40 protein-coding genes (2 of these 40 cut by a window edge) are annotated in these 57,671 nt (G+C 71.0%); 22 read left to right on the top strand and 18 right to left on the bottom strand.

The window, feature by feature from the left end; translation table 11 throughout:
* The 5 genes from glgB to ACTWQC_RS21260 form a co-directional block, all read right to left on the bottom strand.
* Positions 1-816, bottom strand: the 5' portion of a protein-coding gene (gene glgB / locus ACTWQC_RS21280; protein ID WP_443317345.1) for a 1,4-alpha-glucan branching enzyme. 1,695 nt of this gene lie to the left of the window's left edge; 816 of the gene's 2,511 nt are visible here — the first part of the coding sequence; it begins with the start codon at positions 814-816; its stop codon lies beyond the left edge, outside the window.
* Entirely contained in the window at positions 813-2,318 is a 1,506-nt protein-coding gene (locus ACTWQC_RS21275) for a maltokinase N-terminal cap-like domain-containing protein (RefSeq protein ID WP_443317370.1), read from the bottom strand. Before ACTWQC_RS21275 ends, glgB begins: the two co-directional genes overlap by 4 nt.
* 435 nt (positions 2,319-2,753) lie before the next feature.
* Positions 2,754-4,481 carry a maltose alpha-D-glucosyltransferase gene (gene treS / locus ACTWQC_RS21270; RefSeq protein WP_443317344.1) on the bottom strand — a complete coding sequence of 576 codons (1,728 nt, stop codon included), beginning with the start codon at positions 4,479-4,481 and terminating at the stop codon, positions 2,754-2,756.
* On the bottom strand, positions 4,478-6,466 hold the full coding sequence (locus ACTWQC_RS21265; protein ID WP_443317343.1) for an alpha-1,4-glucan--maltose-1-phosphate maltosyltransferase: 1,989 nt from the start codon (positions 6,464-6,466) through the stop codon (positions 4,478-4,480). The genes treS and ACTWQC_RS21265 overlap by 4 nt, the downstream gene beginning before the upstream one ends.
* A 344-nt stretch (positions 6,467-6,810) precedes the next feature.
* Positions 6,811-8,031: a S8 family peptidase gene (locus tag ACTWQC_RS21260; RefSeq protein ID WP_443317342.1), complete on the bottom strand. Its 1,221-nt coding sequence runs from the start codon at positions 8,029-8,031 to the stop codon at positions 6,811-6,813.
* Positions 8,032-8,387: 356 nt separating this feature from the next.
* Between ACTWQC_RS21260 and glgP the strand changes: the two genes are divergently transcribed.
* A complete protein-coding gene (gene glgP / locus ACTWQC_RS21255) occupies positions 8,388-11,015 on the top strand; it encodes an alpha-glucan family phosphorylase (protein WP_443317341.1) in 2,628 nt (875 codons plus the stop codon).
* A gap of 299 nt (positions 11,016-11,314) precedes the next feature.
* Here glgP and ACTWQC_RS21250 read toward each other — a convergent pair whose 3' ends face one another.
* The 5 genes from ACTWQC_RS21250 to glgX form a co-directional block, all read right to left on the bottom strand.
* Positions 11,315-12,958 carry a M4 family metallopeptidase gene (locus ACTWQC_RS21250; protein WP_443317340.1) on the bottom strand — a complete coding sequence of 548 codons (1,644 nt, stop codon included), beginning with the start codon at positions 12,956-12,958 and terminating at the stop codon, positions 11,315-11,317.
* 212 nt (positions 12,959-13,170) lie between these two features.
* Positions 13,171-15,165: a M4 family metallopeptidase gene (locus ACTWQC_RS21245; protein ID WP_443317369.1), complete on the bottom strand. Its 1,995-nt coding sequence runs from the start codon at positions 15,163-15,165 to the stop codon at positions 13,171-13,173.
* Positions 15,166-15,592: 427 nt separating this feature from the next.
* The gene (locus ACTWQC_RS21240) at positions 15,593-17,416 is read right to left on the bottom strand and encodes an ABC transporter ATP-binding protein (RefSeq protein ID WP_443317339.1); all 1,824 of its coding nucleotides are present in this window, start codon (positions 17,414-17,416) and stop codon (positions 15,593-15,595) included.
* The gene (locus ACTWQC_RS21235) at positions 17,413-19,506 is read right to left on the bottom strand and encodes an ABC transporter ATP-binding protein (protein ID WP_443317338.1); all 2,094 of its coding nucleotides are present in this window, start codon (positions 19,504-19,506) and stop codon (positions 17,413-17,415) included. Before ACTWQC_RS21235 ends, ACTWQC_RS21240 begins: the two co-directional genes overlap by 4 nt.
* 108 nt (positions 19,507-19,614) lie before the next feature.
* Entirely contained in the window at positions 19,615-21,936 is a 2,322-nt protein-coding gene (glgX, locus tag ACTWQC_RS21230) for a glycogen debranching protein GlgX (protein WP_443317337.1), read from the bottom strand.
* 148 nt (positions 21,937-22,084) lie between these two features.
* On the opposite strand from glgX, the gene ACTWQC_RS21225 reads away from it, so the two are divergent.
* The 6 genes from ACTWQC_RS21225 to ACTWQC_RS21200 all read left to right on the top strand — a co-directional run bounded on the left by ACTWQC_RS21225 (position 22,085) and on the right by ACTWQC_RS21200 (position 28,394).
* The gene (locus tag ACTWQC_RS21225; RefSeq protein ID WP_443317336.1) at positions 22,085-23,296 is read left to right on the top strand and encodes an Ig-like domain-containing protein; all 1,212 of its coding nucleotides are present in this window, start codon (positions 22,085-22,087) and stop codon (positions 23,294-23,296) included.
* 221 nt (positions 23,297-23,517) lie between these two features.
* Positions 23,518-24,756, top strand: a complete 1,239-nt coding sequence (locus tag ACTWQC_RS21220) for a L,D-transpeptidase (protein WP_443317335.1) — start codon at positions 23,518-23,520, stop codon at positions 24,754-24,756.
* 171 nt (positions 24,757-24,927) lie between these two features.
* Positions 24,928-25,695 carry an enoyl-CoA hydratase/isomerase family protein gene (locus tag ACTWQC_RS21215; protein ID WP_443317334.1) on the top strand — a complete coding sequence of 256 codons (768 nt, stop codon included), beginning with the start codon at positions 24,928-24,930 and terminating at the stop codon, positions 25,693-25,695.
* Between the two features lie 205 nt (positions 25,696-25,900).
* Positions 25,901-26,476, top strand: coding sequence for an ATP-binding protein (locus ACTWQC_RS21210; RefSeq protein ID WP_443317368.1), 576 nt, complete (start codon positions 25,901-25,903; stop codon positions 26,474-26,476).
* A gap of 176 nt (positions 26,477-26,652) precedes the next feature.
* On the top strand, positions 26,653-27,828 hold the full coding sequence (locus ACTWQC_RS21205; protein WP_443317367.1) for a YncE family protein: 1,176 nt from the start codon (positions 26,653-26,655) through the stop codon (positions 27,826-27,828).
* Between the two features lie 353 nt (positions 27,829-28,181).
* A complete protein-coding gene (locus ACTWQC_RS21200; protein ID WP_443317333.1) occupies positions 28,182-28,394 on the top strand; it encodes an EF-hand domain-containing protein in 213 nt (70 codons plus the stop codon).
* A 105-nt stretch (positions 28,395-28,499) separates the two neighbouring features.
* Here ACTWQC_RS21200 and ACTWQC_RS21195 read toward each other — a convergent pair whose 3' ends face one another.
* The 3 genes from ACTWQC_RS21195 to ACTWQC_RS21185 form a co-directional block, all read right to left on the bottom strand.
* The gene (locus ACTWQC_RS21195; protein WP_443317332.1) at positions 28,500-28,826 is read right to left on the bottom strand and encodes a hypothetical protein; all 327 of its coding nucleotides are present in this window, start codon (positions 28,824-28,826) and stop codon (positions 28,500-28,502) included.
* 63 nt (positions 28,827-28,889) lie between these two features.
* Complete coding sequence (locus ACTWQC_RS21190; protein WP_443317331.1) at positions 28,890-29,420, bottom strand: SRPBCC family protein; 531 nt, start codon at positions 29,418-29,420, stop codon at positions 28,890-28,892.
* A gap of 84 nt (positions 29,421-29,504) precedes the next feature.
* The gene (locus tag ACTWQC_RS21185) at positions 29,505-34,073 is read right to left on the bottom strand and encodes an HAD-IC family P-type ATPase (protein ID WP_443317330.1); all 4,569 of its coding nucleotides are present in this window, start codon (positions 34,071-34,073) and stop codon (positions 29,505-29,507) included.
* Between the two features lie 147 nt (positions 34,074-34,220).
* Here ACTWQC_RS21185 and ACTWQC_RS21180 point away from each other — a divergent pair, with 147 nt between their 5' ends.
* On the top strand, positions 34,221-34,556 hold the full coding sequence (locus ACTWQC_RS21180; protein ID WP_443317329.1) for a hypothetical protein: 336 nt from the start codon (positions 34,221-34,223) through the stop codon (positions 34,554-34,556).
* Positions 34,557-34,841: 285 nt separating this feature from the next.
* On the opposite strand, the gene ACTWQC_RS21175 is transcribed toward ACTWQC_RS21180, so the two are convergent.
* Positions 34,842-35,624: a class I SAM-dependent methyltransferase gene (locus ACTWQC_RS21175; RefSeq protein WP_443317328.1), complete on the bottom strand. Its 783-nt coding sequence runs from the start codon at positions 35,622-35,624 to the stop codon at positions 34,842-34,844.
* A 224-nt stretch (positions 35,625-35,848) separates the two neighbouring features.
* Between ACTWQC_RS21175 and ACTWQC_RS21170 the strand changes: the two genes are divergently transcribed.
* Together ACTWQC_RS21170 and ACTWQC_RS21165 are read left to right on the top strand one after the other, a co-directional pair.
* Positions 35,849-36,208, top strand: coding sequence for a YciI family protein (locus ACTWQC_RS21170; protein WP_443317327.1), 360 nt, complete (start codon positions 35,849-35,851; stop codon positions 36,206-36,208).
* A 122-nt stretch (positions 36,209-36,330) separates the two neighbouring features.
* A complete protein-coding gene (locus tag ACTWQC_RS21165; protein WP_443317326.1) occupies positions 36,331-37,647 on the top strand; it encodes an RNA polymerase sigma factor in 1,317 nt (438 codons plus the stop codon).
* Positions 37,648-37,672: 25 nt separating this feature from the next.
* Here the strand turns inward: ACTWQC_RS21165 and ACTWQC_RS21160 are convergent, their stop codons facing one another.
* The 4 genes from ACTWQC_RS21160 to ACTWQC_RS21145 form a co-directional block, all read right to left on the bottom strand.
* Entirely contained in the window at positions 37,673-37,825 is a 153-nt protein-coding gene (locus ACTWQC_RS21160; RefSeq protein WP_443317325.1) for a hypothetical protein, read from the bottom strand.
* A 24-nt stretch (positions 37,826-37,849) separates the two neighbouring features.
* Positions 37,850-38,221 (bottom strand): DUF6256 family protein, encoded by a 372-nt coding sequence (locus ACTWQC_RS21155; protein WP_443317324.1) that lies wholly within the window; start codon positions 38,219-38,221, stop codon positions 37,850-37,852.
* Between the two features lie 37 nt (positions 38,222-38,258).
* A complete protein-coding gene (locus tag ACTWQC_RS21150; protein ID WP_443317323.1) occupies positions 38,259-38,516 on the bottom strand; it encodes a DUF6186 family protein in 258 nt (85 codons plus the stop codon).
* An 89-nt stretch (positions 38,517-38,605) separates the two neighbouring features.
* Positions 38,606-39,316 (bottom strand): LuxR C-terminal-related transcriptional regulator, encoded by a 711-nt coding sequence (locus tag ACTWQC_RS21145; RefSeq protein WP_443317322.1) that lies wholly within the window; start codon positions 39,314-39,316, stop codon positions 38,606-38,608.
* Positions 39,317-39,730: 414 nt separating this feature from the next.
* Here ACTWQC_RS21145 and mycP point away from each other — a divergent pair, with 414 nt between their 5' ends.
* The 12 genes in view from mycP to ACTWQC_RS21085 are tightly spaced (at most 60 nt apart) and all read left to right on the top strand, a layout consistent with a single transcriptional unit that may run on beyond the window.
* Positions 39,731-40,999 carry a type VII secretion-associated serine protease mycosin gene (mycP, locus tag ACTWQC_RS21140; protein WP_443317321.1) on the top strand — a complete coding sequence of 423 codons (1,269 nt, stop codon included), beginning with the start codon at positions 39,731-39,733 and terminating at the stop codon, positions 40,997-40,999.
* Entirely contained in the window at positions 40,996-44,979 is a 3,984-nt protein-coding gene (eccCa, locus tag ACTWQC_RS21135) for a type VII secretion protein EccCa (RefSeq protein WP_443317320.1), read from the top strand. The genes mycP and eccCa overlap by 4 nt, the downstream gene beginning before the upstream one ends.
* A 39-nt stretch (positions 44,980-45,018) precedes the next feature.
* Positions 45,019-46,407, top strand: coding sequence for a type VII secretion integral membrane protein EccD (gene eccD, locus ACTWQC_RS21130; RefSeq protein WP_443317319.1), 1,389 nt, complete (start codon positions 45,019-45,021; stop codon positions 46,405-46,407).
* Between the two features lie 38 nt (positions 46,408-46,445).
* Positions 46,446-47,918 carry a type VII secretion protein EccB gene (gene eccB / locus ACTWQC_RS21125; protein ID WP_443317318.1) on the top strand — a complete coding sequence of 491 codons (1,473 nt, stop codon included), beginning with the start codon at positions 46,446-46,448 and terminating at the stop codon, positions 47,916-47,918.
* A 59-nt stretch (positions 47,919-47,977) separates the two neighbouring features.
* Complete coding sequence (locus ACTWQC_RS21120; protein ID WP_443317317.1) at positions 47,978-48,313, top strand: WXG100 family type VII secretion target; 336 nt, start codon at positions 47,978-47,980, stop codon at positions 48,311-48,313.
* 60 nt (positions 48,314-48,373) lie between these two features.
* Positions 48,374-48,673 (top strand): WXG100 family type VII secretion target, encoded by a 300-nt coding sequence (locus ACTWQC_RS21115; protein WP_443317316.1) that lies wholly within the window; start codon positions 48,374-48,376, stop codon positions 48,671-48,673.
* Positions 48,674-48,690: 17 nt separating this feature from the next.
* The gene (locus tag ACTWQC_RS21110) at positions 48,691-49,236 is read left to right on the top strand and encodes a hypothetical protein (protein ID WP_443317315.1); all 546 of its coding nucleotides are present in this window, start codon (positions 48,691-48,693) and stop codon (positions 49,234-49,236) included.
* A 46-nt stretch (positions 49,237-49,282) separates the two neighbouring features.
* Entirely contained in the window at positions 49,283-50,731 is a 1,449-nt protein-coding gene (locus ACTWQC_RS21105) for a hypothetical protein (RefSeq protein ID WP_443317314.1), read from the top strand.
* A gap of 16 nt (positions 50,732-50,747) precedes the next feature.
* Positions 50,748-51,209 carry a YbaB/EbfC family nucleoid-associated protein gene (locus tag ACTWQC_RS21100; RefSeq protein WP_443317313.1) on the top strand — a complete coding sequence of 154 codons (462 nt, stop codon included), beginning with the start codon at positions 50,748-50,750 and terminating at the stop codon, positions 51,207-51,209.
* Positions 51,210-51,211: 2 nt separating this feature from the next.
* The gene (locus tag ACTWQC_RS21095; protein WP_443317312.1) at positions 51,212-51,598 is read left to right on the top strand and encodes a WXG100 family type VII secretion target; all 387 of its coding nucleotides are present in this window, start codon (positions 51,212-51,214) and stop codon (positions 51,596-51,598) included.
* Between the two features lie 17 nt (positions 51,599-51,615).
* Positions 51,616-53,919: a WXG100-like domain-containing protein gene (locus tag ACTWQC_RS21090; protein WP_443317311.1), complete on the top strand. Its 2,304-nt coding sequence runs from the start codon at positions 51,616-51,618 to the stop codon at positions 53,917-53,919.
* A gap of 2 nt (positions 53,920-53,921) precedes the next feature.
* Positions 53,922-57,671, top strand: the 5' end (the start) of a protein-coding gene (locus ACTWQC_RS21085) for a glycosyltransferase (protein ID WP_443317310.1). It continues 5,025 nt past the right edge of the window; the window shows 3,750 of its 8,775 coding nt (coding positions 1-3,750); its start codon is at positions 53,922-53,924; its stop codon lies off the right edge, out of view.

Below are 57,671 nucleotides of genomic sequence, written 5' to 3'. Positions count from 1 at the left end.
CATCGAGCGCATGGGAGAGCCGGTGCCGTCCCAGAAGTTGAAGTCGGCGGCGAGGCGGACCCCGCGGGCGTTCGGGGCCCAGACGGTGAAGCGGGTGCCTGCGACGCCCTGATGGGTCATCGGGTGCGCGCCGAGGGCGTCCCACAGCTGCTCGTGGCGGCCCTCGGAGATCAGGTACAGATCGACCTCGCCGAGGGCGGGCAGGAAGTGGTACGGGTCGTGGGCCTCGAGCGTGACGCCGTTGTCGTACGCCACTTCGAGCCGGTAGTCGGGGATCTCGGTGAGCGGCAGCACGCCCGCGAAGAGGCCGTCCGCCTCGGAGAGGAGTTCCGCGCGCAGGCCGTCGGCGACGACCGTGACGGATGCGGCGAACGGCCGCAGGGCGCGGAAGAGGACACCGCCGGGGGTGGGGTGCGCGCCGAGCAGCGCGTGCGGATCGTGATGCTCGCCGGCGAGCAGCCGCTGCCGTTCGCCGGGCTCCAGCGGCGCGGCGGCCCGCACGCCGGGGCGGGCGGACCCGGGCCGCACGGTGCCCGTACGGGCGGGGGCGGGCCCGGACTTCTGCGGGGCCGAGCGCCGGGGCGAGGCCACGGACGGGCGGGTGTCGGGCGAGGGGCGGCGGGTCACGGGTGGGTCCTCCTCGGACGGGCGGGCGGCGGGCAGCGGCGGGCGGGGACGGGCGGGTGGCCCGCGAGGCGGTGGGTGGCGGCCATCGGCACCGGGAGGCGGGTCATGGGTGGGTCGCGGTGGGCGGGGACGTGTGGGGAGAGCCCGCGAGGCGGTGGATGGCGGCCATCGGCACCGAGAGGCGGTCATGGGTGGGTCGCGGCGGGCGGGGACGTGTGGGGAGAGCCCGCGAGGCGGTGGATTGCGGCCATCGGTACCGAGAGCCAGTCCGGCCGGTGCCGCGCCTCGTAGAGCACCTCGTACACCGCCTTGTCCGTCTCGTACGCGCGCATCAGCTCCGGCTCCTGGCGCGGGTCGACGCCCGCCGCCTCCGCGTATCCGTCGCAGTACGCGGCGCGGTTGCGGCGCGCCCACTCCTGCGCCCAGGCGGACGAGTCGGGGCCCGGGCGGGAGGCGCGGGCCGCGTAGTCGAAGGAGCGGAGCATTCCGGCGATGTCGCGGGCCACCGGCTGGAGGCGGCGGCGTTCGGAGATGGGGCGGGCCGGTTCGCCCTCGAAGTCGATCAGGGCCCAGCGGCCGTCAAGGGCCGCGCGCAGGGTCTGGCCGAGGTGCAGATCACCGTGTATCCGCTGGGCCGGCCACGTGCGGCCGCGCCTGCCGAGCTCGGCGAGGTCGTCGAAGGCGGCGCGGAGCGGATCGCGGTAGGGGCGCAGCGCGGGGACCGCCGCCGTGGCGGCGTCGAGGCGCTCCGTCATGCCCGCCGCCAGCAGTTCGATCTGCTGTCTGCGCAGCACCGCTGTCGGCAGTACGGCCGCCAGCGCGGTGTGCACCTCGGCCGTGGCGCGGCCGAGTGCGCGCGCCGAACCGCTGAAGTCGGCCCGTACGGAGAGGGAGTTGAGGGCGAGTTGCCAGCCGTCGGCGGAGCCGCGCAGGAAGGGTTGCAGGATGCCGAGCGTCATGGGTTCGGCCGTCGAGGTCTCGAACCAGGCCGTGGGGTGCGGCACCCGGTCGCAGCCCGCGCGGGCGAGCGCGAGCGGCAGTTCCAGGTCGGGGTTGACGCCGGCGCCGATCCGCCGGAAGACCTTGAGGATGTACGTATCGCCGTACACCACCGAGGAGTTGGACTGCTCGGCGGTGACCGGCCGCGGGTTCAGGGCGGAGGCGATGGCGGTGGAGGGGGCCCGGGTGAAGCGCAGCGAGCCGAGCCGGCCCGGCACCCGCAGCCGCTCCAGCAGCAGCCCCGCGAGCCGCGGGTCATGGAGCGCCTCGTAGATCGTACGGCCGTGCAGCGGACCGCTGGTGGGGCGGCCGATCAGCGCGTGGGCCAGGTGGGGCGGGAGGGCGGAGCGGATGCCGAGCAGCAACTGGTAGCAGTCACCGGCGCCCGTCCCGGCCTGCGGCGGCCCGGACTGCTGGGCGCGTACGAGGAGGTGGAGCAGACCGGGGGCCGCGCCGCCGGCCCCGCAGGGCAGCAGCTCGGTGGCGGAGACCAGGGAGAAGCCGGTGACGGGCCGGCCTTTTCCCGCGAACCACCGCTGGCGCGGCAGCCATTCGCGCAGCAGCGGTACGAGCGAGGGGAGCAGCGCACGGGGAGCAGGGGCGGGCGGACCCGTGGGGGGAGGGGTGGGCGGCGCCGTGGGGGCAGTGGTGGTTTCACCGGTCGGGTTGGCGCGGGTCGTGCCTTCCGACATGGTGTCGCGTCGGGCGGTGTCGGATGGCGGGGCCGTGGGGGCAGGGGTGGTTTCACCGGTCGGGTTGGCGCGGGTTGTGCCTTCCGACATGGTGTCGCGTCGGGCGGTGTCGGATGGCGGGGCCGTGGGGGCAGGGGTGGTTTCACCGGTCGGGTTGGCGCGGGTTGTGCCTTCCGACATGGTGTCGCGTCCTTTCCCCGGGCACACCACAGATGGGCAGAGTGTCCCGGATTGCGGCAAAGCTGTCCGGCGGTGCGGGACGTGTCGGGAGAGGATCGTCCGTACAGGTAAGGCGATTGGCCTATTCGCTGCACGGTGCTGGGGTCACGCGCGGGTGTATTGGGAGAGGTTGCCCATGGCGGGACGGCGGAAACCGGAATCTTTCCCCATCCCGCCACGTGTCAGGCGCCTTTCAGCCCCGCGGGGTGCCCGGTTTCAGCTCGGCGCGGCGCCCGGCCGGCGCAGCCGGAACCAGTAGAAGCCGTGTCCGGCGAGCGTGAGCAGATACGGCAGTTCCCCGATGGCCGGGAAGCGCACCCCGCCGATCAGCTCCACCGGGTGCCGCCCGTTGAAGGACTGCAGGTCAAGCTCCGTCGGCTGTGCGAACCGCGAGAAGTTGTTGACGCAGAGGACGAGATCGTCGCCCTGTCCCTCGACGGAAGGGGCCTCGCGGAGGAAGGCGAGCACGGCCGGGTTGCTGGAGGGCAGTTCGGTGTACGAGCCGAGGCCGAACGCCGGGTTCTGCTTGCGGATCTCGATCATCCGGCGGGTCCAGTGCAGCAGTGAGGACGGCGAGGACATCGACGCCTCGACGTTGGTGACCTGGTAGCCGTAGACCGGGTCCATGATGGTCGGCAGGTAGAGCCGCCCCGGATCGCAGGAGGAGAAGCCCGCGTTGCGGTCCGGCGTCCACTGCATCGGGGTGCGCACCGCGTCGCGGTCGCCGAGCCAGATGTTGTCGCCCATGCCGATCTCGTCGCCGTAGTAGAGGATCGGCGAACCGGGCAGGGACAGCAGCAGGGCGGTGAACAGCTCGATCTGGTTGCGGTCGTTGTCGAGCAGGGGTGCGAGGCGGCGCCGGATGCCGATGTTGGCGCGCATCCGCGGGTCCTTGGCGTACTCCGCGTACATGTAGTCGCGCTCTTCGTCCGTGACCATCTCGAGGGTCAGCTCGTCGTGGTTGCGGAGGAAGACGCCCCACTGGCAGCCGGACGGAATGGCCGGGGTCTTGGCGAGGATTTCCGATACGGGATATCTCGACTCTCTCCGCACCGCCATGAAGATCCGTGGCATGACGGGAAAGTGGAAGGCCATGTGGCACTCGTCGCCGCCCTTGGCGTAGTCGCCGAAGTAGTCGACGACGTCCTCGGGCCACTGGTTGGCCTCGGCGAGCAGCACGGTGTCCGGGTAGTGCGCGTCGATCTCGGCGCGGACCCGCCTGAGCATCTCGTGCGTACGCGGCAGGTTCTCGCAGTCGGTGCCCTCCTCCGCGTAGAGGTAGGGCACGGCGTCCAGTCGGAAGCCGTCGATGCCGAGGTCGAGCCAGAACCGGAGCGCCGAGATGATCTCCTCCTGCACGGCCGGGTTCTCGAAGTTGAGGTCCGGCTGGTGGGAGAAGAAACGGTGCCAGTAGTACTGCTTGCGGACCGGGTCGAAGGTCCAGTTGGACGCCTCGGTGTCGACGAAGATGATGCGGGCGTCCTGGTACTGCTTGTCGTCGTCGGCCCAGACGTAGTAGTCCCCGTACGGACCTTCCGGGTCCCGGCGTGACTCCTGGAACCACGGGTGCTGGTCGCTGGTGTGGTTCATGACGAAGTCGATGATCACGCGCATGCCGCGCTGGTGCGCCGCGTCGACGAACTCCACGAAGTCGGCGAGGTCACCGAAGTCGGGGAGGACGGAGGTGTAGTCGGAGACGTCGTAGCCGCCGTCGCGCAGCGGGGACTTGAAGAACGGCGGCAGCCAGAGACAGTCGACGCCCAGCCACTGCAGGTAGTCGAGCTTCGCGGTGAGGCCCTTGAGGTCGCCGATGCCGTCGCCGTTGCTGTCCTGGAAGGAGCGGACCAGCACCTCGTAGAAGACGGCGCGTTTGAACCAGTCGGGGTCGCGGTCCCCCGCCGGTGTGTCCTCGAAGGTGTCCTGGACGGGCTCGTTGACGATCATGTTGTGGGTGACCCTCCGATCGGTGAGGACGGTCGCAGGGAGAGCACGTGCGCGGGCGTGACACCCGGCTCGAGGCGCACATAGTTGTCCCTGCCCCAGTGATAGGTCTCGCCGGTGAGCTCATCGCGCACCGGGACGGACTCGTCCCAGTCCAGGCCGAGTTCCGGCATGTCCAACGAGACCGTTGCCTCCTGGGTGTGGTGGGGGTCGAGGTTGACCACGGTGATCACGCAGTCGGCTGCGGAGCGCTTGGAGTAGGCGATCACGTTGTCGTTGTCGGCCCGGTGGAAGTGCAGGCTGCGCAGCTGCTGCAGGGCCGGGTGGCGGCGCCTGATCCGGTTGAGCGCGGTGATGAGCGGCGCGATCGTACGGCTCTCCCGCTCGGCCGCCTCCCAGTCGCGCGGGCGCAGCTCGTATTTCTCGGAGTTCAGGTACTCCTCGCTGCCCGGCCGCAGCGGCGTGTTCTCGCACAGTTCGTAGCCCGCGTAGACGCCCCAGGCGGGGGAGAGGGTGGCGGCGAGGACGGCGCGGGTCTCGAAGGCGGCGCGCCCGCCGTTCTGGAGGTAGGCGTGCAGGATGTCGGGCGTGTTCACAAAGAAATTCGGCCGCATGTACGAGGCCGCGTCGCCGGACAGCTCGGTGAGGTATTCGGTCAGCTCCTGCTTGCTGTTGCGCCAGGTGAAGTAGGTGTACGACTGCTGGAAGCCGATCGCGGCGAGGGTGTGCATCATCGCGGGCCTGGTGAACGCCTCGGCCAGGAAGATGACATCGGGGTCGGTGCGGTTGATGTCACCGATGACCTTCTCCCAGAAGGAGACCGGCTTGGTGTGCGGGTTGTCGACCCGGAAGATCCGCACCCCGTGGTCCATCCAGAAGCGCAGCACCCGCAGCGTCTCGCGGGTGATCCCGCGCAGGTCGGCGTCGAAGGCGACCGGGTAGATGTCCTGGTACTTCTTCGGCGGGTTCTCGGCGTACGCGATGGTGCCGTCGGCCCGGTGGTGGAACCACTCGGGGTGCTTCCGCACCCAGGGGTGGTCGGGCGAGCACTGCAGCGCGAAGTCGAGCGCGACCTCGAGCCGCAGGTCCCGCGCCTTCTCCACGAAGCGGTCGAAGTCCTCGATGGTGCCGAGGTCGGGGTGGATCGCGTCGTGGCCGCCGGCGGAGGAGCCGATCGCCCACGGCGAGCCCACGTCGTACCGCCCGGCCGACAGGGAGTTGTTCGGGCCCTTGCGGAACGCGGTGCCGATGGGGTGGATGGGCGGGAGGTAGACGACGTCGAAGCCCATTGCGGCGATGGCGGGCAGCCGCTCGCCCGCGGTGCGGAAGCTGCCGCTCAGCGGGGGGCGGTCCTCCTTCACGACCGCGCCCTCGGAGCGGGGGAAGAACTCGTACCACGACCCGTACAGGGCGCGCCGCCGCTCGACCTGGAGGGGGAGCGGGCGGGAGGAGCTGACCAGTTCGCGCAGTGGGTGGCGGTCCAGGGTGGCCACGACCTCGGGGGCGAGTGCCGCGGCCAGCCGGGCGGCGGCGGGGCGGAGTTCGTCGCGCAGCGCGTCGGCGGCGCTCAGCACGCACTCGCGGCCCTCGCTCTTGGGCACCCCGGCGGCGGCCTGCTCGTGCAGCTCGGCGCCCTCGGCGAGGACGAGGGAGGTGTCGATCCCGGCGGGAATCTTGATCTTGGCGTGATGGCGCCAGGTGGCGACCGGGTCGCCCCAGGCCTCGACCGTATACGTCCAGCGGCCCTCGCCGTCGGGCGTGACCTCGGCGCCCCAGCGGTCGGTGCCGGGCGCGAGTTCGCGCATCGGGTTCCACGGTCCGGCGCGGCCGGCCGGGTCACGCAGCACCACATTCGCGGCGACCGCGTCGTGGCCCTCGCGAAAAACAGTGGCGGTGACGAGAAAACTCTCACCCGCCACCGCCTTCGCAGGACGCCGCCCGCAGTCGACGAGCGGGCGGATGTCGAGTACGGGAATGCGTCCGATCACGGGATCACCTGGAGGCGTTGCGGTTTCAGCCGCTTTACGGGCTTTTGTACTTTCTATCTGCTTCTTTGGAGGCGTGCTGGCTGCGGGCATGGCCGCTCCTGTCCGCGTTCACTCAGGTGGGCGACTGTGTCCTTGGGGGTGGTGCGCGGGGGGCGAGGGTTGGTTACCGGGGGAGCCTGCCCAGGAGGAACGTGCCTGCAATCCGGTGAGCACGGGGCTACCGCTCCGTAAGGGTAAAAACAAGAAAGCGGCCCCGCGGCGGGTGCCGCGGGGCCGCTCTTTCGGGTCAGGTCCGGAACGGGCGAGAACAGCTCCGGATCAGGGCGATGCTGGGTGTCGGGTTGTCAGTTCTTCACCTGGAGCAGGAGGTTCGGGGAGCCGGGGCCCGCAAGGCCGACCTTGCCGGACGCCGCATTGTTCACCAGCGCCGTCCGGACGGCCTCCGGGCTCGCCGACGGGTGCCCGCCGAGGTACAGCGCCGCGGCGCCCGCGGTGTGCGGTGCCGCCATGGAGGTGCCGGAGATGGTGTCGGACGCGGTGTCCGAAGAGTTCCAGGCCGAGGTGATGTCCACGCCCGGCGCGAACAGATCGACCGTACCGCCCCAGTTGGAGAACCAGGCCCGGCTGTCGTTCTTCTCGGTCGCGCCGACGGTGATGGCCTCCTTCACCCGTGCGGGTGAGGTCAGGTCTGCGGGGAGGCCGTCGTTGCCGGCCGCGACAGCGAAGGTCACCCCGGACGCGATGGCGTTGCGCACGGCGGTGTCCAGCGACGGGCTGGCGACTCCGCCCAGGCTCATATTGGCCACCGCGGGCTTCTTCGCGTTCTTGACCACCCAGTCGATGCCCGCGATCACCTGCGCCGTGGTGCCCGACCCCTCGTCGTCCAGCACCCGCACGGCCACGACGTTGGCCCTCTTCGCCACGCCGTACGAGGTGCCGGCGACCGTTGCGGCGACATGCGTCCCGTGGCCGTGGCCGTCGTTCGCGGTGGCGTCGTTGTCGATGAAGTCCCAGCCGCTGCGCGCCCGGCCACCGAAGTCCTGGTGCGAGGTCCTGACACCGGTGTCGATGATGTACGCCGTCGCACCCGATCCCCCGCTATCGGGCGAGGTGTACGAGTTGTCCAGCGGCAGGTCGGCCTGGTCGATCCGGTCCAGGCCCCAGGACGGCGGGTTCTTCTGGGTGGCAACCAGGGACATCTTGGTGTCCTGGGCGACGGAGGCCACCTGGGGATCGGCCGCGAGCTGACTGGCCTGCGTCGGCGAGAGCCCTACCGCGTAGCCGTTGAGCGCCTCGGTGTACGTCTGGCGTATCTTCGCGCCGTACTTGCGGGCGAGGTCCTTGCCCGCCTCGGAGGAGGCGGCGATCCCGTCCGAGCCGGACTTCAAAGTGACGATGTAGCTGCCGCTGACGGCGCCGGGTTCGCCGGCGCCCAGTATTCGGCCCTCGTCCGGGGCGGCTTGCGCGGGCAGGGTGACGGCGCAGATACCGGCGGCGAGCGCGGCCGCCGTCACAGTCACAGTCACCTTCGAGCGGCGCGAAGCATGACGTGGTCTCACGGGCATGAGGCCCCCAATCGATCGGGGTGTCGGTTACCGACTAGTCACGTTCTCGCCAAGTACGGGATTGAACAACCGTCTGGACAGCGCTTTCTGCTCGGCACCTGTCCGGATGCCGTCTCTTTGCGGCGGTTCGCCCGCAAAACGCGGGGCCGATCGGGCGCATGGAAGCACGGCGGGGGTCGCGCCGTGGCTGCTTGCCGCGCGCCGCGGCTACCGTCGAAGGGTGAAGGCTGCCGGCACCGTGAACGTGCGTCCCTGCCCTGTGGCGGGCGCCCTGGGATGGTGGGAATTGTGAAGGCTGCCAGGACCTTGAATGTGCGTCCCTGCCGTTGGGCGGGCGCCCTGGGATGGTGGGAATTGTGAAGGCAATCCGTCGATTCAGTGTGCGTCCCGTCCTTCCGGAACCCCTACGACCGCTCAGCGAGCTGGCGCGCAATCTGCGCTGGTCCTGGCACCCCGAGACCCGTGAGCTGTTCCAGGCCGTCGACCCGGAGGGCTGGGAGGCCGCCGGGGGCGACCCCCTGCGGCTGCTCGGCTCCGTCTCCGCGTCGCGCCTCGCCGACCTCGCCGAGGACCGCAGGTTCCTCCGGCGTCTCGCGGCCGCGGCCGACGACCTCGACGACTACCTCCGAAACCCCCGCTGGTACCAGACCGCGGACCCCGACCTGCCCGCCGCCATCGCCTACTTCTCACCCGAGTTCGGCATCACCGCCGCCCTCCCGCAGTACTCCGGCGGCCTCGGCATCCTCGCGGGCGACCACCTCAAGGCCGCGAGCGACCTCGGCGTCCCCCTCATCGGCGTCGGGCTCCTCTACCGGCACGGCTACTTCCGGCAGTCCCTTTCCCGCGAGGGCTGGCAGCAGGAGCAGTACCCGGTCCTCGACCCCAACGAGCTTCCGCTGACCATGCTCCGCGAGCCCGACGGCAGACCCACCCAGGTCGCCCTCGCCCTGCCCGGCGGCCGCTCCCTGCGTGCGTACGTCTGGGAGGCGCGGATCGGTCGCGTCCCGCTGCTGCTCCTCGACTCGGATGTGGAGGAGAACGACTCGCGCGCTCGCGACGTGACCGACCGGCTTTACGGCGGCGGGAGCGAGCACCGGCTCCTCCAGGAGATGCTGCTCGGCATCGGCGGCGTGCGCGCCGTCCGCGCCTACTGCCGGAGCACCGGGCATCCCGAGCCCGAGGTCTTCCACACCAACGAGGGCCACGCGGGCTTCCTCGGCCTGGAGCGGATCCGCGAGCTCGGCGCGTACGGCGTGGACTTCGACGCCGCGCTCGAAGCCGTTCGCGCCGGGACGGTGTTCACCACCCACACCCCCGTGCCCGCGGGCATCGACCGGTTCGACCGCGAGCTCGTCGCCCGCCACTTCGGCGAGGGCGGCGAGCTGCCCGGCGTCGACGCGGGCCGGATCCTCCAGCTCGGCATGGAGACCTACCCCGGCGGCGAGAGCAACCTCTTCAACATGGCCGTGATGGGACTGCGCCTCGCCCAGCGGGCCAACGGCGTGTCCACCCTGCACGGCAAGGTCAGCCGGGAGATGTTCGCGGGCCTTTGGCCCGGTTTCGACCCGGAGGAAGTGCCCATCACCTCCGTGACCAACGGCGTGCACGCGCCGACCTGGGTGGCGCCCGAGGTCTTCCGGCTCGGCGCCCGCCAGCTCGGCGTGGGCCGCGCCGAGGACGCCCTGGCCGGCGGCGGCCCGCCGCGCTGGGATGCCATCGCCGACATCCCCGCCGAGGAGATCTGGGAGCTGCGCAGGTCCCTGCGCGAGCAGCTGGTCGGGGAGGTACGGGCCCGGCTGTACGCGTCCTGGCGGCAGCGCGGCGCGGGCACCGCGGAACTCGGCTGGATCGACGGCGTCCTGGACCCCGACGTCCTCACCATCGGCTTCGCCCGCCGCGTCCCCTCCTACAAGCGGCTCACCCTCATGCTGCGCGACCCCGACCGGCTGATGCGGCTGCTGCTCGATCCCGAGCGCCCGGTCCAGATCGTCGTCGCGGGCAAGGCGCACCCGGCCGACGACAGCGGCAAGCGGCTCGTACAGGAACTGGTGAAGTTCACCGACGACCCGCGGGTGCGGCACCGCATCGTCTTCCTGCCCGACTACGGCATGGGGATGGCCCAGAAGCTCTACCCGGGCTGTGACGTGTGGCTGAACAACCCGCTGCGCCCGCTGGAGGCCTGCGGCACCTCGGGGATGAAGGCCGCGCTCAACGGCGGCCTCAACCTGTCGGTGCTGGACGGCTGGTGGGACGAATGGTACGAACCGGACTTCGGCTGGGCCATCCCCACCGCGGACGGCTCGGCCACCAGCGAGGAGCGGCGCGACGACCTGGAGGCCGTCGCCCTTTACAAGCTGCTGGAGGAGCGGGTCGCGCCGCGCTTCTACGACCGCGGGCCCGCCGGGCTGCCCGACCGCTGGATCGAGATGGTCCGGCAGACCCTCGTCCGCCTCGGCCCCAAGGTCCTGGCCGGGCGGATGGTCCGCGAGTACGTGGAGCGGCTGTACGCGCCCGCCGCTCGCGCCCACCGCACCCTCGAGGCCCCGGCGGCACGCGAGCTGTCCGCCTGGAAGGCCCGGGTGCACGCGGCGTGGCCGGGCGTGGCCGTCGACCATGTGGAGACCGGCACGGTCACCGAGGTGGGCTGCAGTGCCGAGCTGGGGTCCACGCTGTCGCTGCGGGTCCGGGTCGCACTGGACTCGCTGCGCCCGGACGACGTCGAGGTACAGGTGGTCGCGGGCCGGGTGGACGCAGAGGACCGGATCACGGACGGGGCCGCGGTGCCGCTCAAGCCGACCGGGGGCGCGGACACCGAGGGCCGCTGGCTGTACGAGGGGCCCATGGCGCTGAACCGTACCGGGCCCTTCGGCTACACCGTGCGAATCCTGCCGTCGCACCGGCTGCTGGCGAGCGGCGCGGAGCTGGGGCTTGTGGCGGTGCCCTCGGAGAGCACTGGGGAGGCGGCGGGGGTTCTGATGCGGTGAACCCGCCCCTCCGGGGGGAGTGGAGGGGCGGGAGTGGTGGGGCAGTGCCTGGGGGCGAGGAAGGACGTCCCCAGGCACCGCCCGGTCTTGCCGCCGGGCGGTCTTGCCGCCGCCTGGCAGGCCGCGTGCGGCGGGCTACTTGACGTTGACGCCGGCCCAGGCGCTTTCGACGTCTGGGTCATCGGGCGCCTGGGTCTTGCTGGCTGCGTGTGGCGGGCTACTTGACGTTGACGCCGGCCCAGGCGCTTTCGACGTCTGGGTCATCGGGCGCCTGGGTCTTGCTGGCTGCGTGTGGCGGGCTACTTGACGTTGACGCCGGCCCAGGCGCTTTCTACGCCCTTGGATTCGGCGCTGTCCGCGCCGTAGAGGTCGGTCGCGGCCTTGACCGTGGCCTCGCGTGCCGCGTGGTAGTCGGTGTTCGAGGTCATGTAGGTGGTGAGGGCCTTGAACCAGATCTTCTCGGCCTTGTCGCGGCCGATGCCCTCGACCTTGGAGCCGTCGGCGGTCGGCGAGTCGTACTGGACGCCGTTGATCTCCTTCTGGCCGCTGCCCTCGGACAGCAGGTAGAAGAAGTGGTTGGCCACGCCGGAGGAGTGGTGCACGTCCTCGTTGCCCACGCCGTCGTACCAGTCGTCCTTGGACGAGCCGTCCTTGCTGGGCTTGTCCATGTAGCGGAGCGGGGTGCCGTCGCCGTTGATGTCGATCTTCTCGCCGACGAGGTAGTCGCCCACGTCCTGCGGGTTGTTGGCGTTGAACTCGACGGCCGCGGCGAAGATGTCGGAGGTCGCCTCGTTGAGGCCGCCGGACTCGCCGCTGTACTCCAGGCCGGCGGTGGCGGAGGTGACGCCGTGGGTCATCTCGTGCGCGGCGACGTCAATGGAGGTCAGCGGCTTGGCGTTACCCTCCCCGTCGCCGTACGTCATGCAGAAGCAGCTGTCGTCCCAGAAGGCGTTGACGTAGGAGTCGCCGTAGTGGACGCGGGTCGAGGCGCCCTTGCCGTCGCCCTTGATGCCGCTGCGGCCGTGCACGCTCTTGTAGTAGTCCCAGGTCAGGGCCGCGCCGTAGTGGGCGTCGACGCCTGCGGTCTGCGGCTCGTCCGGCTTGCCGTTGCCCCACGCGTCGTCGGCGTCGGTGAACAGCTTGCCCTCGCCCTCCTCGCCGTGCCCGAGGTCGCTGGTGGTGTGGCCGCCGCGGTCGGCGTCGGTGAGGGTGAACTCCGAGCCGGACTTGGAGGTGCCCAGCTCGACCTTGCCGCTGTACTGGCTCTCGCCCGAGCCGTTGTGCACGGCCTGGTACTCGTACAGCTTCTTGCCGGTTCTGGCGTCGGTGATGACGTGCAGCTTGCTAGGGGTGCCGTCCTTCTGGAAGCCGCCGGTGACGGTCTCCCAGGCGAGGACGGGCTTGCCGTCGGCGGCCCAGATCACCTTGCGGGGCTCGGCGCCCGCGGCCGCCTTGCCGCCCTCCGTCGTCTTCGCGGCCTTGACCGCGCTCTTCTCGGCGGCGGCCGGAGCGACCTCGGCGCGGGTCGAGGCGACCTGGACCTTCGCCGTCGTCGCCTTGGTGACGCCCTTGGACGTGCCCGCCTTCGTCTTGTGGACGATCAGGTCGCCGCCGAGGACGGGCAGGCCGTCGTAGGTGCGCTCGTAGCGGGTGTGGGTCGTGCCGTCGGCGTCCTTGACGACATCGCGGACGACCAGCTTCTCCTTGGCGCCGAGGCCGAGGGACTTGGCCGTGGCGGCCGAGGCGGCGCCCGCCTCGCGCAGCAGCTCGGCGCGCTGCGAGGCGGAGAGGACGGAGGGCTGTGCGCCCCGGGCGGCGGCGGTGGGGGCCGCGTCGGCCGAGCCGCCTGTGAAGCCGGCGGCGAGCAGGGCCGCCGCGGCGAGTACGGCGCTGGTGACGGCCACCTTGGATGCGCCGGCTATGTGGGGGGTTGCAGAACTCACTCGAACTCCTACAAAACTGTGGGGGGTTAGGAGGTCGCGCGGATGCGCTGTCTGCGAAGCCTGCCATCGACGCCGCGAACATGTCAGGATGCGTGCGCGAGGTTGGCCGGATTTGGTTCGTTAGACAGAGATCCCTGTTCGGAATGCGAACGAGAGCGGCGCCCGGGCCACGTCGTCCCGGACGCCGCCATGTACGTGCGGCTGACGTCAGATCAGAACGTCAGCTTCCAGCTGTTGATGTAGCCGGTGTCGATGCTGTAGACGTCCTGGACCCTGAGCTTCCAGGTGCCGCTCGCCGCCTCGGACGAGGCATTGACCGTGTACGTCGCCTTGACGTCGTCCGCGGAGTCCGAGGAGCTGGAGTTCTTCAGCCGGTAGGCGGTGCCGTCCGGGGCGACCAGGTCGATCACCAGGTCACCGCGGTAGGTGTGGACGATGTCCACGTCCACCTTGAGGGTGCTCGGCGCGTTGCCCGCCCGGCTCACGGTGTTCGGTGAGGTGACCGCGGCACCGGCGTCCGGGATGGCCACGTCGGCGGTGTTCTCGAAGACGCTGCCACCGCCGTCGTCGGGCCGGGAACCCACGTTCACCGCGGCCCAGGCGGCCGCCACCTCCTTGTACGAGGTGCTGCCTTGCCCGAAGAGGTCGGCCGCGGCCTGGAGCGTGGCCGTACGGGCGCCCGCGTAGTCGGTGTTGGAGCTCATGCGCTCGGTCAGCGCCTTGAACCACACCTTCTCGGCGTTGGCCCGGCCGATGCCGGTGACCGGGAGGTTGTCGTAGGTCGGGGAGTCGTAGGAGACGCCGTTGACGACCTTCTGGCCGCTGCCCTCGGAGAGCAGGTAGAAGAAGTGGTTGGCGACGCCCGAGGAGTAGTGGACGTCGATGTTCCCGATGCCGGAGTACCAGGAGTCCTTGGAGACGCCGTCCTTGCTGGGCTTGTCCATGTAGCGGAGCGGGGTGCCGTCGCCGTTGATGTCGATCTTCTCGCCGACGAAGTAGTCGCCCAGGTCCTTGGAGTTGTTCGCGTAGAACTCCACCGCGGCGGCGAAGATGTCGGAGGTCGCCTCGTTGAGGCCGCCGGACTCGCCGCTGTAGACCAGCTTCGCGGTCGCCGCGGTGACGCCGTGGGTCATCTCGTGGGCGGCCACGTCGATGGAGGTGAGCGGCTTGGCGTTGCCCGAGCCGTCGCCGTAGGTCATGCAGAAGCAGGAGTCCGACCAGAAGGCGTTGACGTAGTTGTTGCCGTAGTGGACGCGGGAGTACGCGGCGACGCCGTCGCCCCGTATGCCGTTCCGCCCGTGCACCAGTTTGTAGTAGTCCCAGGTCAGCTGGGCGCCGTAGTGGGCGTCGACGCCCGCGGTCTGGGGTTCGCCCGGCTGGCCGTTGCCCCAGGTGTCGTCGGCGTCGGTGAACAGGGTGCCGGTGCCCGAGGTGCCGCGGTTGAGGTTGTACGTCTTGTGGCTGCCGCGCGTGGTGTCGTTCAGCTGGTACTGGCCGCCGGACTGCGAGGTGCCGATGGTGACCGTGCCGCTGTACTGGCTGTTGCCGGTGCCGTTCTGCACCGCTTGGTACGCGTGGAGCGTCCCGCCGGTCCGCGCGTCGGTGATGACGTGCAGCTCGTTCGGCGTGCCGTCGTGCTGCAGGCCGCCGACGACGGTCTCCCAGGCGAGTACGGGCCTTCCCTCGGCCGCCCAGATCACCTTGCGGGGCGCCCGGTCGGCGTCGGTCCGCTTCGAGCCCTGAGCTTTCGCGGCCTTGAGCGCCCTGGCCTCGGCGGCGCCCGCGGTTACCTCAGCGGCCGTGCTGGGGACGGCGATCCGGGACGTGACGGCCTTGGTGACGCCCTCGGTCCTGCCCGCCTTCGTCCGGTGAACGATCAGGTCGCCGCCGAGGACGGGCAGGCCGTCGTAGGTGCGCTCATAGCGGGTGTGGGTCGTGCCGTCGGCGTTCCTGACGACATCGCGGACGACCAGCTTCTCCTTCGCGCCGAGGCCGAGGGACTCGGCGGTGGCGGACCTGGTGGCGCCCGCCTCGCGTATCAGGTCGGCGCGCTGGGCGGGGGAGAGCTTGACGGGCAGGGCGCCGGGATCGGGCTTCGCGAATGCCCGGGCCGCACGGTCCTGGTCGTCCGGGCGGGCGGTGGCGGTGCCGGTCTGGACGCCGGTGGCGAGCAGCGCGGCGGCGGCGATCACCGCGCCGCCGGCCATGGCACGTCTGCCGGAGTTACGGGGTTTGCGGGGGGTGCGTCTCACGCGGACTCCTTCTGCTGCGGCCGCGCTTGGTCAGGCGTCGGCCCAGGGATACCGACGGCAAGGGTTGTGCCGCCGGGCAGAACACGGCAGTTCGCAGAACAGGTGGAACCTGGAAGAGCAGGCGGAACCTGTGGGGGGAGACGTGCGGCCGTGCGGGCGCGAGCGAGCCGTGGCACTTGGGTACCTGTGGGGGGTGCACAGCGGCGTCGAGGGAAGAGTGCCACTGCGCATGTGCCGGTGTCAGGAGCGCAGCGGCAAGTTGGCCGGAAAACGTCCGTTGGCCCATGATCCCTGCCCGCTATGCGAACGGGCTGCTGCGCACGTCCCTGCGCCGGGCGTTACCGGGCGTCATACGAGGCTGTCCCGCCACGTTGGTGCCGGGTTAGACGAGGCTGTCGCGCCACGCCTGATGCAGGGACGCGAAGGCGCCCTGGCCCTGGATGAGTTCGGCAGGCGTGCCGTCCTCGGTGATCCGGCCGCCGGACATCACCAGCACCCGGTCCGCGATCTCGACCGTCGACAGCCGGTGCGCGATGACCACGGCCGTACGGCCGCGCAGCACCGTGTGCATCGCCCGCTGCACGGCCCGCTCACCGGGGATGTCCAGCGACGACGTCGCCTCGTCCAGGATCAGCACGCCCGGATCGGCGAGCAGCGCCCGCGCGAAGGCCACCAACTGGCGCTGGCCCGCGGAGATCCGGCCGCCCCGCTTGCGCACATCCGTGTCGTAGCCGTCCGGCAGCGCGGCGATGAAGTCGTGCGCCCCGATCGCCTTCGCCGCCCGCTCGATCTCACCGCGGGTCGCGTCGGGGCGGCCGATCGCGATGTTCTCGGCCACCGTGCCGGAGAAGAGGAACGCCTCCTGCGTGACCATGACGACCCCGCGGCGCAGCTCCGGCGCCTCCAGGTCGCGCAGATCCACCCCGTCGAGCAGGACGCGGCCCGCGGTCGGGTCGTAGAAGCGGGCCAGCAGCTTCGCGAGCGTGGACTTGCCCGCGCCCGTCGAGCCGACCACGGCGGTCGTCTGCCCGGCGGGGAGGGTGAGGTCGAAGCGGGGTAGCACCTCGCCGCCCGTACGGTACGCGAAACGCACGCCCTCGAAGACGACCTCCCGGCCGGGGTGGTCCCGGTCCCGCCCGGGCAGCGGCTTCGGCTCGGCGGGCTCCGGCACGGAGGGGCGCTGGGCGAGCAGGCCCGCGATCTTCTCGAGGGACGCGGCCGCCGACTGGTAGGAGTTGAGGAACATCCCCAGCCGGTCGATCGGGTCGTAGAGCCGCCGCAGGTAGAGCACGGAGGCGGCGAGCACGCCGAGGGCGAGGCCGCCGGCCGCCACCCGGTACGCGCCCCAGAGCACGATGGCCGCGACGGCGAAATTCGCGACGAGCCGGGACGAGATCACGTAACGCGCCATCTCCAGGATCGCGTCGCCGTTCACCCGCTCGTGCCGGTGATTGAGCCCCCGGAACTCCGCGTCGTTGGCCCGCTCGCGCCGGAAGGCCTGCACCGGGCGGATGCCGTTCATCGTCTCCGCGAACTTCACGATCACGGCCGCGATCGCCGTGGACCGCTTCCGGTAGACGACCATCGACCGCCGCTGGAAGGACCGTACGAGGAGGTGCAGCGGCCAGAAGGACAGCACGGCCGCCGCGCCCAGGCCCCAGTCGAGATAGAGGAGCAGGGCGGAGATGTAGACGACCGAGAGCGCGACCCCGAGCAGCTCCTCCAGGCCCTCGTTGAGCAGCTCGCGCAGCGACTCGACGTCGGTGGTGGCGCGGGAGATCAGGCGGCCCGAGGTGTAGCGCTCGTGGAAGTCCACGCTCAGGGCCTGGGCGTGCCGGAAGATCCGGCCGCGGAGGTCGAGCAGCACGTCCTGACTGACGCGGGCGGAGGCGCGGATGAAGGCGTACTGGAGCGCGCCGGAGGCGAGCGAGCAGAGCAGGTACGCGGCGCCGACGGCGATCAGCGGGCCGTGGTCGTTCGCGCGGACGGCGGGGACGGCCCGGTCGATCGCGACCGCGACCAGCAGGGGGCCCGCCTGCATGGCGGCCTGCTGCAGCAGCAGAACGACGGCCGCGACCCAGACCCGCCCGCGGCACGGCCGCAGCAGGGACAACAGCAGCGCGCGGGACGCGCCCTTGGGGCCGGGCAGCACGTCCTGGTCGAAGGCGGCGTCGGGGCTGGGCTGTCCGGAGACTGCAGTCGTCATCGCGGGGAACCTCCGTCGACGGCGGGCGTGCCGGGCACGGGACCGGCGTGGCCGTGGGGCGTGTGGCCGTGGGGCGTGTGGTCGTGGGGCGTTTGGCCGTCCGGTGTGTGGCCGTCGGGCGCGTGGCCGCCGGGCGCGCCCGACATGAGGAGGCGGTACTCCGGGCTGCTGCGCAGCAGTTCGGGGTGGGTGCCGACCGCGGTGATGCGGCCGCCCGAGAGCAGCGCCACGCGGTCGGCGAGCAGGACCGTGGACGGGCGATGTGCGACGACGAGTGCGGTGGTCGTCGCGAGCACCTGCCGCAGGGCGGCCTCCACCAGCGCCTCCGTATGCACATCGAGCGCGGACAGCGGGTCGTCGAGTACGAGGAACCGCGGGCGGCCGACCACCGCGCGGGCCAGCGCGAGCCGCTGCCGCTGGCCGCCCGACAGGCTCAGGCCCTGCTCGCCCACCTGCGTACGCGCGCCCTGCGGAAGGTCGTGGACGAACTCCGCCTGGCTGACCTCCAGTGCCCGCCGCAGGCCGGACTCGCCGACGCCGTCCGCCCCCATCAGGACGTTCTCCGCGGCGGTCGCGGAGAACAGCGTCGGCTCCTCGAAGGCGACGGCGACGAGTTCGCGCAGCCGGGCCCGCGGCATCGCGGCGATGTCCTCGCCGTCGAGCGTGATGCGGCCGCGGGTCGTCTCGTGGAGGCGGGGTACGAGCGCGGTGAGCGTCGTCTTGCCGGAGCCGGTGGCGCCGACGAGGGCCATGGTCTCGCCGGGGCGGACGTGCAGATCCACTCCGTGGAGGGTGGGCGGGGCGCCGGGGGGCGCGTCCGGATACCGGAACTCGACCTCTTCGAACCGTAAACCGCCCTCCGTGCGGGCCCCGCGCTCGGCGGCGCCCGGCGCGGGTGGGTCCGTTGATGCGGGGGCACCCGGCGGGGGCTGGTCTCTTGGTTCGGTGGTACGCGGCGGGGGCTGGTCTCTTGGTTCGGTGGTACGCGGCGTGGGCTGGTCCCGTTGTTCGGCGGCGTCCATGATCTCGAAGGGGCGTTCCGTGACCGGCGCGGGCTGGTCCGTTTGTTCGGGGGCGTCCATGACCTCGAAGTAGCGTTCCGTGGCCGTCGCGGACTCCTGGCTCATCGCCAGCAGGAAGCCGATCGACTCCACCGGCCAGCGCAGCGCGAGTGCCGTGGACAGAAAGGCCACCAGCGTCCCGGCGGAGAGACCGCCGTCGGCAACCCGCACCGTGCCCAGCACCAGCGCCGCGCCGATCGCGATCTCCGGAAGCACCAGGATGAGCGCCCAGATCACGGCCAGCAGCCGGGCCTTGCGCAGCTCCGTCCCGCGCACCCGCCGCGACAGCGACCTGAACGCTCGCGCCTGGCTGCGGTGGCGGCCGAAGCCCTTGATGATGCGGACGCCGAGGACGCCCTCCTCGACGACCGTCGTCAGATCGCCGATCTGGTCCTGGGCGGTGCGCGCGGCGACCGAGTAGCGCGCCTCGAACCAGGAGCAAAGGATCAGCAGCGGCACCACGGGCCCGAGCAGGACGAGCCCGAGCCGCCACTCCTGCCCGAGCAGGATCGCGAAGCCCACCAGGATCGTGGTCGCGTTGACGAGCAGAAACGTCATCGGGAAGGCCAGGAACATGCGCAGCAGCTGCAGATCCGTGGTGGCCCGGGAGAGCAGCTGGCCCGACGGCCAGCGGTCGTGGAAGGAGACCGGGAGCCGCTGCAGATGCCGGTAGAGATCCGCGCGCATCGCCGCCTCGACCCCGGCCAGCGGCCGCGCCACCAGCCAGCGCCGCAGCCCGAACAGACCCGCCTCCGCGACCCCGAGCAGCAGCAGATACGCGCCGCCCAGCCATACCCCGCCCGGATCCCGCTCGGCGACGGGACCGTCCACCATCCACTTCAGCACGAGAGGGATGACCAGACCGACGCAGGAGGCGACGACGGCGACGAAGGCCGCGCTGAACAGCCGCACCCGCACCGGCCGCACGTACGGCCACAGGCGCAGCAGCGAACGCACGGTGGAGCGGTGAGGAGAGGACGGGGACGTGGACGGTTCGGACGGCGCGGGCTCTCGGCACGTATCAGGCATCAGCTGTGAGACTACGGTTCACCACTGACAGTGCTCATCCGATTTCTTACCGGGCCGGGGCGTGCCGTGACGATCCGTCACCATCACTCCTGGCGGCCACGATCACGATCACTCCTGCGCTATGCGGAAGAGGAGCACAGACCTCGCCGGCACCCGACAGGCCGATCCCGCGGCGTGCCGAGTGCCGGGCGGCCCGGACTGGTCCTCGCGGGCGGTGTCCACCAGCAGCTCGTACTCCGCCGCCCACGGCGGCCCCGGCAGCGTGAAGCTGCCCGGCTCGGGGTCCGCGTGGAGCACCGCCAGGAAGCTGTCGTCCGTGACCGGCTCGCCCCGCTCGTCGCGCTGCGGGATGTCTCGGCCCGAGAGGTACATCCCGAGCGTGGCCGTCGGCGCGTACCAGTCCTGCTCGGTCATCTCCCGCCCCTCCGCCGTGAACCACGCCAGGTCCCGCAGCCCGTCCGGCCCCTGCGGCCGCCCCGAGAAGAAGGCGCGGCGGCGCAGCACCGGGTGCGCGTGGCGCAGCGCGATCAGCCGGGAGACCAGCTCGGTGAGGGCCCGCCATCCCGGGTCCTCCAGCAGCGACCAGTCCACCCACCCCGTCTCGTTGTCCTGGCAGTACGCGTTGTTGTTGCCGCCCTGCGTGCGGCCCATCTCGTCGCCCGCGACGAGCATCGGCACGCCGGTCGACAGCAGCAGCGTGGTGAGCAGGTTCCGCAGCTGCCGGCGGCGCAGGGCGTTGATGCGCGGGTCGTCCGTCTCGCCCTCCGCGCCGCAGTTCCAGGACCGGTTGTCGTTCGTGCCGTCGCGGTTGCCCTCGCCGTTGGCCTCGTTGTGCTTCTGCTCGTACGAGACGAGGTCGCGCAGCGTGAAGCCGTCGTGGGCGGTGACGAAGTTGACGGAGGCGTACGGGCGGCGGCCGCCCCACGCGTACAGGTCGCTGGAGCCGGACAGCCGGTAGCCCAGGTCCCGTACGTCCGGGAGCGCGCCGCGCCAGAAGTCCCGTACGGCGTCCCGGTAGCGGTCGTTCCACTCCGTCCACAGAGGTGGGAAGGCCCCCACCTGGTAACCGCCCGAGCCGACGTCCCACGGCTCGGCGATCAGCTTCACCCGGCGCAGCACCGGGTCCTGGGCGATGACGGCGAGAAAGGGCGAGAGCATGTCCACGTCGTGCATGGAGCGGGCGAGGGCCGCGGCCAGGTCGAAGCGGAAGCCGTCGACGCCCATCTCGGTCACCCAGTAGCGGAGTGAATCGGTGATCAGCCGCAGGACGTTGGGCTGCACGACGTGGAGGGTGTTGCCGCAGCCGGTGTAGTCGGCGTAGCGGCGGGGGTCGGCCTGGAGCCGGTAGTAGCCGCGGTTGTCGATGCCGCGCAGCGACAGCGTCGGGCCCAGTTCGCCCGCCTCCGCCGTGTGGTTGTAGACCACGTCCAGGATGACCTCGATCCCCGCGTCGTGCAGTGCCCGCACCATCCGCCGGAACTCGCCGACCTGCTGGCCGCGCGTGCCGGAGGCGGAGTACGCGGCGTGCGGCGCGAAGTAGCCGATCGAGTTGTAGCCCCAGTAGTTCTTCAGGCCGCGGCGCAGCAGGTGGTCCTCGTGCGCGAACTGGTGCACCGGCAGCAGTTCGACCGCCGTCACCCCGAGCCGGGTGAGGTGCTCGAGCGCGGCCGGGTGCGCGAGCCCTGCGTACGTGCCGCGCAGCCGCTCGGGGATGCCGGGGTGACGCATCGTGAAGCCGCGCACGTGCAGCTCGTAGATGACCGAGTCGGCCCACGGCGTCTTCGGGCGGCGGTCGTCGGCCCACTCGTCGTGGTCGGCGGCGTCGTCGTGCACGACCACGCCCTTGGGGACGTACGGCGCGGAGTCGCGGTCGTCGCGGACGGTGTCGGCGACGTGCTGCTGGGGCCAGTCCCGCACGTGCCCGTACACCTCTGCGGGGAGGCTGTCCCGCACGTGCCCGTCTACCTCGATGGGGAAGCCGAAGTCGCCGTCCACCGCCCGCGCGTACGGGTCGAGCAGCAGCTTGGCCGGGTTCCAGCGGGCGCCGGTCCACGGGTCCCAGCGGCCGTGCACCCGGAAGCCGTACCGCTGCCCGGGGAGCACGCCGGGCACGAAGCCGTGCCAGATCTCGTGTGTCAGCTCGCCCAGCGGGCAGCGGGTCTCGGTGCCGTCCTCGTCGAAAAGACAGACCTCCACGGCTTCGGCCCCGCCCGCCCACAGCGCGAAGTTCGTCCCCGCCACCCCGTCGGCCCCGACCCGGAACCGCGCCCCGAGCGGCTGCGGACTTCCCGGCCGGGCGGGCCGGACCGGCCGCCCGGCTGCGCTCGCCGCCGCCGGTGCGGGCACGGGCGCGTCCGTGCGGTGGCCGTTCGGCTCTCCGGCGGCGGTGGCCTGCTCCGGCAGGTGCTCCTGCTCGGGTGCGCTCGACACGTGGCAGCCTCCCGCAGCTCGCGGCTGATCGAGCGGTGGCCCGCGGCGTCCCTCCGCGGGCCCCGGCCTCTGGTCCTCGCAGCATTCCTGCCCGCTCGGGGCCCTGCCCTCACGTTTCCACCGGAGGGGGGAGATCGTTGGGTTCCGCGTGAGGCTGGATGTGAGGCGCGCGCGGCGCGCACGGGCGGGGTACGCCCTCGTGGTGGCTCTGGTGGCGGCGGCCGCGGGTTGCAGGGTGTCGGGGATCGGACTGCCGGGGCCGCCGCTGCCGCCCGAGCAGGCGATCAGGGTCACGCCGGCCAACGGCGCGAAAGGCGTACGGTCCTGGGCTCCCGTCGAGGTGTCCGTGACCGACGGGCGGCTCGAGCGGGTCAGGGTCGTACGGGTCGGGGGCGTCCGCGGGCGGCCGCTGGCCGGGCGGATCAGCCTGAACGGGCTGCGCTGGCGCCCCTCCGGCGACGCGGGGCTCGAACTGGCCGGCAAGTACAGCGTGGACGCGGTCGCCGTCGACGGACACGGCCGCCGTATCGCGCGCCACACGTCGTTCACCACCTTCGTGCCCGAGCACCGCTTCATGAGCTTCTTCCGCCCCGAGCACGGCTCGGTCGTCGGCACCGGCATGATCGTGTCGTTCGACTTCGACCGCCCCATCGCCGACCGCGCCGCCGTCGAACGCGGCATCCGGATCACCGCCCGCCCGCCGGTGAAGGTCGCCGGGCACTGGTTCGGGAACCGGCGGCTCGACTTCCGGCCGCGTACGTACTGGAGGGCCGGCACCGAGGTTTCGGTACGGCTCCGGCTGCGCGGCGTGAAGGCGGCCCCGGGCGCGTACGGGATCCAGCACAAGACGGTGCGCTTCACCATCGGCCGCAGCCAGGTGAGCACGGTCGACGCCGCCGCGTACACCATGACCGTGCGCAGGGACGGCAGGGAACTCGCGACCCTGCCGATCACCGCGGGCGCGCCCCACACCCCCACCTACAGCGGGAAGATGGTGGTGATGGCGCGGCACGACGTGACCAGGATGGACGGGGCGACGGTCGGCTTCGGCGGCGAGTACGACATCCCCGACGTGCCGCACGCGATGCGGCTGACCACGTCCGGGACGTTCCTGCACGGCAACTACTGGACACCGCGAGGGACGTTCGGGGCGGCCAACGTCAGCCACGGCTGCATCGGGCTGCACGATGTGCAGGGCGGGAGGGCGCTCACTCCGGCGCGCTGGTTCTACGACAGCTCCATCGTGGGGGACGTCGTGGAGGTGGTGCACAGCGCCGATCGCACGGTCGCGCCGTACAACGGGCTGGGCGGCTGGAACCTGTCCTGGGATCAGTGGCGGGCGGGCTCGGCCCTGCGCTGACCCCGGCTCGCGTCCCGGCCTGCCGGCGCGGTTGACCGCGGTCGGCCCCTGGCCTCCTCGGAGCCGCCTTTTCCCTGCTACTTGGGACTGATCCGTGACATTCCCGGGGATCTCTCTGTGGAGGTCGTGTGGTTATCTATCGGCGTGTGCGCTGGACCGGCGCGCGCCGGGGGATGTGCAGGCGGGGCCGTGCAGGCGACCCGTGCGAGGGGAGTACAACTGTGAACGTGCAGCCGATATCGGGGGCGCCGGTGGGACGGCGGAGTCGGCAGGGGGGCAAGGCCCTGCTCGCCATGATGACGGGGGCCCTGCTGCTGGTGGTCACCGCATGTGGCGGGGACGAGTCCTCCGGTGGCGAGGGCGGCAAGGGCGGCGGCGTCGACACCAAGGCGTCGCAGGCCATCGTCAAGATCTCTCCGGAGGACGGCGCCGACGACGTGGTGACCACCGGCGCCCTCAAGGTCACGGCGGAGAAGGGCAAGCTGACCTCCGTCGAGGTCAAGGACTCCAAGGGCAACAAGGTCGCGGGGAAGATCACGGACGGCGGAGCCCTGTGGGAGCCGGCCGCGCACCTCGGCTCGGGCACCAAGTACACGGTGGACGCCGTGGCCAAGGACTCCGAGGGCCGCGAGTCCGCCAAGCACGCGACCTTCACCACGTTCGTACCGGAGAACACCTTCATCGGCTACTTCACTCCGGAGAACGGCCAGAAGGTCGGCGTGGGCATGCCGGTGTCCATCAGGTTCAGCAGGGGGATCACGGACCCGGAGGCCGTCGAGAAGGCCATCAAGGTCAAGGCCGAGCCGTCCGTACCGATCGAGGGCCACTGGTTCGGCAACGACCGCCTGGACTTCCGGCCCGAAAAGTACTGGGCGAAGGGCACCGAAGTGACCCTGAGCCTCAACCTCGACGGAGTCGAGGGCAGGCCCGGCGTCTACGGCAAGCAGGCGAAGGACGTGACGTTCACCATCGGGCGCAGCCAGGTGAGCACCGTCGACGCCAAGACGAAGAAGATGACCGTCGAGCGGGACGGCAAGGTCATCAAGACGATCCCGATAACGGCGGGCGCCCCGGAGAACACCACGTACAACGGCCAGATGGTGATCAGCGAGAAGTACAAGGTGACCCGGATGAACGGGGACACCGTGGGCTTCGGCGGCGAGTACGACATCAAGGACGTGCCGCACGCGATGCGACTGAGCACCTCGGGGACGTTCATCCACGGCAACTACTGGGCCGGGAGGCCGACGTTCGGCAATGCCAACGTCAGCCACGGCTGCGTGGGCCTGTTCGACGTCCGGGGAGCCGGGGACAAGAGCACTCCGGCCGCCTGGTTCTACGACAACTCGCTCCTCGGCGACGTCGTGATCGTGAAGAACTCCAAGGACAAGCAGATCCAGCCGGACAACGGGCTCAACGGCTGGAACATGGACTGGGACGAGTGGAAGGCGCCGCAGTAAGGCGGCCCGAATTCCCGAAAAGGGGCCCGGTGCTGTGAGCAATGGCACCGGGCCTCTTCTCGTTAACGAGGGCTGACCTTTCCCTCATGACTGTGCGATTCGAGGTCTCCGAGGGCGTCGGCACGAGCAGCCCCATCGCCTCGTCGGTTAACGAGGGCTAACCTTCCCCTCATGACTGTGCAACTCGAGGTCTCCGAGGGCGTCGGCACCATTCGTCTCGACCGCCCGCCGATGAACGCCCTGGACATCGCCACCCAGGACCGGCTTCGCGAGCTCGCCGAGGAGGCGGGGCGCCGGGACGACGTGCGGGCCGTGATCCTGTGGGGCGGCGAGAAGGTGTTCGCGGCGGGCGCGGACATCAAGGAGATGCAGGCCATGGACCACGCCGCCATGGTGGCCAGGTCCCGCGCCCTTCAGGACTCCTTCACCGCCGTCGCCCGTATCCCCAAGCCCGTCGTCGCCGCCGTCACCGGCTACGCCCTGGGCGGCGGCTGCGAGCTGGCGCTGTGCGCCGACATCCGCATTGCCGCCGACAACGCCAAGCTGGGCCAGCCGGAGATCCTGCTCGGCCTGATCCCGGGTGCGGGTGGCACCCAGCGCCTGTCCCGCCTCGTCGGCCCCTCCAAGGCCAAGGACCTGATCTTCACCGGGCGGCAGGTGAAGGCGGAGGAAGCTCTCGCCATCGGCCTGGTGGACCGGGTCGTGCCCGCGGACGAGGTGTACGAGGAGGCGCGCGCGTGGGCCGCCAGGCTCGCGCAGGGCCCCGCCATCGCGCTCCGGGCCGCGAAGGAGTCCATCGACGCCGGCCTCGAGACGGACATCGACACAGGGCTCACCATCGAACGGAACTGGTTCGCGGGCCTGTTCGCGACCGAGGACCGGGAGACCGGCATGCGCAGCTTCGTCGAAGAGGGCCCGGGCAAGGCCAAGTTCCGCTGAAGTTCCGCTGAACACAGCCGAGTTGAGAGGCCGGGCGGACCCCCGCCCGGCCTCGTGCGGGCGAATTGTGCCGACTCTGAATCACCCTTGAGCCTTACCCTTGCGGGACGCTCGGCGATCGTGCGGCTGCGGAACGTCATCGCAGGTCGGGCGGGTTGGGAGCGGTTGCAGGCCGCCTCGGGCATATCTCGGGAGCGGGGGCGGAATCGGATATTCCGACATCTGCAATTGCACGGTTCCCGCACGAGAGGCCGCGCAGGGCGGTCATGATGGGGGCATGGCGGGCCTCGGAGAGATGGATCAGCCGCAGCGCCGCACCGGCGCGACCGCGGCGCGGTGGGTGCCGTCCGTTGAGGACGAGCACGCTCTCAAGGCTCTCGACCTGTTCGGCAATCCGACGGTCGAGGAGGTGCAGCTGCCCTCGCGCCCGGAATCCGCCGCCACGGCCCGCCGTCTCGCTCAGTCGGTCGTTCTGCGCCATTGGGGGCTCAATGTGCAGTACGCCGAGCATGCTGTTCTCCTCGTCTCCGAGCTGGTCGGGAACGCCGTACGGCACACCGGGGCCCGCAGCTTCGGGCTGCGGATGCTGCGCCGCCGCGGCTGGATCCGGATCGAGGTGCGTGACCCTTCGCGCGGCCTGCCCTGTCTGATGCCGGTGCACGAGCTGGACACGAGCGGCCGCGGCCTGTTCCTGGTGGACAAGCTCTCCGACCGGTGGGGCGTCGACCTGCTCCCGCGCGGCAAGACGACCTGGTTCGAAATGCGGGTCACGGACCGCTGATGCCTGCGACCCCGGACCCGACACGTCACGCCTGCCAAATGGGTTAATAGCGGGCTCATCGCCTTCCCGGGCCGTTCAATGGCCGCGTGAGAGCCGTACACCACCATGGACCGGCTGCCGCAGATCCTCCGGGAGGCGGGGGTTCCCGCCTCCCGCGCCGGGGTCCTGCCGCCGCCCTGCTCGCCGCTGCCCTCCTCGCCGCTGCCCTCCTCGCCGTCGCCTCCGGCTGCGCGCCCTCCTCCTCCGAGGACCGCGACCGCGCCTCGCGCAGCCACGGCGCCGCCTCGCAGCCGCCCAGCAGGTCCCCGCGGCCCGTACCGGCGGGTCTGCCCGGCATGCCGCCGGTGCTCGACCCCAAGGACATCTACGCGGCCAACCGCCCCGGCCAACTGTCCCCGGTGGTCAAGGACTTTCCGTCCCGGATCTACGTGCCCAACACCACCTCCGACACGGTGTCGGTCATCGACCCGAAGACGTACGAGGTGATCGACACCATCAAGGTCGGCATCCAGCCGCAGCACGTGGTCCCGTCCTGGGACCTGAAGACGCTCTGGGTCAACAACAACCGCGGCCACACGCTCACCCCCATCAACCCGAAGACGGGGAAGGCGGGCAGGCCGGTCGACGTCCACGACCCGTACAACCTCTACTTCACGCCCAACGGCAAGTACGCGGTCGTCATGGCCTCCCTCGACCGCGAGCTGGTCTTCCGCGACCCGCACACCATGGCCGTCAAGAAAACCGTCCCCGTCTCCTGCTACGGCGTGAACCACGCCGACTTCTCGCCCGACGGCCGCTACTTCATCGTCTCCTGCGAGTTCTCCGCCGAGCTCCTCAAGGTCGACACCGAGAAGATGGAGGTCGTCGACCAGCAGCGGCTGCCCTTCCGCGGCGCCATGCCGCAGGACGTGAAGATCTCGCCGGACGGGAAGACCTGGTACGTCGCCGACATGATGGCCCACGGCGTCTGGGTCCTCGACGGCGACACGTTCAGCACGCCGAAGCTGATGCCCACCGGCAGGGGCACCCACGGCCTCTACGTCAGCCGCGACTCGAAGTCGATGTTCATCTCGAACCGCGGCGAGGGCACCATCTCCGTCTTCGACTTCCGCACCCGCAAACTGAAGAAGAAGTGGAAGCTGCCGGACGGCGGCAGCCCCGACATGGGCGGCGTCTCGACCGATGGCAAGGTGCTGTGGCTCTCGGGGCGCTACGACTCCGAGGTCTACGCGATCGACACCCGCACCGGGAAGCAGCTGGCCCGCATCCCGGTCGGCGGCGGCCCGCACGGCCTCGCGGTCTACCCGCAGCCGGGCCGCTACTCGCTCGGCCACACCGGCATCTTCCGCTGAGGCGGCGTCAGTTGGCGTATGTGGCACCCGTGGCACCGGAGAAAAACTCGGTGGAGCGGTGGATCGCGCATCCCTAGAGTCGTAGACGTCCAGGTGCGAAAGGGACGTTCCCGAAGAGGCACGCTGAGCTGACGCGGTGCCGCAGAGGCGGACGGCAGCTCCTGGGGCCCCGCCCCCGGTTCACCGTGCACGGGGGTCATCGGTGAACCGGGGGTGCGGGGTTCGAGAGGTCCACCACGGGACGGACAGAGCGTCACTCATGGCGGACGACAGCCGTCTCCGGCCGCAGCGGACCGAGCCGATAGTGTGTTCCCGTTTGGCAAGCACCAGTGCAGCACCCAAGGGGAGGACCAGTGGCGGACATCGAGGTGGCGCGGCGCGCGTTCGAGCGGTACGACCTCAACAAGGACGGACTGATCTCGGCGAGCGAGTACAAGAGCGTGATGGCCCAGCTCGGCGACCCGTTCGTCACCGAGACCGTCGCTCAGGCCGTGATCAACAGCGCTGATTCCGACGGCGATGGCCTGCTCTCCTTCGACGAGTTCTGGGCCACGCAGCAGGGCTGAGGTCGCGCTCGCCGTGATCAACAGCGTCGGCTCCGACGGCGATGGCCTGCTCTCCTTCGACGAGTCTGGGCGGCCACGCAGCAGGCTGAGCCTGCTCAGTGCTGCTCAGCCCCGGAAACCGCGCACGGGCGCCCGCCCGTGCCGCGTACTCGCGCGCCGTCTGCGGTCATTGCACAACAGGCACTTGCCGTAGCCCGGCGGCAGCGGGTCGTCCGGGTCCCCGTACAGCGGGTCGACGGCGCCGCGCGGATGCTCGGGGCATCCCGTGGCGCCGTACTCGGACGAGAGCGAGCCGGCGGCGGCGAGCGCCCGCCGGAGGGCCTCGACCAGCTCGTCGGCCTGCCGGCGCGACGGGCCGGCCTCCAGGCCGCAGGCGATGTCCGATGCGGCGCTGAGCGCGGTGCGCAGTTCCAGCAGATCGGCGTGGCTCATACCCGTGAGACTAGGCGGCCCCACTGACAGTCGGTCCCGGCCTCGGGCCGTGCTGTCCCGGCCTCAGGCCTTCGGCTCTGCCGGGCCCTGCGGGCCCTCCGGGCCCGGTTCGGCTTCCTCGGTTCCGGGGGCGGGGCGCTCGACGTGGGCCGCGACGTCGGCGAGGTCCTTTTCGATCGACTTCGCCACCGCCTTGGTGCCGAGGCCGCCGAACACCTTCATCATGACGCCCGCGAAGCCCCCGGGAGGCGTGGCCGAGAAGCTCATCCGCACCGTCGTGCCGCCCTCCTCGTCGGTCTGCGGAGCGAGCGTGAACTCGGAGACGTAGTGCGCGCCGTGCGCCTCCGACTCGACGACGCAGTGCGAGGGCTTCTCGCACTCGGTGACGAACATCTCCTCCGTCGCCGTCCGCCCCAGCATCTTGCGGGTCTCCCGCCACCGGGTGCCCTCCCCGAACGGACCGGGCGTGAGCACCTCGACACTCTGCACGCCGCTGAGGACGTGCGGCGCCGACTCCAGGTCGGTCAGCGCCTGCCACACCTTCTCGACCGGGGCCCCGATCCACCGCTCGACGACAACCTGCGTCTCACTCATGGCCTCTCCGTACGTCTCAGGCGGCCCGGCCGGTGGCCCACCGGTGGCCTCCTCACCCACCCTGGCACCCTGCGCAGGGCGCCGCTACTCGGCGGCGGGTGCGGCGGCGGGCCGGGCAACCTTCCCGGCTCGCCCGGCTTCTCCGGCCTTCCTGGCCTCCCGGGCCGCCGCTTCCCCTGCCGCCCTGGCCTCCGCCCCAGCCGCCTCCGGCACCTCCCCCGCTTCCTCCCCCGCTTCCTCCTCCGCCTCGGCCAGGCGCCGGGACAGCGGGCCGAGTACGGCGTTGAGCAAGGTCGCGGAACCGATCGAGCCGAGTGCGATGCCCCACGCCACCGGGCCCAGCGGCGTACACCCGAAGAACTGGCTGACGGCCGGCGTCTGGATGATCGCCGCGAGGACCGCGGCCGAACCCAGCCCCGCGGCCAGGACGTTGCGGTCCAGGCCGCCGGCGAGGAGCGTCTGGGCGAGCTGGGTGCCGACGACGGCGGCCAGCGCCACCGTGCTCGCGCGGCGCTGCGTGCCCGTGAGGCGGGCGAGGCCCCAGGCCAGGCCCGCGCCGAAGGTGGTGGTGGCGCCGCGCACCACCATCTCGTAGGTCAGTGCCGCGCCCAGGGACTGGTGCGGACCCTCGCGCAGCAGCCGTTCGCCGACCCCGGCGGTCGGCTCGCGTACGGCGATGGCCAGGGCGGGGGCCAGGTCGGTGAGCAGGTTGACCAGCATGATCTGGCGGGCGTTGAGCGGCGCGGTGCCGGTCAGGGCGGCGGCCAGCACGCTGAAGGAGACCTCGCCGAGGTTCCCGCCGATGAGGATCGCGAGCGCGGCGCGCACCGACGCCCACATGGCCCGGCCCTCCATCAGCGCCGAGATGATCGTCTCCAGCCGGTCGTCCCCGACGACCAGGTCCGCTGCCGCCGTCGCGGCCGGTGTGCCGCGCCGCCCGAGGGCGATCCCGATGTCGGCGAGCCGGATCGCAGGAGCGTCGTTCGCCCCGTCGCCCGTCATCGCGACGACCCGGCCGAGCCGCTGGTAGGCCTGGACGATACGGACCTTGTGGTGCGGGCTGCACCGGGCGATGACGTCCACGGTGGGGAGCAGCGCGTCGAGTTCGGCGTCGTCGAGCTCGTCGAGATCCGGCCCGGTCGACACCGTGAGCTCCGTGTCCGCGCTGACGGTGGCCGCGATGGCGTCGGCGGTGGCCGGGTGGTCGCCGGTGAGCATGACGATCTGCACCCCGGCCTCGCGCAGCCGCGCCGTGGCGGGGGCGGCGCTCGTACGGACCGGGTCGGCCAGCGTGATGAACCCGAGGAAGACGAGGTCGTCCACGGCGTCGTCGGTGAGCTGGGCGTCCGCCCGCATGGTGCGCTCGGCCACGGCCAGGACCCGGCGGCCTGCGCCCGCGAGCTCCTCCGCCATGGCCGTCAGGCCGCTGCGCCCGGCCTCGTCGAGCGCGGCCGTCGTGCCGTGCAGGCGCCTGCGGCGGCAGCGGGACAGCACGTTCTCCGGGGCGCCCTTCACGCTGAGCAGCACGCCGTGCGACGTACGACCCGCGGTGGCGTGGTAGGCGCGCGACGGCTCGAAGGCCAGGGAGTCGGTGCGCCGCCAGCGGGCCGCCCCGCGCCGTACGGCCACTTTGGCCCTGCGGGCTCCGGCCGCCACCGCCTGGTCCGTGTGATGGGCCATCGGCTCGGCCTGGCGCGCGGGCGGGGTGGCGCGCAGCGCGGCGGCCAGCACTGCCTTGTGGTCGGCGCCGAGCCGTTCCAGGGCTTGCGCGGACTCGCCGTCACTGACCGCCGCCAGCTGGAGATGGCCCTCGGTGAGGGTGCCGGTCTTGTCGAAGCACAGCACGTCGGCGCGGCCGAGCGCCTCGATCGTCCGGGGGTTGCGCACCAGCGCGCCGTGGTCCGCGAGGCGCCTGGCCGCCGCCAGCTGCGCCGCGTTGACCAGGAACGGCAGGCCCTCGGGGACGGAGGCGACGGCCAGGTTCACCGCCGAGGCGAGGGTGTCGGTGATGCGGTGCCCGTGCAGCAGGCCCGCCCCGGCCACCGCGGCCGCGGAGCCGAGCGCCACCGGCAGTCCTGCCCTGGTCAGCTTGGTCAGCCGTGCCTCCACGCCCGTCACCGGGGCGGAGCGGCGGGCCGTGGCCATGCTGCGGCCCACCTCGGTGGCGGACCCGGTGGCCACCACGACGGCCGTCGCGCGTCCCGCGGAGATGGTCGAGCCCTCGTAGAGCACCGAGCGGCGGTCCGCGATCCGCGCGGCGACCACCGGCACCGGGTCCTTGGACACCGGCAGAGACTCGCCGGTCAGCGAGGACTCGTCGACCTCGAGCCCCTCCGCCTCCAGCAGCCGGCAGTCCGCGGGCACCACGTCCTCCGGACGCAGCACGACCACGTCTCCGTGCACCAGGTCGCCCGCGGTCACCAGCCGCTCCGCCCCGCCCCGCCGCACGCGTGCGCCGATCGCCGAGCGGGCGAACAGGTCGGCGAGCGCGCGCTCGGTCCTGACCCGCTGGAAGCCGCCGACCAGCGCGGACGTGGCGGTGATCGCGGCCACGAGCGCGGCGTCGGTGCGCGACCCGACGGCGGCGGCCAGGGCGGCCCCGGCGGCGAGGACCGGTGTGAGCGGGTTGGCCAGCTCCTCGACGAAGGCGGAGGGCAGGGTCGTACGCGCCGGCTCGCCCGTACCCGGCTGGGCGCCCGCGCGGTCCGCGGCCTCCTGCGCGCTCAGCCCGTCGGCTGTGGTGCCCAGGCGCTCCAGCACCCGGTCCGCGGGCATCAGATGCCAGGGCGTGGTGCTCACGGGCGGCTCGACGGGCTGGGCCAGCAGCTGCCGTGCCCGCCAGACGCCCATGCAGAAGGCCGCGGATCCGGCGGCGGTGCCCGCGGCCTGACCGCGCGAACAGGCCTGCGCCGGGGCCGACTGCAGTGCGGCGACCGCGCCGACGCCGCTGCCGCCGGCGGCGAGGACGGCGCTGTCGTGGTCGACCCGGGCGGCCACGCCGATGCCGTCGACGATCAGCCCGGCGGCCTCGAGGTCCGCGCCGACCAGCAGGTGGGCACCCCACGCGGGCGGGTCGCCGGCGCGGTGGACCCCGATGCCGCAGTCGGAGGCGCCCAGCGCGCGGCGGTTCCCGGAGATCAGCAGCACCACCGCGCCGTCGGCCTGCAGCGCCCGCACCGAAGCGACCAGCCGCCCTCCGGCCGGCACCACGGCGTCCGCGAAGGAGAACGCGGGCTGGTGGCGGTCCGTGGCCAGCACCACCCGTACGCCCGCCCGGCGAGCGGCCGCCGCGACGGCCTCCGCGCCCGGGGCGGTCTGCGCGGCGAGGCCCGCCACGGCCTCCAGGCGACGACCCCTGGCCAGGCCGAGGATCCGCTCGCTGCCCTGCTTGCGCAGCCGCCCGGCCGCCTGCCGCCCGGTGCGTCCGGTCAGTTCGAGATCGTCGAGCGGGCCCAGCACCCAGCGGCCCTCCCTGCGCGTCTCCAGCGCGGCGTCCGGGCCGAACAGCGCGAAGAACCGCTCGGCCACCGCGTCGGGCTCCGTCCCGCTCAGCGGCACCAGGTCCACCGGCTCGTAGCGGTCGGCGCGCAGCGCCTCCTCCTCCAGCACCACCGTGTCCACCTGCCCGAGCCTGCGCAGAGCGGCCCGGTCCATGGCCACCACGCCGCGCAGCGAGAGGAACCGGCCGAGCGTCGTCGCGAAGCCCTCGCGCCCCGCAGCCGGGGCCTTCGGCAGGGCGGACAGCGCGACCGCGAGCCCGCGCCGCGGACCGGCGAAGGGTACGGACAGGCCGCCCGCCAGCGCGCCGATCCCCATGGCCCGCTCGGCGTAGCGCGCCACCGTGTCCCGGTGCGGCGGCCCCGGCCGCTCCACCACGATCGGCTCGGCCGACGCGTGGTCGGGCCCTCGTACGAGCCGCGGCTCGGCAGCCGCCCACGCGTCGAGCTCCGCGCCCGCCTCCCGCCACTGGGCGACCCGCTGCGCGACGTCCAGCGCCAGACCGGCGCCCCGCGTCGCCACGCCCTGCGTCAGCGCGCTGACCACCGGGAGGACGGACTCCGCGGGCTGCTCGCCCGGCAGGCCCCGGTCCGCGAGATGCCGCAGCCGCGGGTGGTGCTGCAGCGCCCCGACGAGGGCCGCCACCTCGGCGGGCAGCGGCGCCCAGCGCACGAGCCGGGTGACCGTGGAGAACCCGAGACCCACAGCGTCCGCGGCCAGTGCAGAGACCGAAGGGCCGGTGCGCGGGCCCTCGGCCGGGTGGTGCGGCTCGGCACACCACTCGTCGTGCTCGGGAACTCCCGGCACCGCGCTGCGGGCCTCGGCCTGCTCGATGAGCGCGATCAGCTCGCGCGTGGGCGCGGGCGGCGTGGCGAGCCCCACGACCACGCGCTCGGACGGCGCGTTCACCCGCGCCCACGCGACTCCGGGATGCTCCTCGAGCGCCTGCTCGACGAGCCGGGAAACCCGTACGCCGCCTGGGCCGCTCAGCTCGCGGACCTCGATGTAGCAGCGCCCGGGGCGCTCCCACACCCCGCGCCGCGGCAGCCCGAGCACATGGCCCGCGAGCACCTGCCCGGCGAACTCCGCTGCCCCGCGCAGGCCTTCCAGCGGGACGTGCAGGGGGCCGTACAGAGGGCCACGCAGTGGTGACATCGTCCGTACCTTCCGATCGGGACTGGGGGCCTGGGAGACCCCGAAGGCCCACGGTTCCCTTACTGGCCCGAAGTACACCCGATAGACTGAAAGTGGAACTGGTGCAACCAACTGGTGCAAACCAACTCATGTGCGGATGTGAGAACCGTGACCGCCAAGACCAGGGCCAAGCCGACGGAGACCAGCAAGGCTCCCGAGCGGCGCCCCACCGGCGGGCGCAGCATCACCATCACGATTCCCCCGGTCGACCGCGTCGCCTCCGGCGCGATGAACGCGGCGCTGCTGCCCGTCGCCGTGGCCCGCGAGGTGCTCCCCGCCAAGGGCGGCCTGCCGCTCTACGCCGGCCTCGGTGTGCTGGGCGCGGCGGATGTCCTCGACTGGCCGGTGGCCGTCGGCATCGGCGTGGGCTACGCCGTGCTGCGACGCGCGGGCCCGCTGGCCCCTGCGGGGAAGGGCGCGAAGGCGCAGGCGGCGAAGGCGTAGGCAGCGCGGGCCGCAGTGAAGGCGTAGAGCCTACGGGTGGCTGACCTGGGTTCTTACGGGTGACTGACCCGGATCGTCGATTGTCCGTGCGGGCGCAGCTCCCAGGCGTTCTTGTGGGTGGCTGTCTCGGGTCTTCGACTGTGCGTGCGGGCGCAGCTCCCAGGCGTTCTTGTGGGTGGCTGTCTCGGGTCTTCGACTGTGCGTGCGGGCGCCGCTCCCAGGCGTTCTTGTGGGTGGCTGACTCGGGTCTTCGACTGTCCGTGCGGGCGCCGCTCCCAGGCGTTCTTATGGGTGGCTGACCCGGATCTTCGACTGTCCGTGCGGGCGCAGCTCCCAGTCGTCCATGAAGCGGGCGGCCATGCCGTGCTTCTCGGCCAGCCCGATGAGCGTCTCCGTGCGGTAGTAGAAGTCCTCGTGGAGGACTTGGTGCTCGGTGCCCTCGGTACGGTCGAAGGTGAAGTCGAAGAAGCCGTCGGGCGCGAGCACCCTGCCGACGTGGGCCAGGCACTCCTCGATGACCTCGAGCGGCGAGTGCGAGAAGACGCTGTGCGCGTGCACCACCGAGAACCAGCCGCTGGGCAGGAAGTCCAGCGTCAGGTCGGTGGTGAGGGCCAGATGCGGCAGCTTGTCCTGCAGATTGCGGCGGACCACCGTCTTCTCGGCCTCGACCAGGATGTCCGGCGAGATGTCGATGCCGTAGTAGTGGCCCGGCTCGAGATAGTCGATGAAGCGCCAGCCCGCCCGCAGGTTCCCGCAGCCGATCTCCAGCATCCGGTCCTGCGGCTTCAGCCCGTGCTCCGTGAGGTAGTCGAACTGCATTTGCCCGAGCGCCAGCCAGCGCTCCTGCGACGCGCTCCCGACCGCCCCCTCCGGACTCCGCGCGGTGTCCGAGGCCATCACGGCCCGGTAGTACGCGATGTGGTCGCGGTGTCTGGCCCGCAGCCAGGCGTCGCGGGCGGCCCGCCGCAGGTGTGCGGGCACGCGCTGCGGGTGCCGCACGGCGTAGCTCACCTTGTGGGCGAGGCTGGTGCGGTTCCTCCGCTGCCTGGGCGCGGCGATCTCCGGCATGGCGGCCTCCGTTGGTCGGAGTGGCTGACCTCTTGGGGGAGCGTAACCGAGCCGCGAAAAAACTTCGCCCGTCGTGTCGATCCGGCGGTTTCCCGTTCGATGCGTCAGTAGAGGCAGGGTTTCGGCGGCGGAACGGTCGCGGAGCCCGGCTCCCCGCCGGAACCGGAGCCAAGAGGCATCGGCACGGCATTGACAAGGCATGGAAGCGACAAGGAGACATAGCGATGCGGTTCATGATGATGGTCAGGATCGACGAGAACGCGGCGCCCGAGGGCGGCCCCAGCCCGGAGCTGATGGAGGAGATGGGGAAGCTGATCGAGGAGATGACCAAGGCCGGCGTGCTGCTCGACACCGCGGGCCTGCGGCCGACCTCCGAGGCCACGCGGGTGCACTGGGACCACGGCAAGGAGAGCGTGATCGACGGTCCGTTCACCGAGACCAAGGAGGTGATCGGCGGCTACGCGATCGTCCAGGCGAAGTCGAAGGACGAGGCGGTGGAGTGGGCGAAGCGCTTCGTGCGGATCCACGGAGAGGACTGGGAGATCACGTCCGAGGTCCGGCAGATCGAGGAGCCGGAAGGCTAAGCGGCCCCAGGGCTGCTTACGCCCCGCCCGGGGTACGGGCGGGGCGGGGCCGGGGGCGGCGGGACCCGAGCCGTACCGCTCTGTGTTGCCGTCGGGCGGCCGGCCTGCTCTGATGAGGGGCCGTGAGGGATTCGGACCCGGATGACGCCCGCCGCGCGATCGACGCGGTCTGGAGGATCGAGTCGGCGAGGCTCATCGCCGGTCTCACGCGCATCGTGCGCGACGTCGGCATCGCCGAGGAGCTCGCGCAGGACGCCCTGGTCGCCGCGCTCGAGCAGTGGCCGGAGTCGGGCGTCCCGCGCAATCCGGGCGCTTGGCTCATGGCCACCGCGAAGCACCGCGCGATCGACCTCCTCCGCCGCAATGAACGCTTCGCGCGCAAGCTCGAACTCCTCGGCCACGAGCTCGAGCAGCAGCTCGCCGCGCCGGACATCGAGGCCGCGGAGGCCGCCCTCGACGGCGGCATCGAGGACGACCTGCTGCGCCTGGTGTTCACCGCCTGCCACCCCGTGCTGTCCCAGGACGCCCGCGTCGCGCTCACCCTCCGCCTCCTCGGCGGGCTGACGACCGAGGAGATCGCCCGCGCGTTCCTGGTGGCGGAGCCGACCGTCGCCCAGCGCATCGTCCGGGCCAAGCGGACCCTCTCCCAGAAGCGCGTCCCCTTCGAGGTCCCCCACGGACCCGAGCTCGCCGACCGGCTGTCCTCCGTCCTCGAGGTCATCTACCTCATCTTCAACGAGGGCTACGCGGCCACCGCGGGCGACGACTGGATGCGGCCTGCACTCTGCGAGGACGCGCTGCGGCTCGGCCGCATCCTGGCCGGGCTCATGCCCCGGCAGCCGGAAGTGCACGGGCTCGTCGCGCTGATGGAGATCCAGGCCTCGCGCTCGGCCGCCCGTACCGGCCCGTCCGGTGAGCCCGTCCTGCTGCTCGACCAGGACCGCTCGCGCTGGGACCAGCTGCTCATCCGCCGCGGATTCGCCGCCCTCGCCCGCGCCAACGCCCTCGGCGGCAGGCCCGGTCCGTACGCCCTCCAGGCCGCCATCGCCGCCTGCCACGCGCGGGCCCTCACTCCCGAGGAGACGGACTGGGCGCAGATCGCCGTCCTCTACGAGGCGCTGGCCGAGCGGGCTCCGTCCTCCGTGGTGGAGCTGAACCGGGCGGTCGCGGTCGCCATGGCGTACGGCCCGGCCAAGGGGCTCGAGCTCGTCGACGCCCTCACCTCGGAGCCGTCGCTCAAGGACTATCACCTGCTGCCGAGCGTCCGGGGCGACCTGCTCGCCCGGCTCGGCCGCACCGACGAGGCCCGCCAGGAGCTGGAGCGCGCGGCCTCCCTCACCCGTAACGCCCCGGAGCGCGCGCTCCTCCTGGACCGCGCCGCCGCGCTCGACCGTGGCCGCGGTCGCGGTCGCGCCGGTCGCGGTCCTGGCCATGGGTGATCGCCAGGTACTCGCCGGCGGGCCCTCAGCCGTGGCCGCGGTCGCGCCACCCTCGGCCCCGGCCACGGGTGATCGCCCGGTACTCCTCGGCCGTCGGTTTGCGGATCTGGCTGTTCTCCCCGTAGAAGGCGCGGCTGAGCCAGGCCCGCAGTCGCTGCCGGAGTGACACTGTGCGCACGACGCCATTCTCGTCGGCTCGAGCTCAGTCGCCGTGCTCGGCGGCTCCCGAATTCCGCCCGCGCCGCCGCCGTTCGACCAGCCAGGACACGGCGAGGAACCCCGGAATGGTGATCCCCACCAGCGTCGCGGTACCGGTGAGCGCGCTCGCCAGGAACCGGCCGCCCAGGCGCACCACGCCGTGGTAGTAGCCGACCACGACGGCCATCAGCAGCACGTATCCGCCGGCCGCGGTCCCGGCCACCCGGCTGATCAGAGCGGGCCAGCCGCGCCTCCCGGCCGCCGGGGCGGGCAGGCCCGCCTGCCGCCGCAGGATGCGCAGGCCGAGGGCGAGGTAGCCCATGACCAGCAGATAGCCGATGAGCATGATGCCGATGTTCAGCGGGACGGGCAGCACCGTACGGGCCTTCCGACCACCGGAGACCGGGAGGCCGTCACTGGGCGTCGCGGAGCAGGAAGTGCCATCCGCGTACGAAGGTGTGCCAGCCGAACCACAGCCACAGGGCGAACAGCGCCCACCGCCCCACCGGATAGCGCATCACCGCGCCCATGGCGTCGCTGAGGGTGGGGAAGGCGTCGTCGGACCGGACGAGGCCGATGCCCTCCCAGGCGAACAGGGCGCCGAACAGAAACGCCCAGACGAGATACCCGATCACCGGATGCCCGGTCGTCGTCCCGGCCGCCGCCGTCATAAGTTCTCCGCACTTCCCTGTATTTCCCTGCATGTCATTGCACGGGATCGGCCTACAGCGTGCGGTCTGCGGCAGCCACCGGCAAGGATCTACGGCGCCGGGCGGGTCGCCGTGGGCGTGGGCACGGCGGGCTCCCGCGATCGCCAGCGGGCCGGTGCGGAGTCCGTCGTGCCGAGCCAGAGGGCGACTGCTTCGGCCCGGTCGCGGACCTGGAGCTTGAGATAGATCTGGCTGACGTAGTTGCGCACGGTCTTGCCGCTCAGCAGCAGCCGTCCGGCGATCTCGTGGTTGCCACAGCCCCGTGCCATGAGGTCGAGGATGTCGAGCTCGCGTGGAGTGAGCAGCCCGTCCGGTACAGCGCTGTGGCCGAACAGGCCGGGTCGGGTCCGTACGACGGTCATCAGCGCGGCCACCGCCTCGGGCGCGAGGTACGGGCGGCCCGTACGGACCGTCTCGATCGCCGAGATCAGCTCCCGCGCCGTCAGCTCCGTGGCCTCCAGACAGCCTTCGGCGCCTTCGCGCAGGGCGGTGGCGACGGTCTCGGCGCTGCAGTCGTCGGTGATGAAGATCACCGCGTGCTCCGCCGTGAGCTGGGGGAGGACCGGCTGCCTGCGGGAGTCCCGTGCGTCGGCGCCGACCAGTACGACGTCCGGGGCGCAGGCCGCGGCCATGTGCGCGGCTTCCCTGCCCGCGACGGACGTGGTGACCGCGGGCAGGCTGCCGTTGCAGCTGATGTCACCGAGAAGGGACTGGATGCCGGCCCGGAGGACGGGCCGGTCCGACACCAAGAGGATTCGCACGGTTACCCCGTCTCGCATGTCTTGACTGGCCTCTGGCTTACGGAGTCGGGCGGCGCCGGGTTCAACGCGGCCGCACTCCTCGCCGGGCGGGCGGGGAGGTGTCCCGGGACATGCGCGGGACTGGGGTCCCGGGTCATCCGCCGCCGGATGGGTCAGCATCTCCGCAGGAGGCGTGGCCCCACCGGGTCGTCAAGCGCGAGCACGACGTGCCAATCCCCCCTGGCCCCGGCGGGGTCCGCCTCCTGCCCTGTGACGAACCCCTGTGACGAACCCCTGTGATGAAACACGTGTGACGAAACCCCGTGGCGAATACCCCCGTGACGAACCCTTGTGGCCAACGACGCCCCCTGCGAAGTCCCGTGAATCCTTTGCGAAATCCCCTGTGAGCGGCGAACAGCGATGTGGAGAGACGTGATGCGGCTGTCCGCCATCGCCGCGGCCGCATGCGGCGCGGCACTGCTGATGCCGCTTGTCGCTCCCGATGCCCTGGCCGCCCCCGGCCCGGCCCGTGCCCCCGCCCCATCCCCCGAGTCCCTCGGCGTGCTGCCCGCAGAAGATCCGCCACCGCTGGAGGCTCCGGCGGGCGGCTCGGGCGGATGCGTACCGCCGTCGGACGTGGTCGTGCACAAGGTGCCCTGGGCGCAGAGACAGTTCGCGCCGGAGCGGGTGTGGCCGCTGACGCGCGGTGAGGGCGTGACCGTCGCCGTGATCGACTCCGGTGTGGACGGGGACATCCCCCAGCTGAAGGGCGCCGTCGTGCCCGAGGGAGCCGGTGCCGACAGCGACTGCGCCGGCCATGGGACTTTCGTCGCCGGGATCGTGGCGGCGCGGCAGGTGGATGGCGTCGGTTTCGCGGGGATCGCTCCGGCGGCGAAGGTTCTGGCCATCCGCCATGGAACGGATGGTTCCGGCTCGGCCTCGGATCTGGCCGAGGCGATCCGGCTGGCGGTGAGCGAGGGCGCGGACGTCATCAACATCTCCTCGGCCGCGTTCTACGCCAGCGAGCCGCTCGAGGAGGCGGTCCGGTTCGCCGAGCGCCATGACGTGGTCGTGGTCGCCGCGACCGGCAATGAGGGGCAACAGGGGAATCCGCGGACGTATCCGGCGGCCTATCCCGATGTCGTCGCCGTGGGAGCTGTGGACGAGAAGGGCGAACTCGCGAACTTCTCGGGCACGGGGAAGTTCGTCGACCTGGCCGCTCCCGGCGTACGCGTGATCAGTGTGAGCACAGGCAGCAGCGGCGGCGGCCATCTGATCGACGACGGTACGAGTTTCGCTGCGCCGTTCGTCTCCGGCGTCGCCGCGCTGATCCGCTCGTACCACCCGGAGCTCAGCGCGGCCCAGGTCCGCAGGCGGCTCGCCCTGACGGCGGACCCTCCTGGGCGCCGGGTGCCTGATCCCGGATTCGGGTGGGGTGTGGCCAACCCGTACGCGGCGGTCGCGACGGTGCTGCCGGACGAGGGCACCGCCCGCCGTGCGCCTGCCACTTCGGAATCCGGCGTGCGCCTCTCGGCGCCCCACTCGGCCACAGATGGCACCGCGGCCCGCACCCTCGCGCTCGGATTCGCCGGCGGCGCGACGACGCTGGCCGCCGGCGCGGGGCTGACCGTACGGCTGGTCCGGCGTGGCCGCAGGCGGGGTTGGCGTCCCGCAGAGAACGACAGCACCAGAGGAGCCACGTGAGCACCACCGTGTTCCGGCGGCCGGCGCGGCAGGCCGGTCCCCAGATACCCCAGGGCGAATTGGCGTTGCAGGAGCCGCCTTCGCAGCCCGAGCAGCAGGGCGCGGACCTCTCCTCCGTGCTGATGTATCTGCCGATGGCGGCGGGTTCTGCGGTGACGATGATGATGTTCTCCCGGCCCGGGATGGGCGGCGGGGGGAAGACGCTGACCTACGTAGGCGCGGGGCTGATGGGTGTGTCCATGCTGGGCATGCTGATCGCGCAGCTGGTGCGGACGGCGGGTCAGCGGAAGCGGAAGATGAAGGGCGAGCGGCGCGACTATTTGCGCTATCTGGGGCAGATGCGCGGCAAGGTGCGCAAGGCGATCGGGCAGCAGCGGGAGGCGCTGCTGTGGGACCGGCCGGAGCCGGAGGCGCTGTGGTCGGTGGCGGCCAGCGGACGGCTGTGGGAGCGGCGGTCCGGTCACGACGACTTCGGTGAGGTCCGGATCGCCACGGGGGCGCAGGAGGCGGCGGTGAAGCTGCAGCCCCCGCAGACCAAGCCGGTGGAGGATCTGGAGCCGCTGTGCGCGCGGGCGTTGCGGCGGTTCATCCGCGGGTATGCGACCGTGCCGGATCTGCCGATCAGTGTGTTCCTGAGGGGGTTCGGCAGGATTTTGGTACGGGGGGACGCGGCGGCGTCGCGGGCGATGGTGCGCGCGGTGGTGGCGCAGCTTGCCACCCTTCACTCGCCGGATGATCTGCGGATCGCGCTGTGTGTGGGGGAAGGTCAGCGGGCGGAGTGGGAGTGGGCGAAGTGGCTCCCGCATGCGCTGCATCCGGTGCAGGAGGATGTGTCCGGGCCGATGCGGCTGCTGGCGAGCGACTACTTCGCGCTGGAGCCGCTGCTGGGCGCGGAGTTCGCCGAGCGCAGCCGGTTCGACCGGTCGGCTGTGCCGAACGCGGCCGAGCCGTATGTGCTGGTGATCGTCGATGGCGGGACGGTGTCGGCCGGGTCGCGGTTCTCGGGTGCCGGGGTGCGGAATGCCACGGTGCTGGATGTGTCGGGGGCGTTGCCGTGGCGGGCGGACCGGATCACCATGCGGCTGCAGGTGGAGCCGGAGAAGGTGCAAGCGGTCGGCAGCGACCGGACGGGCAAGGACACCTTCGCGCCGGTCGGGCGGCCGGATGCGCTGAGTGTTCCGCGCGCCGAGGCGCTGGCGCGGATGCTGGCTCCGCACCGGCTGGGCGGGGCGGCCGAGGCGGCCGACCCGATGCAGGGCAGCTTCGACCTGACGAGCCTGCTGGGCGTCGGGGATCCGCATCAGGTGGACGCGTACGCGTTGTGGCAGGCGCGTTCGGTGTGGGACCAACTCCGCGTCCCGATCGGGGTGTCCACCAATGGGGCGCCGGTGGAGCTGGACATCCGCGAGTCCGCACAGGGCGGTATGGGCCCGCACGGGATGCTGATCGGCGCCACCGGCTCCGGCAAGAGCGAACTCCTGCGCACCCTGGTGCTCTCGCTGGCGGTGACGCATTCGCCGGAGGTCCTGAATTTTGTGCTGGTTGACTTCAAGGGCGGTGCGACGTTCCTGGGACTGGGGGAGTTGCCGCACACCTCGGCGGTGATCACGAACCTGGCGGACGAGCTGACGCTGGTCGACCGGATGCAGGACGCCCTGCAGGGTGAGTTGGTGCGCCGCCAGGAGGTGTTGCGGCAGTCGGGGTATGCGTCGCTGCGCGATTATGAGCAGGCGCGGGCGAAGGGTGTGGCGCTGGATCCGCTGCCCACCTTGTTCGTAGTGGTCGACGAGTTCAGTGAACTGCTGGCGGCCAAGCCGGAGTTCATGGACCTGTTCGTGATGATCGGCCGGCTGGGCCGCAGCCTGGGGGTTCATCTGCTGCTGGCCACCCAGCGGCTGGACTCCGGCCGTATCCATCATCTGGAGTCGCACCTGTCGTACCGGATCGCGCTGCGCACGTTCTCCGCGTCGGAGAGCAGCAGTGTGCTCGGTGTGCCGGATGCGCACACTCTGCCGCCGACGCCGGGCAGTGGGTATCTGAAGACCGACACCTCGACGCTGATCCGCTTCAAGGCCGCCTATGTCTCCGGGCCCTACCGCGCCCCGCAGGTCCGCGGTGCCCAGTCGACACCCGCGGCCATGGTGCAGCGGCAGGTCGTCGCCTACGGCATCGGCAACCAGGAGCCCAGGGCCCTGGCGCCCGCCGAACCCGACGGCACGCCCGAGCCGCAGCCCGTCACCGGATATTCAGGAGCGGAATCCCTGCTGGAGATTCTGGTGGACCGGATGCGGAACAAGGGCGCGACCGCGCATCAGGTGTGGCTGCCGCCGCTGACCGAACCGATGAGCCTGGACCGGCTGCTGCCCCCGCTGGAACCCGACCCCGACTACGGGCTCGCGCCCGCCGGTTACGCGGGCTCGACCGGATTGCGGGTGCCGCTGGGCATTGTCGACCTGCCCGCGGAACAGCGCCGGGAACTGCTGCTCGCCGACCTGGCCGGGGGCGCAGGACATATCGGGATCGTCGGCGGTCCGCAGAGCGGGAAGAGCACCCTGGTGCGTACCCTGCTGTGCTCCCTCGCCCTGACGCACACTCCGCTCAATGCGCAGTTCTACTGCCTGGACTTGAGTGGTGGTTCGCTGGGGTCGCTCTCGGGGCTGCCGCACACCGGTGGTGTGGCCTCGCGGCTGGACAAGGACCGGGTGACCCGGACGGTCGCGGAAGTCGCGGGTGCGTTGGCGTGGCGGGAGCGGATCTTCACCGAGCGCGGCATCGACTCCATGGCGCTCTACCGCCGCCTGCGGGCGACCGGTGAGGTCCAGGACGATCCGTGGGGGGACATCTTCCTGGTCATCGACGGCTGGTTCACCTTCCGGCAGGAGTTCGAAAACCTCGAACCGGTGCTGACCGATATCGCCACCCGGGGTCTGACCTACGGGATCCATCTGGTGGTCACCAGCGGCCGGTGGACGGAGATCCGGCCGTGGCTGCGGGACCTTCTGGGTACGCGGTTCGAGCTGCGGCTGGGTGACCCGATCGATTCCGAGGTGGACACCAGGGCCGCGGCCGGGGTCCCGGCGGTGCCGGGCCGGGGTCTGACCCGGGACCGGCGGCACTTCCTGGCCGCGCTGCCCCGGATCGACGGCGGATACGTGGCGGAGGACCTGTCCGAGGCCACGCGGGATCTGGTCGCCGAGATCGCCGAGTCCTGGCATGGCCACACCGCACCCCCGGTGCGGATGCTGCCCACCGAGCTCCCCGCCGCGCAGCTGCCCGCTCCCGACGGGGACATCCGGCTCACCCTCGGTATCGACGAGCAAAACCTCGCCCCGGTGGTGCACGACTTCGAGACCTCGCCGCATCTGATGGTCTTCGGGGACACCGAATCCGGCAAGAGCAACCTGCTACGGCTGATCGGCCAGGGCATCGCCCAGCGCTACGGCCCGGACGGAGCCAGGGTGATCCTGGCCGATCCCCGCCGGTCGATGTACGACTGCGTGCCCACCGAGCAGCAGCTCGGCTACGCCGTCACCACCGACGCCCTCACCGAAGTCGCGGGCGGCATCACCCAGTCGCTGCGCAAGCGCCTGCCGGGCCCGAATGTGACGCCGGAGCAGATCCGGCGGCGGGACTGGTGGAGCGGCCCGCGGTTGTTCCTGCTGCTGGACGACTACGACCTGCTGGCCACCTCCTCCATGGGCGGCCCGCTGCAACCGCTGCTGGAACTGCTGCCGCAGGCCGCCGACATCGGATTCCACCTCATCGTCGCCCGCGCCTCCTCCGGCGCCTCGCGGGCGATGATGGACCCGGTCTTCCGCCGCCTGTGGGAACTGGGCACCCCCGGCGTGCTGCTCTCCTGCAGCCGCGAGGAAGGCAAATTCCTCGGCGATGCCACGCCCCGCCAACTCCCGCCCGGCCGCGCCCAGTACGTCACCCGCCGCCGCGCCCCGCTGCTCATCCAGACCGGTCACACCTCGTGACCCCGGTCACCACCGACAACTGTGCATGTGTGAGGAACAGTGAGTACCAACACCGCGGGAGACCTGTGCCGCTTGACGGTCGTCACCCCCCGGGCCCGTGCTGATATCGCCGTGCCCGCCCACGTCCCCGTAGCCGAACTCCTCCCGGCCATCCTCCGTACCGGAGGAGAACGGGTGCCGCCGGGTTATGAGCACGGTGGCTGGGTCCTGCAACGCCTGGGCGAGACCCCGCTGGACGAGGACCTGCCCCCGGCCGCGCTGGGCCTGCGGGACGGGGACGTGGTGCATCTGCGGGCCAGGCATGACGCGCTGCCCGCCTTCGACTTCGATGATCTGGTCGACGGGGTGGCCACCGGGATGCGGGACCGGCCCGACCGCTGGCGGGAGGGCATGACCCGCAAGCTCTTCCTCGGCCTGATGCTCGCCGCGCTGGTCACCGGCCTGGCCGTCCTGATGCAGCCCGGCCCGGCTCTGCCCAGGGCCATCACCGCGGGAGGCGTGGCCGTCGCCCTGCTGCTGGCCGCCGGTGCCGCCTCCCGTTCGCTGGGCGACTCGGTCGCCGGAACCCTGCTGGGCTGCACCGCCCTGCCGTATGCCGTCCTGTGCGGCATGCTCGCCCCCGGTTCCTTCGCCTCCGACCAGTGGACCGCAGGCCCCGGCGTGCTGGCCGCCGGTACGGGCCTCGGCCTGGTCGCGGTCATCGCCCTGCTGCTGGTCGGCGGTTCTGCGCCCGCGTTGATCGCCGCCGCCCTGGTCGGGGTGGCCACCGCCCTGTGCGGACTGCTCGACGTGCTGACCGACCTAGCGCTGGGCCAGGCGGCCGCCGCGGTGGCGGTGCTGGCCCTGGCCTTCGGCCCCGCCGTGCCCACCCTGGCCTTCCGGCTGGCCGGGATGCGGCTGCCGGTGCTGCCCAGCGACGCCGACGAACTGCAGGAGGACGACGAACCGCTCGCCAGCGGACCCGTCCTGGCCGGAACCGCCCGCGCCGACCGCTACATCACCGCCCTGTTCACCGTCGTCGGCACCGTCTGCGCGGCCGCCTTCACCGCCCTGGCCCCCACCGGGGGCTGGGCACCGGCCGCCCTGATCGGCACCGTCTCCATCACCCTCCTCCTGCGCTCCCGCGTCCTGGTCTCGGGCAAACAACGCCTGGCCGCCGTCCTGCCCGGCGCCTACGGGATCGCCCTCCTCCTCATCGGCCTGGCCCGGATGCTCCCGGACGGATGGGGCCAACCCCTGGTCGTCGGCGCCCTGCTCGCGGCCACCGGGTTCCTGCTCGCGGCCGCCCGCCGGCTACCCGGCCGCCGCCTGCTGCCCCACTGGGGACGCGCCGCCGACCTGCTGGAATCCCTGTTCGCGATCAGCACCCTGCCGATGCTCCTGGCCGTCCTGGGCGTCTTCGCCTGGGCCCGCGCGATCGCCGGCTGAGCACAAGCGAAACCGGAACCGGAGCCCCTAGGTGCGCCATGCGTAACAACAAAGACCAACTCCAAGCCCACGCCTTCCTCGTCGGCCGGACCTCCTCCGCCCTCCTGCTGGCCGAACCGGACGCCCCTGAGACACCGATGCGCCGGTTCACCGTCGGCACCTTCGTCGGCGTGATGATCTCCGTCATCCTCATCGCAGGCTTCGCCGTCTACGGGCTCGTACGCCCCGGCGGCAAGAGCGGCTACGACCAGCCGAACACCATCGCCGTGGAGAAGGAGAGCGGAGCGCGCTACGTCTTCCTCGACGGCGCCCTGCATCCCGTACTCAACACCGCCTCGGCCCGCCTGCTGACCGGGGGAGAGGGCGAGGTGCGCAGCTTTTCCCGCAACTCCCTGGGCGAAGAGCCGGTCGGACTGCCGGTCGGCATCCCGGGCGCCCCCGACCGGCTGCCCGACCCCGGGCACCTCGCCTCGGGACCCTGGTCCGTCTGTGCCACCACGGACACGGACAGCTCGGGCCGGTCCGGCCCGTCGGTCACCCTCACGGTCGGGGGTGACGAGCCGGACAGCTCCGCTGAGGGTTCCCCCGGTGGCCGCGAGGAGGCGGTTCTGGTTCGTGGCCGGGGCGGTACGACGTACCTGGTGTGGCGGGGAAGCCGGTTGAAGGTGACCGGACACGTCAGCCTGGACGACCTGGCGGACGGCTCCGCCGCGCCCTTCACGGTGGACGAGACCTTCGTGAACGCCCTCACCGCCGGGCCCGATCTGGAGGCCCCCGACATCCCCGGGCGCGGGCAGAGGGGCCCGCAGGTCGGCGGGCAACCCGCCCGGGTCGGCCAGGTCTTCGCGGTGACCACCGTCGGCCAGGCGAAGCCGCAGTACCACGTCCTGCTGGAGGACGGGCTCACGCGGGTCTCGGCCACCGTCGCCTTCCTCGTACTCGGCGACCCCGCGAGCCGGGAGGCGTACCCGGACGGCAGGGCGGCCGCGCTGCCGCTGAGCGCCGCCGACAAGAACGCGGCTCCGCGCTCGGCGGCCGGACTCGACGTGCCCAGTGGCTACCCGGATGAGCTGCCGAAGGTGGTCAGCGCGGCGGGGGGCCGTGCCCCGTGCGTACGCTACGAGGTTGGCGCCCACTCCACGGCCGAGCTGGTCGTGCTCGACAAGGCGCCGGAAGCCCGTACGCCGGTGAGGGGAGCGGGCGGCGACCGTGGACGCGCGGTGGCGGACAAGGTCGGCATGCCGCCCGGCGGCGGCCTCCTCGCCCGTGCCCTCCCCGCGCCCGGGGCGGACCACGGCACCCTCTTCGTCGTCACCGACCTGGGGGTCAAGTACCCCGTGCCGGACCGGGAAGTGGCCGACGCCCTCGGCCTCGGCGGGGTGCAGCCCGTTCACGTTCCCTCGACCGTCCTGGCGTTCCTGCCGACCGGGCCCGCTCTCGATCCGGCTGAAGCGGGCCGCGTGCACCCGTTGTCCCGGGACATCGGCGGGACTGGAGTCCCTGGTCGCTGAATTCTGGCCCAGGAAGAATGACAGGGCAACGTCAAGACAATCGAAACGGGAACCCAGGCATGGCAAACGCCAGTGACATCAGCAAGGTCGACCATGGAGCCATGGCGGCGGCCGGCAAGGAGTTCGAGGAAAAGGTCGGTATGGCCTTCGGTGAACTCAAGAAGATGGACGGCACCGTCTCCTCGCTCACCTCGGCATGGCAGGGCGAGGCATCCGGGAAGTTCAGCCAGGTGCTGCAGGAGTGGATGCGGCAGTTCGGCATTGTGGTCAAGTCGCTGGACGCGATGAAGGACACGCTCCAGGGAAGCAAGGTGGGCTACGAGCAGGGCGAGTACGAGGTCCAGGGCTTTTCGTCGAAGCTGGACGCCGCTCTGCACGGCTCCGGTCTCTCCTGAGCTCGCCGGCCCACCGTCGGCGCACCACCCCTTCCACCAGATTTTCAGTAGAGGTTTGCCATGAGCTACGCAGTCAAGTTCTCGGAAGTCGCGGCCGTCATCGCCGAGATGGGTAAGTCGACCAACACCATCGAGGAAATGATCCACAACTTGGAGACCCAGGTCGAGAAGAGCCTCCAGGAGTGGGAGGGCGGTGCGCGGGAGATGTACCGCGAGAAGAAGGCGGAGTGGGACTCCGCCGCGGTCCAGATGAAGCAGAAGCTCTCCGAGGCCACGCACACCCTGCAGCAGATCGTCGACACGTATGACATCAGCGAGAAGCAGGCCCAGAAGATGTGGTCCCAGCAGGGCATCAAGTGACGAGGGCGTAGACCGCGATGGCACCGATGCACGACGGCAGAGCCACCCCGGACGGGGGCGGAAACATACAGGCGCAGGAAGGCCTCAATAAGTTCGACTGGGGTCCCTGGCAGGGTGTGCTCGCCAATCCACCGCACCGCCACGAACCGGCCAAGGGGCCGAAGTGGGACGGGAAGTCCGGGTCCGTCAAGGGGACGAAAGGCGGGTCCGGCGAATACCGGGTCGACAGTCGCTCCATGAAGGAATTCGCTCATGCCGTCCGAGGACTGATCACGGAGTTGGTCGACCCCGCTCACGAGATGCTCAAGACCGTGCAGGTGGAGCCGGGTGGCTTCGGGCATGCCGAGGACATCCGCAGTCTGGTCAACGGTGAGCAGGTCAAGAAGCGTTACATGGACGCTCTGGATGATCTCGGACAGGGCTTCGAGGCGCTGGCCCAGGGGCTTGAAAAGCTCGCGGACAAGTACTCCAGCACCGAGGACCAGAACAAAATGTCCGCTGACGAACTCGGTGAAGTTCTGTCGGATTTCGGCTCCTACAAGCCCGGCAGCGGGAAGGCGTAGCACACCGGGGCGTCGGCCCCGTGACGACATTTGATGAGGATCAGCGGTGGCCGAAGAAGCGAAACCTGAGCACGATATCCCGGGACGCGCCAAGGGCGGTGGCTCAGGCAAGGATCCGGGTAAGGATTACGGCTCCTGGGACTGGTGGCAGATCTACAACGCCATGACGGGAACGGATCTCACCGTTGCCCACTACGGCGCGGAGGGTGGTTTCAGCGACAGTAAATCCCTTTACGCTGCGGCGGATTCCTTCAGCAACGCTCATGACACGTTCCTCTGCATCGAGGAGGCGGTCAAGTACTACGCCGATGCACTCGCGGGCGACGACGGGCCATGGAAGGGTCCCGCGGCGGACATGTTCCACGGGGACATGGAGCACTTCGCCAAGTCCTGCCATTCCTTCGCCGAGTCCCTCGCGGGCGGCCCACGCGGCACCCACGCTCTCGCGAATTCCCTCTGCCGCGTCGGAGACGCCCTCGCGCAGTATCAGGACCTCGCCGGGGAGATCAAGCGGTACTACTTCGCCGAGGCTCGGCGGCGCGGCAAGGTCAAGTCGAACGGCAACACGTACAGCATCAGGAAGGACACCGACCCCGAGGTCGACGAGGCGCTGAGGAACGACCTGCGCACAGGCCTCGACCGCCTGACCAAAGAGCACTACGAGGACAAGATCAAGGCGGGCGATGTCAAGCCCCCGCCGCCCAAGTCCGGCGCCGGTGACACCAATATGCCCGACGACCTCAAGAACGGGCTGGGCAAGAACGGCCTCCCGGACAAGGACGGTTTCGGGGGAAAGCACGACTACGGTCCGGACGCCAAGCAGGGCCAGTCGTTCATGGCCGGGGACGGTAAGGGCGGCCCCGGCTCGTACGGGGGCTCGGGCAGCCCCGACGGACGCAACCTTGCCGATCTCGGGGAGGGCGGCGCGCACAACGCCTACGACCCCAGCACCGTGAATACCGGGTATGACGGCGGCGGCCCGGGGACGATGTCCCCGCCGCCCGGTGCCGGCGGAGGCACTTCGCACGGTCCGGGCAGGTTCGATCCCAGCGGGGGCGGTGCCGGTGGTGGCGGCCCCCTCTTCGGTGGCGGCGGTCCGATGGCCGGTGGCGGCGGTCCGATGGCCGGTGGCCGCGGAGGAGGGTACGGCGGTGGCCTCGGTGGGGGCCGGTACGGCGGTGGCGCCGGCGGCGTCGGCGGGAGCCGGTACGGCGGCGGATCCGTCGGGGCCGGTGGAGCCGGTGGCGGACGGTACGGCCCTGGTGGTGCCGGAGCCGGTGGCGCCGGCGGGCTGGGCCCTGGCGCGGGAGCGGGAGCGGGTGCGCGTGGCGGCTACGGCATGTCCGGGATGCCCATGGGCGGCGGCATGGCAGGCGGCGCGGGTGGCGCGGGTGACCAGGAACGCGAGCGGAACACCTGGCTGACCGAGGACGAGGACGTGTGGGGCGCCGACGCGGACGTCGCTCCGGGGGTTCTCGGCAGGGCGGAGGACTGAAGCGATGACGTCACCGTTGGGCGAGGCGTTCGAGGAAATCTTCGCCGAATACCGGCGTTCCCGGGAGCAGTTCCAGGAAATGCAGGCCAAGCTGCGCAAGGTCAAAGCCTCGGCGACCTCGCCCAACGGCATGGTCACCGTGACAGTCGGTCAGCAGGGCGAGATCACCGACCTCGCCTTCAACAACCGCCGTTACCGGGACATGCATCCGAAGGAACTCGGCGCCGCCGTCCTGAACACCGTCGGCGAGGCACGTAAGGCTGTAACCGCTCAACTACAGGAAATCCTCGAGCCGAATGCCCCGGCGGGGATGTCGTTGAACGACGTGTTCTCGGGCGAGGTCGGTCTCGACGCCATGCTGCCCGCCGATCTGCTCAGCCTGGACGGGTCCTCACGGTCCTCACCGGCGGGGAAATCTCCGTCCCACCGGTCACGGGAGGCGCACCCGGCCGATGACGACGGCTGGTCGAGGCGGTAGTCGTGGCCGACAGGTCCGAGGTCGACCCTGACCAGATGCACGAGCGCAGCAAGGGGTTCGCGGAGGTCGGCCAGCGCATGCGCGGCATCGCCAACGACTTCACCAAGATTACCGACGTGGACCCGAGCTGGTTCGAAGGCGAGATCGGTGAGGAGTTCAAGAAGAACTTCTCGCCCGCACGCGACGACATCATGAAGGCCCTGCACGCCCTGTCCGAGGCGTTGACCGGTATCGGCGACGGCGTTCGCTCCATGGCGAAGGGCTACGCCGGCGCCGATCAGTTCGCCAAGGACGCCGGACACCAGCTCGGCGGCTTGATGCAGCAGACCCCGAGCTCCTCGTCGGCCGCGGGGCAGCCCGGCACCGGCGGCTCCGGGCGTCATACCTAGTTCGAAAGGCAAGACCCGTGGCAATCGAGCTTCCCCCGGCGGTGGGGACCCTCTTCCGGATCCTCACCGGCGAGGAATGGCCGAAGGCCAACGAGGACAAACTGCGCGCGCTGGCCCAGCAACTCCAGCAGCTGGCAGGCGCTGTCCAGCAAGCCGGAACCGACGCCGACCAGGCGAAGGCCGGGGTGCTGGGCACCTTCTCCGGGGATGCGGCAAGCGCGTTCTCGGAGAAGCTCAAGGACCTTGGCGGGGACATCGGCCGACTCGCCGACAACAAAAGGAAACTGGCCCAGTGCGTCGAGACCATCGCACTCGAGGTCGAGTACGCCAAGTGGATGATCATCGGCCAACTGATCACGCTCGCTGCGCAGATCGCCTGGATGATCGCGGCAGCCCCGTACACCGGCGGGGCCAGCCTGGCGGGCATCGCCGCGGCCAAAGTCGCAGGCAAAACCGCCGCCAGGTTGATCACCAAAATGCTGATGCTGGCGGTCAAGGCCGCCTTCGCAGCAGCCATGGGCGCGGCGATGCAGGTCGCGATGGACGTGGCCGTGCAGACCGCTCAGTTCGCCAAGGGGACCCGCAAGGAGTGGGACGCCAAGAAGACCGGGATGGCGGCGGGCATCGGAGCCATCGGCGGCGTGATGGGCGTCGGTATTCATGGGCTCGGGTCGAAGCTCATCAAGAACTTCGACAAGAGCATCATTGCTCAGGGCCTCACCGGCGCCGCCCACGAGTGGAGTGCGGAGACGGTCGGCGTCGGCGTCATGACGGGGGAGTGGAAGCCCGCTTCGGGCTTCGCCGCCGTGGCCGGTGGTATCGAGGGCGGACTCGACGGGGTCAGCGCGAAGACGGGCATCGATGATGTCGGGATCAAAGACGTCCTCGGGATCACCAACAAGTTCAAGGGGATCTCGGACAGCTTTTCCGAGGGGGCTGATGGATCCGCTGGGTCCGGTGGGTCCGTTGGATCCGGCGGGATCGGGGGAGCGGACGGGTTCGGCAAGTCCGGTGTGGCAGGGGGTTCCGGTTCCGGGGCGGCGACGGGCCACAACTTCCACGCTTCTCCATCGGATACGAGCACGTCGACGGCTTCGGATGGCTCCGGGGTGTCGAGTTCACTGGACGACTCGGGGGCGTCGGATAAGTCCGGGCTGACGGATACGTCGACCTCGACGTCCACTTCGACCTCCACCTCGACCTCCACCTCGACCACGGACGGTGGCGGCTCGGCGAGGCCCGACACTCTGTCAGGCCACCCGGCCGGGGACACCTCGGGTGTGTCGGATATGGCATCCGACGTGTCGGACACGACTGCCGACACGATTGCCGACCCGGACCAGCGCAACACGGTGAACACCCCGGATACGGGGCACCAGGACTCCGATCCGACGGGGCAGCGGCCGGACACGGACACCCACGGTCTCGTATCGGACGAGTCCACACAGCACGCCCCGGACCGTAACCCGAACCCGGGCCTCGCCCCGGACGTGAACCGGAACCCGGACCCGAACACGCCCCAGCCGCCCGCTCACTCATCCGTAACGGACACCCCTGCCCCCCACACTCCCTCTCCCGAGCACACCCCGCCGAAGGCCTCCCACACACCGACGCCCGACGCCCCCGCGTCCCACATCTCGGACCTCAACACCCACACACCGGACCATACTTCGAACCAGACGCCCGATCCCGCCCAGCCGGGGCCCGTTCCGTCGCGCTCGGACCAGGGATCCGGCAGCCCCGCCAACCACTCTCCGGATCCCGCGACACCGGGTACCGTCTCCACGGGCGGCGCCGTGACCGCGCCCCCACCGGTCGTCACCTCGGTACCGACCGCGGACCACATTGCGCACGCCCTGGGCGTACGCTCCGGCCCCGACGCTGCTCCGCCACCCGTCCTGACACCGCAGCCGTCACCGGCCGCCACACCGCCACCGGTCACGGCCACCCCCTCCCCGCGGCCCGCCACGGCCTACGCCGGCCCCTCGCCCAATCCGTCGCTGGTACCGGGCCTCGCGGTCGCGTCGTACGTCTCCCCGCTCACCCCGGACAGCGGGGCGCACACCGGCCGGAAGAAGGGCCCCCACCCCGATCCGCACGCCGACGCCGATCCAACGGCCACGCAGACGCCCGTCAACCCGGACCCGGCACCGAAGCCTGCGCTCAAGGGCGAGCGCATCAATGGCGGTTTCTGGTTTCATGACACCAAGAATCCCGCCGCGGAACGGGCGTTCGCCCACGGTGCGCCCAAGGACCCGATCGCTTCACCGTCGTCGTGCACGGCGAGTCCACGTGCGTACATGTGGACGGGCGGAAGCTGACGGTGGCTGAATTCGCCAACGCGTTGCGCGACCTCCAGAGGGCCGGGCTCTGGGACGGCAAACAGCCGATACGTCTGAACTCGTGCTGGACCGGGTCGGGACGCAATTCCTTCGCCGAGCAGCTGGCCATCGAACTCGGCGTCGAGGTCGTCGCCCCCACACAACCGGTCTGGACACCTGCGTTGGGCGGGCCGGGCGAGCCCGTGTCCGTCGTCTCCGAGCAGGGCCTCGATGCACAGGGCAGGCCCACAGGGCGGCCGAAGGACGAGGCCACGGGCCAATGGGTGAGATTCACCCCGGAGAAGACCGATTCCGGCACGCGTATCACCCGCAAGGAAATGGGCAGCACTTTCCCGCCGCCCAGCCACACAGGCCCGCACACACAGGCCGTGAACACTCCGGTGGGCGCGGGCGCGGGCGCGGGCGCGGATGCGGACGCGGATGCGGGCGCGCTCGGATCCTGGGCCGGGGACACCCACACCCAGTCCGGAGAAACCGGGTCTGCGCATGCGGCTGCGGAGCAGGCGCCGATGCACGAGCTGGCCCGGCACGACGGACCGCTGACGGAAGTTCAACAGGAGAGCGTCAAGTCAGGGCTGGTCGACTTCTTGAACGCGGGGCAGCGCAGCGCTGCCGGGATCTTGGTCAAGATGCTGCAGGACCGGGCGGAGCATCTGCAGGGGACGGACCATCACGCAGAGGCCGTCGGACTGCATGACTGGGCGAACAGGCAGGTGGAAACGTTTGTCGAGGGGGGCCTGCTCGGCGGCCGGCAGAAGAGCGTGCCGAAGACGGTCCACTTCGTCTGGCTGGGCAAGCCGCTCGCGGACGCCGCACTGGCGAACCTGGGGGCATGGGCGGGCAGGGCCAAGGCTGCTGGGTGGGATGTCCAGATGTGGACCGACACCACGCGGCCTCCCGGGCAAGGGCCGGTCAGCACCTGGAAGCCCGAGGTGAAGAAGGCGCTCGAGGAGGCGGGAGTGACCTTCAAGGAGGTCACCACGCTGCTGCCGCCGAAGCATCCGGGCCCCAGTTCCTCGATCGTCGGCCAACTGTTCGGCGGCGGCCGCGACAAGGCTCCGCAGACCGCGCTCAACGATCCTGCGCTGGCGAAGCTGCGTGACATTTACGAGAAGGCCCGCACGAATCCCGAGGCGTTCCCGATGGCCTCGGATGTGATCCGCTACGGAATTCTGAAGGAGCATGGCGGGGTTTACGCCGACCTGGATATCGGGCCGGGGAATGTGGACTTGCCGTGGACCGCTTCGAAGATGGGTCACGAGGACGTCTCCATCCTCGGGCCGATGATCCGGGACAACAGCGCTCTGAGCAAGGACAAGCAGGAGCTCGCGGGGATCCTCGGGAAGCCGGCTGATCAGGTCACCCTTGAGGACGTGGCCCGGCACCATCTGGAAAAGGCCTCGTACGGCAACCACTTCTTCGCGGCGCCGCCGGGCTCGACATTTATTGATCACCTGATCGATGCCATCCCGTCCGCGGCCACAGAGATGGCCGCGGACGAAATGGGAGGCACCGGGGCGGCACTGACCGGGCCCAGCGGCGCGCTGGCCAAGGCGCTGGCCAGGCACATCGGTGAGTTCGGTCTCGGCGAGACCACGGCAAGGGAGGAAGCCGCTGCACTCGATCCGAAGGGGGTCTCTCAGTGGGCCCCGCTCGAGTGGATCACTCACGAGAGCGACAACCAGGAGTATGAGGCGAAGCCCATGCACTCCTGGGGACCCTCCCCAAGTTCCCAGCCGGATCCCGCATCGACAGCTCCCCAGCCCGATCCGGTATCGAGTGATGCGTCAGCGACCGGGCCCCCACCGAACACCAACGTTGAGGACCACGGGCTTCTGCAGGACTATCGGAGTGAGACGCAGGGTCCCGAAGTCCGGGCGCTTCTCGACGAACTGCTAGCTCATTCAGGGAATGTGTCATTCGAGCGGTCCGAGGGCTCGACCGGTGGCAACACCCGTTACCTGGGCGACGGGCAGTATGTGATCTCCTATGCGCGCCCTGCGGGTATGTCCCAGGACGACCATGTCGCTGTGCTCGCCCATGAGATGACGCATGTCGCGATCAACGAGGCGTATGGCTCCGACATGCTCAACTATCCAGTCCCGGCGCTCACCGATGCCGAGCGGAAGACCGTGCTGGAGGAGACGCCGGGCCGTGAGGAAGACATCCAGAACGCCCGGCTCGACAAGGTCGACCGGGGGCAGCGCAATGACTTCATCGATTTGGTCGTGAAGAACGTCGTCAGCCTCGTGTCTCATCTGCCGAAATCGGGCCTCTCCGCGGAGCGGCAGGAGGCGATCCGGACGAAGCTGGTCAACCACACGGCTCAGCGTCCCTACCATGAGTACGACGCTGTGCTCTCCCATTTGCTGACCTGGGCCGACAGGGGCGGGGCCGATCGGTCATCAGAGTTCTACCGGAGCCTGGCTGACATGGTGGCGGAGACCGCAGGCTGGCGCTCCAACGGCGCTGTCACAGTCCCCAAGGCGCCAACCAATTCGGCCCCGGCTGCGGCGCCCCCAGCGGGCGGCAGCAAAAAGAAGGGCCGCTCTTTGTGGCTCCCCTGGGGCGGGACGAGCGACCAACTCACCTCCGAACATCCGGCTGGGGCTGGCCCGGGACACACGTCTCCGGATGCGCCTGGCGCGGCATCGCCCTCAGGTACGGGACCCGCGCATCACGCTGCCGGGATTACCGAGGGACGCGGAGACCATTCTGCTGACGTCGGTGATTCTCACGCGCCTGGTATTCAGCAGGCGCCTCCGTCTGGACCGGTGCTCACCGACGAGCAGATCACCGCGATTTACGACACCCAGATGTCCGTCACCGATCAGCTGCAGAGCCAGGTCAGGGCTGCCGGCACTGATCCTGTCACGGACACGATGTCCTCGGGAGATGGCTCTACCCGGGCGGACGTGCATCACTTCGACAATGACCCGGACTGGTCGCTGAAGGAAACGGCGATTCGTGGCGCGCTGGACAAGGTGGCAGCCGCTGGGTACCGGTTGCCCGGTCAATTGGAGATTACGGTTGCTCCGCCGGGGGCGGGTGTTGCGACCCAGGTGACGCATTTGCGGGATCCGGATGGATCCCCGCATTGGCATATGTTCCTGGGGCCTCGCCTGTTCAGCAGGAACGATATGAGGGCGGACTCGGACAAGGCGGTACGGGGCGGTATGGGTCCCAAGGGGCCCAGGGGTGTCGCGAACCGGGTCGCGGACCGCAGGGAGAGCAACAGCTTTTTGCGGAATGTGGGGTTGGGTGGTCTGTCGAAGACCCCGCGTGCCCATGACGTGACTCTCGCCGAGGCGACCGTTGTGCATGAGTACGGCCATGCCATGCATACGGCTCACGATGCGACTCAGTTTTTGCGTATGCAGCATGCAAAAAAGTCGGGCACGGAGGCGGAGGGAACGAGTGTCGAATCTTCGCTTGATGTGAGTCACTACGCTGCAAACAATGGGCTGGAGTTTGTCGCGGAGGTATTCACGGCGCTGGTCTACGGGGAACAGCTTTCTGAGGCCGCGCTGGCTGATTACGAGGCATGGGGTGGTCCGTCGCAGTCATCCACGAGCTCCGGGCCGGCCATGCACGCGTGGGGCGACCCCGACAGCTCGGCGGCTGCAGATGATGCTGCCCTCTCGGCTCCGGTGCTGGATTCCCAGGGGATCAAGGAGCGTCTCAATGAACAGACGCAGGTTGCGGATTCCCAGGACCAGTTCGCAGCACAT

The organism is Streptomyces sp. 8N616, from assembly GCF_052246385.1.
GTDB lineage: Bacteria > Actinomycetota > Actinomycetes > Streptomycetales > Streptomycetaceae > Streptomyces.
This window is presented reverse-complemented; position numbering and strand designations above follow the sequence as displayed.

Coding starts and splice junctions, on each gene's coding strand:
- ACTWQC_RS21235 (WP_443317338.1), bottom strand. CDS start 19,506: ATGCCTGATACGTGCCGAGAGCCCGCGCCGTCCGAACCGTCCACGTCC.
- treS (WP_443317344.1), bottom strand. CDS start 4,481: ATGATCGTCAACGAGCCCGTCCAGGACACCTTCGAGGACACACCGGCG.
- ACTWQC_RS21260 (WP_443317342.1), bottom strand. CDS start 8,031: ATGCCCGTGAGACCACGTCATGCTTCGCGCCGCTCGAAGGTGACTGTG.
- ACTWQC_RS21175 (WP_443317328.1), bottom strand. CDS start 35,624: ATGCCGGAGATCGCCGCGCCCAGGCAGCGGAGGAACCGCACCAGCCTC.
- ACTWQC_RS21120 (WP_443317317.1), top strand. CDS start 47,978: ATGGCAAACGCCAGTGACATCAGCAAGGTCGACCATGGAGCCATGGCG.
- ACTWQC_RS21150 (WP_443317323.1), bottom strand. CDS start 38,516: ATGACGGCGGCGGCCGGGACGACGACCGGGCATCCGGTGATCGGGTAT.
- ACTWQC_RS21115 (WP_443317316.1), top strand. CDS start 48,374: ATGAGCTACGCAGTCAAGTTCTCGGAAGTCGCGGCCGTCATCGCCGAG.
- ACTWQC_RS21275 (WP_443317370.1), bottom strand. CDS start 2,318: ATGTCGGAAGGCACGACCCGCGCCAACCCGACCGGTGAAACCACCACT.
- mycP (WP_443317321.1), top strand. CDS start 39,731: ATGCGGCTGTCCGCCATCGCCGCGGCCGCATGCGGCGCGGCACTGCTG.
- ACTWQC_RS21195 (WP_443317332.1), bottom strand. CDS start 28,826: ATGAGCCACGCCGATCTGCTGGAACTGCGCACCGCGCTCAGCGCCGCA.
- ACTWQC_RS21110 (WP_443317315.1), top strand. CDS start 48,691: ATGGCACCGATGCACGACGGCAGAGCCACCCCGGACGGGGGCGGAAAC.
- ACTWQC_RS21190 (WP_443317331.1), bottom strand. CDS start 29,420: ATGAGTGAGACGCAGGTTGTCGTCGAGCGGTGGATCGGGGCCCCGGTC.
- ACTWQC_RS21240 (WP_443317339.1), bottom strand. CDS start 17,416: ATGACGACTGCAGTCTCCGGACAGCCCAGCCCCGACGCCGCCTTCGAC.
- ACTWQC_RS21170 (WP_443317327.1), top strand. CDS start 35,849: ATGCGGTTCATGATGATGGTCAGGATCGACGAGAACGCGGCGCCCGAG.
- ACTWQC_RS21185 (WP_443317330.1), bottom strand. CDS start 34,073: ATGTCACCACTGCGTGGCCCTCTGTACGGCCCCCTGCACGTCCCGCTG.
- ACTWQC_RS21245 (WP_443317369.1), bottom strand. CDS start 15,165: ATGGCCGGCGGCGCGGTGATCGCCGCCGCCGCGCTGCTCGCCACCGGC.
- eccB (WP_443317318.1), top strand. CDS start 46,446: ATGCGTAACAACAAAGACCAACTCCAAGCCCACGCCTTCCTCGTCGGC.
- ACTWQC_RS21215 (WP_443317334.1), top strand. CDS start 24,928: ATGACTGTGCAACTCGAGGTCTCCGAGGGCGTCGGCACCATTCGTCTC.